We start from the raw sequence: 57,179 nt of genomic DNA on the forward strand, positions 1-57,179 counted from the left end.
CCACTCACATACGCACAGGGAGAGCAGCAGACATGACGAGGATCTTCAGCGGGATCACGCCGTCCGGGCACCTGACGCTGGGCAACTACCTGGGGGCCCTGCGGCAGTGGGTCGCGGCCGAGCACGCGCCCTCCGACGCGCTGTTCTGCGTCGTGGACCTGCACGCGCTCACCACGGAGCACGATCCCGCGCGGGTGCGGCGCCTCACCCGGCAGGCGGCGTCGCTGTTCCTCGCCGCCGGCCTCGATCCGCGGCGGTGCACCCTCTTCGTACAGAGCCACGTCGCCGAGCACACCCGGCTGTCCTACCTGCTGGAGTGCACCGCCGCCGACGGGGAGCTGCGGCGGATGATCCAGTACCGGGAGAAGGCGGCGAAGGCGGAGGCCGCCGGGAACGGCGTACGGCTGTCGTTGCTGACGTATCCCGTGCTGATGGCCGCGGACATCCTGGCGTACGCGGCGGAGGAGGTGCCCGTCGGTGAGGACCAGCGGCAGCACGTGGAGCTGACGCGGGACCTGGCGGTGCGGTTCAACCAGCGGTACGGGCCGACGTTCACGGTGCCGAAGGTGACGCTGCCGGCCGTGGGTGCGCGGGTCATGGACCTCCAGGACCCGACGTCGAAGATGGGGAAGTCCAGCGAGAGCGGGGCCGGGATCGTCTATCTCCTCGACGAGCCGGCGGTGATCACCAGGAAGGTGATGCGCGCGGTGACCGACAGCGGGGACGGCGGGGTGGTCTACGACCGGGCCGCGCGGCCGGGGGTGGCGAACCTGCTGGACATCCTGGCGGCCTGTACGGGCGGGGAGCCGGAGAAGCTGGCCGAGGGGTACGAGCAGTACGGGCCGCTGAAGCGGGACGTCGCCGAGGCCGTGGTGGAGCTGCTGCGGCCGCTGCGGGAGCGGCATGCCGGGCTGGCGGCCGATCCGGGCGAGGTGGAGCGGGTGCTGCGCGAGGGGGCCGCGCGGGCGCGGGACATCGCGCGGCCGGTGGTGGACCGTGCGTACGAGGCCATCGGGCTGCTGCCGGCGTGAGGGAGGAGGGAGGGGCCCCGCGGTCGCGGCCCCTCCCCCGTCTCAGCTGTTGCCGGTGGCGAGTTCGCGGCTGCGGTCGCGGGCCGCTTCGAGGGCGGCGATCAGGGCCGCTCGTACGCCGTGCTTCTCCAGCTCGACGATGGCGTTGATGGTCGTACCGGCCGGGGAGGTGACGGCTTCGCGGAGCTTGACGGGGTGTTCGCCGCTGTCGCGGAGCATGACGGCGGCGCCGATGGCGGCCTGGACGATGAGGTCGTGGGCCTGGGCGCGGGGCAGGCCGAGGAGGATGCCGGCGTCGGTCATGGCCTCGACGAGGAAGTAGAAGTAGGCGGGGCCGGAGCCGGAGAGGGCGGTGGCCGCGTCCTGCTGGGACTCGGGGACGCGGAGGGTCTTGCCGACGCCGCCGAAGATCTCCTCGGCGTGGGCGAGGTGCGCGGCGGTGGCGTGGCTGCCGGCGGAGATGACGGACATGGCCTCGTCGACGAGGGCCGGGGTGTTCGTCATGACGCGGACGACGGGGGTGCCGGGGGCGAGCCGCTCCTCGAAGAAGGCGGTGGGGATGCCGGCGGCGCCGCTGATGACCAGGCGGTCGGCGGGGACGTGCGGGGCGAGCTCTTCGAGGAGCTTGCCCATGTCCTGCGGCTTGACGGTGAGGATGAGGGTGTCGGCGCGCTTGGCGGCTTCGGCGTTGCTGACGGCCTCGACGCCGTAGCGGGTGCGCAGTTCCTCGGCGCGCTCGGGGCGGCGGGCGGTGACGAGCAGTTTGGCGGCCGGCCATCCGCCGCGGATCATCCCGCTGAGCAGGGCCTCGCCGATCTTGCCGGTACCGAGGACTGCGACTGTCTGGGTCATGCCCGATTCACCTCGCCGAACGAACCTTCAGGACGTACGCCCTCATCCTTGCACCCGTCCGCGTGGTGGCGAGGGGGTGTCCGCTCCGTGGTCAGGGCGTGCGGCGGCGGAGGGTGGCGGCGCCGAGGGCCAGGACGAGCAGCGCGCAGGCGGCGACGACGACGGCGTCGCGTACGAAGTCGGCGGTCATGTCGGTGTGGGTGAGGACCTGGGTCATGCCGTCGACGGCGTAGGACATGGGCAGGACGTCGGAGAGGCCCTCGAGGACGGGCTGCATGGTGTCGCGGGGTGCGAACAGGCCGCACAGGAGCAGCTGCGGGAAGATCACGGCCGGCATGAACTGGACGGCCTGGAACTCGGAGGCGGCGAAGGCGGAGACGAAGAGGCCGAGGGCGGTGCCGAGGAGGGCGTCGAGGAGGGCGACGAGCAGGAGCAGCCAGGCGGAGCCGGTGACGTGGAGGCCGAGGAGCCAGAGGGCGAGGCCGGTGGCGAGGAGGGACTGGAGGACGGCGACGGCGCCGAAGGCGAGGGCGTAGCCGGCGATGAGGTCGGCCTTGCCCAGCGGCATGGCGAGGAGGCGTTCGAGGGTGCCGGAGGTGCGTTCGCGGAGGGTGGCGATCGAGGTCACGAGGAACATGGTGATGAGGGGGAAGATCCCGAGGAGGGACGCGCCGGTGCCGTCGAAGGTGCGGGGGCTGCCGTCGAAGACGTAGCGCAGCAGGGTGAGCATCAGCACGGGGACCAGCAGCATCAGTGCGATGGAGCGCGGGTCGTGGCGGAGCTGGCGCAGGACGCGGGCGGCTGTGGCGAGGGTGCGGGCGCCGTTCATCGCTGGGTCTCCCTGGTGAGGTGTGCGGCCTGGGCGGGCGTGTGCGCGTTCGCGTTCGCTTCGTCGACGAGGCGGAGGAAGCCTTCCTCGACGGTGGCGGTGCCGGTGCGGGTGCGGAGGGCTTCGGGGGTGTCCTGGGCGAGGATGCGGCCGTCGCGCATGAGGAGCAGGTCGTGGCAGCGTTCGGCCTCGTCCATGACGTGGGAGGAGACGAGGATCGTGGTGCCGCGGCGGGCGGTGAGGTCGTGGAAGAGGTTCCACAGGTCGCGGCGCAGGACGGGGTCGAGGCCGACGGTGGGTTCGTCGAGAACGAGCAGCTCGGGCGTGCCGAGGAGGGCGACGGCGAGGGAGACGCGGCTGCGCTGGCCGCCGGAGAGGTTGCCGGCGAGGGCGGTGGCGCGGGTGGTGAGGTCGACGTCGGTGATGGCCTGCTCGACGGCGGTGCGGCGGCGTTCGGCGGCGGTGCGGCCGGGGTCGAGGACGGCGGCGAAGTAGTCGAGGTTCTGCCGGACGGTGAGGTCGTCGTAGACGGAGGGCGCCTGGGTGACGTAGCCGATGCGGGCGCGGAGTGCGGGGTGGCCGGCGGGGTGGCCGAGGACGTCGAGGGTGCCGGTGACGTGGGCCTGGGTGCCGACGACGGCGCGCATGAGGGTGGACTTGCCGCAGCCGGAGGGGCCGAGGAGGCCGGTGATGCGGCCGCGGGGGACGTCGAAGCCGATGCCGTCGAGGACGGTGCGGGGGTGGCGGCCGGTGCCGCGGCGGACGGTGAGGTCGTGGGCGTGTACGGCGGGAGGGGGCTCCTCCGGCTGGTTATTCATCATGTGATGAATAATGCTGCCGGCGGTGCCGGTCGTCAATGAGCCGGGTGTTCGACCGCCGCGGTACCGGAAGCGGCCGGGCTACTTCCTGCGCTTGGGGCGGCGCGCGGCCGGGTTGCCCGTACGGGCGCTGCGGCGGCGGCCGAATTCGGCCACGGCCTGCTCGTACTCGGTACGGCGGAGCTTCTCGCCCGGGGCCTCGGACAGGCTGCGCAGGAAGTACGCGGCGAGGGAGCCGATGAACCCGATCGTCTTCAGGCCCTTGAGGGCGGCCTCGTCGGAGGACGGGCGCGGGCGGCGGCCGAAGGACTCCCAGGTCTTGGCGAAGGCGATGGCGGTGGCGATCGCGAACAGCACGATCACCGAGATGCTGAGGAACGGGCCGACGTTGCCGATCTCCAGGCCCTCGTAGGCGAAACGCAGGAGGTAGGCGCCGGCCGCGGCGGCGAGGAGGGAGCCGGCGGCGAGGGCGGCGCGGCGCAGGGCGTAGCCGCCCGTGTGGTCCACCCAGGTGGTGCCGAAGAACCGGATCGGCTCGGGCTGCGGCCCGGCGGCCGGCGCGATGGGGGTGCTCTGGTCTCGCTGCTGCTCTTCGCTCACATCCGCGATTATCCCCCCGACGGGGCGGCCCGCCGGGGGTGTCTCACCTGGCAGTACGGTGAACGGCTCAGCCGCAGCGCGGGGCGACGTAGCCGTCGGAGCCGGTGTGGACGTAGGCGTCGGAGACGAAGCGGCCGTTGCCGACGCAGTCCCAGAGGTCCGTCGTCCCGTACGGCCCCGAGACCGTCGTGCCGGGGCACTGGCAGCGGATCGTCACGGAACCGCCGACGGGGACGTAATCGATGATCGGGTAGTTGGTGCCCGGTCCGCTGCGCACGTTGACCCGGTAGCCGGGAGCGGTCGGGAAGGTCGGGCCCGCGTCGCCCGAGAGGCTGTGGACCTGGCTCGATTCGTTCTCTACGGACATGTGAAGTCTCCCCCCATGGGTGTTGCACTGCGCAACGCGCGCAGGGTAGCAAGCCCTTGGATGTTGCCACGAGCCATCGACTAGGCTCCGTCGGGGGTGGTGAGCGGTGCAGTCGCGGCGCGCGGACTACGCCGGGTTTCCGGAGTACGCCGGGCAGTACCGGCTCGAATCCGTGCTCGGCTCCGGTGGCATGGGCGTCGTCCATCTGGCCGCCTCCAGTTCGGGGCTGAAACTCGCCGTCAAGGTCGTGCACGCGCAGCACGCCGTGGACCCGGAGTTCCGGGCGCGGTTCCGGCAGGAGGTCGCGGCCGCGCGGAGGGTGAGCGGGGCCTTCACCGCTCCCGTCGTCGACGCCGACCCCGATGCCGAGCGGCCGTGGATGGCCACCCTGTTCATCGACGCGCCGACCCTCTCCGAGCGGGTACGCGAGCGCGTCCTCGACCCCGTCGAGCTGACCCGGCTCGCGGCCGGGCTGGCGGAGGCGCTGCGGGACATCCACCGCGCCGGGGTGGTGCACCGGGACCTGAAACCGAGCAACGTGCTGATGGCGCCGGACGGGGTCCGCGTCATCGACTTCGGCATCTCGCGCCCGGCCGACAGCGACCTGCGCACGGAGACCGGCAAGCTGATCGGGACACCGCCCTTCATGGCGCCCGAGCAGTTCCAGCGGCCCCGGGAGGTCGGGACGGCCGCGGACGTGTTCGCGCTGGGCGCGGTGCTCGTGCACGCGGCGACCGGCCGCGGCCCCTTCGACTCCGACAGCCACTACCTCGTGGCGTACCAGGTCGTGCACAGCGAGCCGGACCTGACGGGGCTGCCGGCCCGGCTCCTGCCGATCGTGGCGCGGTGCCTGGCGAAGGACCCCGCCGAGCGGCCGACCGCCGAGGCGCTGATCGCGGAGATGCGCGCCATCGCGTACCCGACGAGCGAGGACACCCAGGCGTTCATCCCGCAGCCGCGGCGGCCGGTGGCGGACGGGGAGCCGACCCACCAGCGGCAGCGGATCCCGACGGAGCCGGCGCCCGCCGCGCGCCGGCGCCGGATCCGGCCGGCGCTGCTGGCGGCCGGGCTCGGTGTCCTGCTCACGGCGGGGGCGGCCGGCGGGTACCTGTGGTGGGCCGCCGGCCCGGACGCCCCGGGAGGGCCCGCCGCCCACGCCCCGGCGCGACCGGAGCCGGCGTTCACCCCGTGGTCGGTCTCACCGGGCACGCCCCCCATGTCCTGCTCGGCGGCCGCCGACGGCCTGTTCTGCTCGGGGCCGGGGCTGGCGGGCGCCCGGCTCGACCCGGCCGACGGTTCGACGACCTGGGCCGTACGCGCGGACGCGCCCGTCCGGGGCGTGGCCGGCAGCACCGCCCCGTCGTACTCGGCCGGAGCGGTCCTGGCGATGGCACCCGGCAGCCAGCTGCTCCAGGCACTGGAGCCGGGCACGGGCGCCGAGCGCTGGCAGCGGAAGCTGGCCTCCGGCACGCGCGTGGTGACGGCGGGCCCGTACGTGGTCACGGTGGCGGCGGACGGCACGGTCACCGCCCTCGACGCAGCGGGCGGGTCCCAGAAGTGGAGCCGCCGCATCCCCGGCGCCGCAGCGGTGTGGTGGGGCGGCGCCGGAGCGGCGGGCGCGCCCGTCCTCTACTCCGCGACGGCGGACCCCGACGGCGGTGCCACCCAGCTCACCGAGATCGACCCGGCCACCGGTGCCGTGCGCTGGCAGACCCGGGCCGCCGGAGAACTGCGGCCGATCGGAACGGCCCGCGGCGCGCTGTACCTGCTCGACAACGCCCCCGGCGTCAGAACGGCCGGGATCGCGCGGGTGGACCTGGTCAGCCACGCCGTACGCCGGGTCCAGCTGTCGGCCCCGCTGTACGAGGTGGAGGCGACGGTGGCCCCGGACGGGACGGCGTACGCCTTCGGCACGCGGGGCGGTCTCGTCGCCATCGGCGGGGAGAAGGAGCTGTGGCGGGTGGAGACGGGGGCGGCGTTCGCGTCCCGGCCGGTGTTCGCGGACGGACGCATCTACCTGTCGGCCGGGGACGGCCGGCTGCTGGCATACGACACCGCCGGCAACCCCCTCGGCCAGACCAAGCCGCGCATGGCCCCGCAGAACACCTTCAGCGCCACCATCCCCTCCCCCGTGGTCGCCGACGGCCGCGTCTACGCCTGCGCACCCGACGGCACGGTCTTCGCCCAGGACGCGCGGAACCCCGCCGGGTGGTAGGCCACCTCGGCGGGGTTCACGGGATCCGGAAGGCTCAGCCCAGCTTCGTGACGTCGCGGACCGCGCCCTTGTCGGCGCTGGTGGCCATCGCCGCGTAGGCGCGCAGGGCCGCCGAGACGGTGCGCTCGCGGTTCTTCGGCGCGTACACGCCGCCCAGCTCCGCGTGGCGGGCGGCCAGCTCCTCGGCGGAGACCAGCAGCTCGATCGACCGGTTCGGGATGTCGATGCGGATCCGGTCGCCGTCCCGGACGACGGCGATGTCGCCGCCCGAGGCCGCCTCCGGGGAGGCGTGGCCGATCGACAGGCCCGAGGTGCCGCCGGAGAAGCGGCCGTCCGTGACCAGGGCGCAGACCTTGCCGAGGCCGCGGCCCTTGAGGAAGGACGTCGGGTAGAGCATCTCCTGCATGCCGGGGCCGCCGCGCGGGCCCTCGTAGCGGATGACGACGACGTCGCCGGGCCGGACCTCCTTGCGGAGGATCTTGTCGACGGCCTCGTCCTGCGACTCGCAGACCACGGCCGGGCCCTCGAAGGTCCAGATCGACTCGTCGACGCCGGCGGTCTTCACCACGCAGCCGTCGACGGCGAGGTTGCCGCGCAGGACGGCGAGGCCGCCGTCCTTGGAGTACGCGTGCTGCACGGAGCGGATGCAGCCGCCCTCGGCGTCGAGGTCGAGGCTCTCCCAGCGCTCGGACTGGGAGAAGGCGGTCGCGGAGCGCTTGCAGCCGGGGGCCGCGTGCCACAGCTCCATGGCCTCCTCGGACGCCGTGCCGGAGCGGGCGTCCCACTTGGCGAGCCAGTCGTCCAGGCCGTCGGAGTGGACGGTGCTGACGTCCTTGTTGAGGAGCCCGCCGCGGTGCAGCTCGCCGAGGATGGCGGGGATGCCGCCGGCGCGGTGCACGTCCTCCATGTAGTACGTGCCGCCCGGGGCGACGTTCGGGGCGACCTTGGCCAGGCACGGCACGCGGCGCGAGACCGCGTCGATGTCCTTGAGGTCGTAGTCCAGGCCCGCCTCCTGCGCGGCGGCCAGCAGGTGCAGGATCGTGTTGGTCGAGCCGCCCATGGCGATGTCCAGGGCCATGGCGTTCTCGAAGGCCTCGCGGGAGGCGATGTTGCGCGGCAGGACCGACTCGTCGCCGCCCTCGTAGTAGCGCTTGGTGATCTCCACGACCGTGCGGCCGGCGTCCTCGTACAGGGCGCGGCGGGCGGTGTGCGTGGCGAGGACCGAGCCGTTGCCCGGGAGGGCCAGGCCGATGGCCTCGGCGAGGCAGTTCATCGAGTTGGCGGTGAACATGCCCGAACACGAACCGCAGGTCGGACAGGCGTTCTCCTCGATGCGCAGGACGTCCTCGTCCGAGACGTTCTCGTTGGAGGCGTCGACCATGGCGTCGATCAGGTCCAGCTTGCGGACGGTGCCGTCCACCAGGGTCGCCTGGCCGGCCTCCATCGGACCGCCGGAGACGAAGACCACCGGGATGTTCAGGCGCAGCGCGGCCATCAGCATGCCGGGGGTGATCTTGTCGCAGTTGGAGATGCAGATCAGGGCGTCGGCGCAGTGCGCCTCGACCATGTACTCCACGCTGTCCGCGATCAGGTCGCGGGAGGGGAGCGAGTACAGCATGCCGGCGTGGCCCATGGCGATGCCGTCGTCGACCGCGATCGTGTTGAACTCGCGGGGGATCGCGCCGGCGGCGCGGATCGCGTCCGAGACGATGCGGCCGACCGGGGCCAGGTGGGTGTGGCCGGGGACGAACTCGGTGAAGGAGTTGGCGACCGCGATGATCGGCTTCCCGATGTCCTCGCTCGCTACGCCCGACGCGCGCATCAGCGCACGAGCGCCTGCCATGTTGCGGCCGTGGGTGACGGTGCGGGACCTCAGCTCGGGCATGCGGTTTCACTCCCCATGAGTGCGGCTGTACGGTCAGCCGCGACTGTGGATATGGCTCGGTTACGAGGCTACGCCCACCGCCCGCGATCCGGACAGCTCGTCCGGATGCCGGGACGGAGGGCTCATTCCTCGGTCACTCCCCCGTCACTCCTCGGTCAGGTAGCGCTGCAGCGTCGGAGCCACCAGGGCCACGATGTCCTCCTGGTCCGCGGACGCGAGCGGCTCGACCTGCACCACGTACCGCAGGATCGCGATCCCGACCATGTGCGAGGCGGCCAGCTCCGCCCGGAACGTCGGATCCGGGACGTCCAGGTCGGCGGCGATCCGCTCCAGCAGACGACGCAGCACCAGCGTGCGCAGCACCTTCGCGGCCGCCTCGTGCGTCAGCGCGGACCGGATCACGGCGAGCAGCGGCACCCGCGTCACCGGGTTCTCCCACACCCCCAGGAAGTACCGGACCAGCCGCTCCCCGATCCCGTCCGGGCCCTCCCCGAGGATGGCCGGAACCACCAGGGCCGGCTCCAGGCTCACCTCGACGGCGGCGGCGAACAGGTCGTCCTTGCTGCCGAAGTAGTGGTGCACCAGCGCCGGATCCACCCCGGCCACCTTGGCGATCCCGCGCACCGACGTCTTGTCGTAGCCGCGCTCCGCGAACACCTCGCGGGCCGCCAGCCGGATCCGTTCCTGGGTGCCGGGCCCGTCGTCGGCCTCGTCCTGACGCGGCCGGCCGGGCCCCCGCCGCCGCTTCACGGGCTCGCTCACCGGCGCCCGGCCGGGTCGGCGAGGTGCGCCCGCGTGAAGGCCAGCGCCTCGGCGAGGTCGGCCTCACGCTCGGCGGAGGACATGGCGCGCCGCGTGTTGACCTCGATCACCACGTGCCCGTCGAAGGAACGCCGGGCCAGCCCCTCCAGCAGCTCGGCGCAGGGCTGCGTACCGCGCCCGGGGACGAGGTGCTCGTCCTTCGCGGAGCCGTTGCCGTCGGCGAGGTGGACGTGCGCCAGCCGGTCGCCCATCCGGTCGATCATCGCGCCGGCGTCGGTCCGGGCGGTGGCGGTGTGGGACAGGTCCACGGTGAAGTGCCGGTAGTCGTCCTTCGTCACGTCCCACTCGGGCGCGTACGCGAGCATCTCGCGGTCCCGGTAGCGCCACGGGTACATGTTCTCGACGGCGAAGCGCACATCCGTCTCCTCCGCCATCCGCCAGATCCCGGAGACGAAGTCCCGCGCGTACTGCCGCTGCCAGCGGAACGGCGGATGCACGACGACGGTCGACGCCCCCAGCCGCTCGGCGGCGGCCCGCGCCCGCTGGAGCTTGGTCCACGGATCGGTGGACCACACCCGCTGGGTGATGAGCAGACAGGGCGCGTGCACGGCCAGGATCGGCACCTGATGGTGGTCCGACAGGCGGCGCAACGCGTCGACGTCCTGGCTCACCGGGTCCGTCCAGACCATGACCTCCACCCCGTCGTAGCCGAGACGGGCGGCGATCTCGAAGGCGGTCGCCGTGGACTCCGGGTACACGGAGGCGGTGGACAGGGCGACCTTCGGGGTCCGGCTGTTCGGGATACGGAGCGGATCTGCCACGGTGACAGGTTACGGGGCCCCTCCCCGCCGAACCGTAAGCGGCAGCACTTTCGTCATACTTTTCGATTGAAAACCGGCGCCGCAGAGGCGCAGGGACACGGCCCGGCCGACCGCCAGGCACGCGACCCCGCCAGGCACTTCGGCGCCCAGGCGGGGGGGCGGGGGGCGGTATCCCCCGGGGCGGTCTCAGAGCGGGTTGGGGGCTTCCCGTCAGTCCCATCGTCCTTCCGGTTCGGGCCGGTCCCTCAAGGGCGCTCCTTCGTCGCGTCACTTCGTGATCGCCTTCGGCGACCCTTGACCGACCGCCCCGAACCGGAAAGCCGAAAGACTGCCGGGAAACCCCCAAAGAAACGGGACGGACGATCCTTGGAGGAGCGGGTCCGTCAGCGATCAGGCGAGGGGCCGGGGGCCGGCCCGCCCGACATCCGGCCCCTGCCCTCTGCGATTCCGGGCCAGGGGCGCGACAACCCGCACGAGAAGACGACCAGAGCAGCCCAGGAAGCCGACAGGCGCGACAGATCGCTACGCGCTCCTGCCGGCATGGCGTCCGACGACCGTCCTGGGCTGATACCCGCACGAGAAGACGATCACCGCAGTCCAGGAGGCGCGCAGGCGCGGTGGATCGCTACGCGCTTCTCCCGGCTCGGCGTCGGAGGGCCGTCTGGAGCTGGGATAGGGCACGAAAGGGGCAGGTGAGGCCTTGGAGGGGCGAATCGCCCCCTCTCGCGGGGCCTTTGGCGGCTTGCCGGAGTCTGCGGATGTCTTTTTCACCCGCAGACTCCGACAGAGAGCCATCCGACCCCACAACAGACGCCCATACAGGGGCAAAAGGGGCGCGTGAGTCTTCTGTATGGCCGACGACCGGCTCAAGACGGCGGCCGGCCGCCGAGATCAGAGAAGCGCGTAGCGAACTGACGCGCCTGGGTGCCCCATGAGCCGCTCTGATCGGCTTCTCGTGCGGGTATCAGCCCAAGGCGGTCGTCGGACGCTGAGACGGGAGGAGCGCGTAGCGATCTGTCGCGTCTGGGGGCTTCCCAGGTCGCCCGGATCGACCTTTGGTGCGGGTTGCCGCGCCCCTGGCCCGGAATCCGGACTCTTGAGGCCCCGGATGTCGGGCGGGCCGGCGTCCGGCCCCTCGCCTCATCCCTGAGAGACCCGTCCGCCCTCCTCTGAACCGTCCCGTTTCTTTGGGGGTTTCCCGGCAGTCTTTCGGCTTTCCGGTTCGGGTCGGTCTGTCAAGGGTCGCCGAAGGCGATCACGAAGTGACGCGACGAAGGAGCGCCCTTGACAGGCCGGCCCGAACCGGAAGGACGATGGGACTGACGGGAAGCCCCCAACCTGCTCTGAGACCGTCCGAGGGCACCCCGCCCCCCAGCCACCGGCCCGCAGACGAGGGGCCGGGTGGGCAAGCACCGCCCTGCCCCCCACCCCTCGAGGGGGAGATGGCGGGCCCGCGCCGCAAGATGCGTACGCAGGCCCCGTACCCCTACGGCAGGTGGTCCAGTCTGCGGAGGATGACGCCCTCGCGGAGGGCCCAGGGGCAGATCTCCAGTTCGTCCACGCCGAAGAGGTCCATGGTCGCCTCCGCCACCAGCGCGCCCGCCAGGAGCTGGGCGGCGCGGCCTTCCGAGACGCCGGGGAGGGCGGCGCGTTCCGTCGTGGTCATCGCCGTCAGGCGGGGGACCCACTCCTCCAGGGACTTCCGCGTCAGCTCGCGCTGCACGTGCGGGCCGTCGGCCTCGCGGGCCGCGCCGGCGATGCGGGCCAGCTGCTTGAAGGTCTTCGACGTGGCCACCACGTGGTCCGGCGCCCCGAAGCGGCTGAACTCGCCGACGGTCCGTGCGATCTGCGCCCGCACGTGCCGCCGCAGCGCCCGTACGTCCGCCGGGTCCGCCGGGTCGCCCGGGAGCCAGGCCGAGGTGAGGCGGCCGGCGCCCAGCGGCAGGGACACGGCCGCGTCGGGGTCCTCGTCCATGCCGAACGCGATCTCCAGCGAGCCCCCGCCGATGTCGAGGACCAGCAGCTTCCCCGCCGACCAGCCGAACCACCGCCGGACCGCCAGGAAGGTCAGCCGGGCCTCGTCCTCGCCGCTGAGCACCGGCAGCTCGATGCCGGTCTCCTCCTTGACCCGGGCGAGGACCTCGTCGGCGTTCGGGGCCTCGCGCACCGCGCTGGTCGCGAACGGCAGCACGTCCTCGCAGCCCTTGTCCTCGGCCGCCTGCACCGCGCCGGCGATCGCCGAGACGAGGCGCTCCACGCCGTCCGGGCTGACGGCGCCGCGCTCGTCGAGCAGCTCGGCGAGGCGCAGCTGCACCTTGTGCGAGTGGGCGGGCTGCGGGCGCGCGCCGGGGTGCGCGTCCACCACCAGCAGATGGATCGTGTTCGAACCCACGTCAAGGACACCGAGTCTCATACGGGAAACGCTACTGGGCCGAACGCGGAGCGGTGGAGGAAGGGGCGCTTAGGCTGGGCTTGTGCCAAATTCGAAGAAGGCCAGCAAGAGCAACAAGAGCGACAAGAGCGACAGGGCCAAGAGCACCACGGCCGGACTCAAGACCGGACCCAAGACCGGTCCCAAGGCCAAGGTGTCGGACGAGAAGGGGCTCGACTTCCCCCGGGCCTGGGTGGAGTTCCCCGATCCCGCCGACGACGAGCAGGTCTTCCGCTGCGACCTGACCTGGCTGACCTCCCGCTGGACGTGCATCTTCGGCAGCGGCTGCCAGGGCATCCAGGCGGGCCGGGCGTCCGACGGGTGCTGCACCCTCGGCGCGCACTTCTCCGACGAGGACGACGAGAAGCGGGTCGCCGAGCACGTCGCCCGGCTCACGCCCGAGCTGTGGCAGTTCCACGACGTCGGCAGCGAGTCGGGCTGGACCCAGCTGGACGACGACGGGGACAAGCAGACCCGCCGCTGGGACGGCGCCTGCATCTTCCTGAACCGGCCCGGCTTCCCCGCCGGCGCGGGCTGTTCCCTGCACATCCTGGCCCTGCGCAGCGGCCAGGAGCCGCTGGAGACGAAGCCGGACGTGTGCTGGCAGCTGCCGATCCGGCGGACGTACGACTGGATCGACCGGCCGGACGACACCCGCGTGCTCCAGGTGTCGATCGGCGAGTACGACCGGCGCGGCTGGGGCCCGGGCGGGCACGACCTGCACTGGTGGTGCACGTCGGCGACGTCCGCGCACGGCGCCGGGGACCCGGTGTACGTGTCGTACCGGGCGGAGCTGACGGAGCTGATGGGTGCGGAGGGCTACGCGGAGCTGGTGAAGCTGTGCGAGGCGCGGCTGGCGTCGCTGCTGCCGATGGCCCCGCATCCCGCCGACCCGCAGTAGGTACGCAGCCGGGCGCCTCAGCCGGCCGGCGGGCCGGCCCCCGGGTCGGGGGAAACCGTTCCTCCTGAGGACGGGGCCGGGGTCGCCGGGTCCGTCGGGGTGGGCGTGGGCGTCGGGGTCGGTGTCGGCGTGGGGTCCGGGGGCGTCGGCGTGGGCGTCGGGGTCGGTGTCGGGGCCGGGGGCGTCGGGGTGGGGTCCGGGGCGGGCGGGGTCGGCTCGGTGGTGGGGGCGGGGCGGCCGCGGCCCTGGAGGGAGATCACCGCGCCGCCGGGGTCGACGCCGACCCGGGCCGTCCAGGCGCCGACGGGCTGGGCCGCGGTGTCGACGGTGATCCGGAGGGTGACCGATTCTCCGGGTGCGAGGGTGCCCGCGGTCTGGCTCGCGCGCAGCCAGGGCGCGTCCGACCAGAGCCGCCAGTCGACCGGGCTGCCGCCGGAGGCGGTGAGCGTGAGCAGGGTGGTGGCGCCGCGGGTGGCGGCGGCGACGGTCAGGCGGCCGGGCGCGCCGGGGCCGCCGGCCTCGGGGGTGGCCGGGGTGCCGGCGCTGATGACCTCGACGGAGACGTCGGGGGCTTCGCTGCCGGGGGCGAAGCCGGGCTCGCCGGTGGTGTGGGCGGTGTTCCCGGTGTTCTCGTACCCGGTGAGGGGGCGGCCGGCGACGTACGGGGGCGGGATCTGCGACTCGCTGGCCGAGATGCGGGTGCCGTCGCCGCCGACGGGTTCGCCGGTGGAGGGTGCGCCCCGGTACGCGGCCCACAGCGCGAGTACGGGCGCCGCCACGACGGTGGCGACGACGGTGGTGGTCACGGCGCGGGCCCGGAACCGGTCGCGGCGGGCGGCGCGGTCCTTGGGGTCCATGGGGAAGCCGGTGCGGTCGAAGCGCGGGCCGGGGCGGCCGCCGCGGCGCCGGCCGGAGCGCAGCATGGCGGCGTGGACGGCGGTGCGGGGGGCGGGGACGAGGGGGAGGGCGGCGTCGATGCCGCCGGAGCCGGGCCAGGGCGCGCCGGCGCCGACGCGTTCGGCGACGCGGCGGCAGCGCGGGCAGTCGTCGACGTGGCGGACGAGCTCGGCGCGCAGGGTGGCGGAGAGGAGGACCTGGCCGGGGCCGGGGCCGTCGTCGTCGCCGGTGATGCGGGAGACGGCCGGGCAGTTGGCGGTCTCGACGACGGCGAGGGCGGCGCGGGTGCGTTCGACTTCGCAGGCGGCGCCGGAGAGCAGGTCCCGGGCGGTGGTGGGGGCGGTGCCGAGGACGGCGGCGAGTTCGGTGACGCCGAGGCGGTGGCGGACGGCGAGTTCGAGGGCTTCGCGCTGTTCGGGGGTGGTGCCGGCGGCTTCGGGCCAGGCGAGGCGGGCGAGCTCGGTGCGGTGGTAGGCGCTGACGTCGAGCGGGCGGTGCGCCCGGGGCGCGTGATCGGCGCCGGTGTACTCCGGCGTGCGCCGGGTGGAATGCGCCCCTTGGCGTACGCGCCTGCGCTCGGCCAGTCGGCGCAGGCAGGCCCAGCGGGCGAGGGCGTACAGCCAGGCCCGGCGGTCGCCCTCGTCGGGACATCGGCCGGGGTGCCGCTCGGCCACGGCGAGGACGTCGCCTAGCACGTCGGCGGCGGCCTCGTGGTCGCACAGGACCGAGAGGCAGTAGGTGAAGAGCCCGTCCAGGTAGGGCTCGTGCCGGAAGGGCGGGGGCTCGGGAACCTCCAGCCGCAGGGTGTCCCCGGCGTCGGCCGCAGCACCCGTCCCGGGGGCCACTACCGCATCGGACGCACCACCGGCAACAGGTGCACCCTGCGCACCACCCGTGTCGCCACGCGTACCGCCCTCCGCGCCACCCGCCGGACCCGTCCATTCCGCTGGGGGTGTGCGCCTGTGCGCCGGGTGTGCGCCGGTGCGCGATACGGGGTCTCCCTGGTCGCTGCTCTTCACTCGGCGAACCGTAGGCGGCGCGCCGGTGACCCTCCGGAAGCCTTCCGGGCTTTTAGCCCTTAAGGGTGAACAGATCGCCACTCCGCTGACAGCGGCCCTGACGACCGGCCGCGTGCCCGACCGTCCCGGCCGGTCGGGCGTTGTCGGTGGCTGCGGCTACCGTGGGCGGCATGGCTGCCCGTACATCTCGCTCATCCGCCAAGGACCGGCCGTCCTACCGCTGCTCCGAGTGCGGCTGGGCCACCGTGAAATGGCTCGGCCGGTGCCCCGAGTGCCAGGCGTGGGGGACCGTCGAGGAGATGGGCGCGCCCGCCGTACGGACCACCGCGGCCGGCCGCGTCTCGGCCGCCGCGCTGCCGATCGCCCAGGTCGACGGGCGGACCGCGACCGCCCGCAGCACCGGCGTGGACGAGCTGGACCGCGTGCTCGGCGGCGGCCTCGTCCCCGGCGCCGTGGTCCTGCTGGCCGGCGAGCCGGGCGTCGGCAAGTCGACGCTGCTGCTGGACGTCGCCGCGAAGGCGGCCACCGGCGACCACCGCACCCTCTACGTCACCGGCGAGGAGTCGGCGAGCCAGGTGCGGCTGCGCGCCGACCGGATCAACGCCCTCAACGACCACCTCTACCTCGCCGCCGAGACCGACCTGTCCGCCGTGCTGGGGCACCTCGACGCGGTGAAGCCCTCGCTGCTGGTCCTGGACTCCGTACAGACCATCGCCTCCCCCGAGATCGACGGTGCGCCCGGCGGCATGGCCCAGGTCCGCGAGGTCGCCGGCGCGCTGATCCGCGCCTCGAAGGAGCGGGGCATGGCCACCCTCCTCGTCGGCCACGTCACCAAGGACGGCGCCATCGCCGGCCCCCGCCTGCTGGAGCACCTCGTGGACGTGGTGCTCAGCTTCGAGGGCGACCGGCACGCCCGGCTGCGCCTGGTGCGCGGCGTGAAGAACCGCTACGGCGCCACGGACGAGGTCGGCTGCTTCGAGCTGCACGACGAGGGCATCACCGGGCTCGCCGACCCCAGCGGGCTGTTCCTGACCCGGCGCGCCGAGGCGGTGCCGGGCACCTGCCTGACCGTGACCCTGGAGGGCAAGCGCCCGCTGGTCGCCGAGGTGCAGGCGCTCACCGTCGACTCGCAGATCCCCTCCCCGCGCCGCACCACCTCGGGCCTGGAGACCTCGCGCGTCTCGATGATGCTGGCGGTGCTGGAGCAGCGCGGCCGGATCACCGCGCTGGGCAAGCGGGACATCTACAGCGCGACCGTGGGCGGGGTGAAGCTGACGGAGCCGGCCGCCGACCTGGCGATCGCGCTGGCCCTGGCCTCGGCGGCGAGCGACGTGCCGCTGCCGAAGAACCTGGTCGCCATCGGTGAGGTCGGCCTGGCCGGCGAGGTGCGGCGGGTGACCGGCGTGCAGCGGCGCCTGGCCGAGGCGCACCGGCTCGGCTTCACGCACGCGCTGGTCCCGGCGGACCCGGGGAAGGTGCCGCCGGGCATGAAGGTGACCGAGGTGGCGGACATGGGGGACGCGCTGCGGGTCCTGCCGCGCGGGCGGTCGCGTACGCCGGCCAGGGAGCGGGCCGCGGCGGGCAACGGGGCCGAGTAGCGGGGCGAGCAGCGGGCCGGGCAGCGGGCCGGGCACCGGAGCCGTGTAGCGGAATCCTTTACTCCGACGACGGGTCCGGACGGCGCCCCAAACGCCAGGTCAGCGGCCTGACGTGAGCCGGACGCGGCCGGAGCCGCCGCCCGGCGGGGGTCCCCCGACGGGCGGGGCGCGGGGCCCGTACGGGGCGTCGTGGCGGCGGTACGGGCCAAGCCCCGGCGGGCGCGCAGCGTGCGCCGGTAGACTTTGTGCTGGTCCGCCCGGCCGTACGCGGCGGCGCAACCCGCGACCGGAGGAGTGCAGTGGCAGCCAAGGACGGTGCAGCAGCACCCGGGAAGTCCGGCGCGAGCTCCAAGCACGAGGCGTTGATGCGCGCTTCGCTGAGCGCGGTCGCGCCTGGTCAGCCCCTGCGCGACGGGCTGGAGCGGATCGTCCGCGGCAACACGGGCGGCCTGATCGTCCTCGGCATGGACAAGGCCGTCGAGGCGATGTGTACCGGCGGCTTCGTGCTGGACGTGGAGTTCACCGCTACCCGGCTGCGCGAGCTGTGCAAGCTCGACGGGGCGCTCATCCTCGACAAGGACATCACCAAGATCCTGCGGGCCGGCGTGCAGCTGGTGCCCGACGCGTCGATCCCCACGGAGGAGACGGGCACCCGTCACCGCACGGCGGACCGCGTCTCCAAGCAGTGCGGCTTCCCGGTGGTGTCGGTGTCGCAGTCGATGCGGCTGATCGCGCTGTACGTGGACGGGGAACGGCGCGTCCTGGAGGAGTCCGGGGCGATCCTGTCGCGCGCGAACCAGGCGCTGGCCACGCTGGAGCGGTACAAGCTCCGCCTGGACGAGGTCGCGGGGACGCTGTCGGCGCTGGAGATCGAGGACCTGGTCACGGTCCGCGACGTCACCGCCGTCGCGCAGCGGCTGGAAATGGTCCGCCGGATCGCGACGGAAATCGCCGAGTACGTGGTCGAACTGGGCACGGACGGGCGACTGCTCTCCCTCCAGCTGGACGAGCTGACGGTCGGCATCGAGCAGGAGCGGGAGCTGGTGATCCGGGACTACGTTCCGGAACCGACGGCGAAGCGTTCCCGCACGGTGGAGGAGGCGCTGCCGGCGCTGGACGCGCTGACGCATCCGGAACTGCTGGAGCTGGCGATCGTGGCGAAGGCGCTGGGGTACACGGGCTCGCCGGAGACCCTGGACTCGGCGGTGTCGCCGCGCGGGTACCGGCTGCTGGCGAAGGTGCCGAGGCTGCCCGGGGCGATCATCGAGCGGCTGGTGGAGCACTTCGGCGGCCTGCAGAAGCTGCTGGCGGCGTCGGTGGACGACCTCCAGACGGTGGACGGCGTGGGCGAGGCGCGTGCGCGCAGCGTCCGCGAGGGCCTGTCCCGCCTGGCGGAGTCCTCGATCCTCGAACGCTACGTCTAGCCCCCGGGGCTGCGCCCCGGACCCCGCGCCTCAAGCGCCGACGCGTCCGGAAGGCTAGTCCTGCTTCAGGACGAAGGACGTGCGGGCCACCGGGAGGCCCGGGGACTTGACCTCGACCACGTAGGTGTCGGGCGCCGGGTTGCCCTGCGGCGGGTTCTGGCACTGGTCCGCCGCGCTCGGCTTGCGGTCCCACTCCACCGACTGCTTCGTCTCGCCCTGGGCCGGCAGCCGGTAGAACGCGTTGGCCGCGCCCGTCGGGCAGTCGGCGGAGGACCAGACGGCCTTGGCGCCCGTCGTCTGGAAGATGGTCATCACCGCCTGCTTCGGGCCGAGGCCGAACTTGCAGGTGCTGCCGGAGGTGTTGCGGACGAGGAGTTCCAGACGGGGCTTCTCGTTCGCCTCGTACTCGTTCTTGACGCTCTTGACCTCCCACTGCAACGCGCTGGCGGGGCACGTCGGCAGCGGGGAGTCCGCCGGGACCTGTGCGGGGGCCGCGCCGCCGGAGCCGCCGGAGGACGAGGCGCCCGCGCCGCCGCCGGAGCCCGCACCGGTGCCGCCCGCGTCGCCGTTCTTCGCCGGGCCGGTGGCACCGCCGCCGCTGCCCGAGTCCCCGCGTCCGCCCGGGGCCTGACTGATCGCCGGGCCGGTGCCGGAGGGGCCGGGGGTGATGGTGCGCACGGGTCCGGAGCCGTCGCCGCCGCCCTTGCCGTTCGTACTCGTCCTGCCGCCGCCGGAACTGACGAACCATACGGCGAGCAGCGCGACGAGCGCGGCGACGGACGCCAGCACGGCCCTCCGCCGCCAGTAAATGGAGGAGGGAAGCGGCCCGACCGGATTGCGCAGAGATCCCACGCACCGAACCTTACGAGAACTCGTGCCGCGTTCCGCGCCCCACATGCCGCACGTCCGGCAGGTTTTGCCGATGATCATCCTGCGGGGCTACTCGCGAACGGTCATATCCGGCCAGGGGTCTGACACGACAGCCGCGGAGCGCCGAGTACGGTCAGTGACCATGGACAGCTCCGACCTCTACCGCGACATCACCGACTTCGCCCACGCCACGCCCCCTTGGGTGCAGAAGGTGGTCGAGGTCTGGACCGAGTACGGCCTCCTGGTGTTCGGCCTGCTCTACATATCCGTCTGGTGGCGTGCGCGCGGCAGGCAGGGCGGAGATCCCCGGGCCCTCGCCCTGGCCGTGCTGGCGCCGCTGGTCACCGCGCTCGTGTACGTCGCGTCCGAGCTCGTCAAGTCCACCATCGACGAGGAACGGCCCTGCCGGGCGGTGGCCGGGGCGGCCGCCTCCCTCGTCCCGTGCCCGCCGTACGGGGACTGGTCCTTCCCCAGCAACCACTCCGCCATCGCCGGCGCCGCCGCCGTCGCGCTGGCGCTGGCCGTCCCCCGTCTCGCGTGGCTGACGCTGCCGATGGGGCTGCTGATGGCCTTCTCCCGCGTCTTCGTCGGGGTGCACTACCCGCACGACGTCGGCATGGGCCTGCTGCTGGGGGCCTCGCTGGCCGTCCTGGCCGTGGCGGCGCTGACCGGTCCGATGATCAGGCTCATCACCGCCGTCCAGGGGAGCGGCAACCGCGCGGCCGTCTGGTTCACCGGTCCGGGCCCCGCGCGCCGGACCTGAAACGTGCCAGGATGCCGTCTGTCATGACTGCATCTCCCTCACACGCCTCCGCGACCTCCGAGACCTCCGCGTCCCGCGTGGCACCCGCCCGCGCGCTGCACTCCCCGGTCATCGCGTGGTTCGACGAGCACGCCCGCGACCTCCCCTGGCGCCGCCCCGAGGCCGGCCCCTGGGGGGTGATGGTCAGCGAGTTCATGCTCCAGCAGACCCCCGTCAGCCGGGTGCTGCCCGTGTACGAGCAGTGGCTCGCCCGGTGGCCCCGGCCCGCGGACCTGGCCGCCGAGGCGCCGGGCGAGGCCGTACGGGCCTGGGGGCGGCTCGGCTACCCCCGGCGGGCGCTGCGGCTGCACGGCGCGGCCGCGGCGATAACGGAACGGCACGGCGGCGACGTGCCCCGGGACCACGCGCAGCTGCTGGCGCTGCCCGGGATCGGCGAGTACACGGCCGCCGCGGTGGCCTCCTTCGCGTACGGGCAGCGGCACCCGGTGCTGGACACCAACGTGCGCCGGGTCTTCGCGCGCGCCGCGACCGGGGTCGAGTACCCGCCGAACGCCACCACCGCCGCCGAACGCCGGCTGGCGCGGGAGCTGCTGCCCGAGGACGAGCCGACGGCGGCCCGCTGGGCGGCGGCCTCGATGGAGCTCGGCGCGCTGGTGTGCACCGCCAAGAACCCGGACTGCGCCCGCTGCCCGGTGTCGGGGCTGTGCGCGTGGCGGCTGGCGGGCAAGCCCGCGCACGACGGGCCGCCACGGCGCGGGCAGACGTACGCCGGTACGGACCGCCAGGTGCGCGGCAAGCTGCTCGCGGTGCTGCGGGAGGCGGTGGGCCCGGTTCCGCAGGCGGTGCTGGACACGGTGTGGGACGAGCCCGTGCAGCGGGCCCGGGCGCTGGACGGACTGGTGTCGGACGGGCTCGTGGAGCCCCTCGCGCACGGGATGTACCGGCTGCCGCAGAGCTGAGTCCCGGGGCGCCTCGCACCGCCGGGCGCCCCCTCGGGATTCACTCGAAGTTGACGCGAAGATTCCGTTTGAGGCCGGGAAACCGCAGCTCACGGGCGCTGTTACACAACCTACGGGTGTCCGTGCGCCCACCGCAGGCTGACCCGCACAGTGCCGTGACAACCCCTCCGTAACTTCGGATCCGTAAGACAGCGGAGACGGGGACGCAGTGGAGGCGGTACGCATGGCGCACGGAGAGGTACTCGAGTTCGAGGAGTACGTACGCACCCGGCAGGACGCCCTCCTGCGCAGCGCACGGCGCCTGGTCCCGGACCCCACGGACGCCCAGGACCTCCTCCAGACCGCCCTCGTCCGCACCTACGGCCGCTGGGACGGCATCGCCGACAAGTCCCTCGCCGACGCCTACCTGCGCCGCGTCATGATCAACACGCGGACCGAGTGGTGGCGGGCCCGCAAGCTCGACGAGGTCCCCACCGAGCAGCTCCCCGACGCCTCCGTCGAGGACGGCTCGGACCAGCGCGCCGACCGCGCCCTCCTCATGGACATCCTCAAGGTGCTCGCGCCCAAGCAGCGCAGTGTCGTCGTGCTGCGACACTGGGAGCAGATGAGCACCGAGGAGACGGCCGCGGCGCTCGGTATGTCGGCGGGAACCGTGAAGAGCACACTGCACCGCGCCCTGGCCCGGCTCCGTCAGGAGCTGGAGAGCCGGGACCTGGACATGCGTGCCCTGGAACGCGGTGACCACACCACGCGCTACGAGGGGCGGGAGCGGTGCGCGGCCTGAACGGCCAAAGTCTGAGCGGTAGAAGCTCGCTGGTACTCCTGTCGGCGGGGACCACGGTCCTCGTCGGCACAGTGCTGTTCGCGGCCGGATGCTCCGCCGGGGGCACGGGGCTGCGCGACGGGGGGCCCGCGCGCACCGATCCGGTGGCGCGCAGCAACCAGCCCACCGGCGTCCCCACCAAGCCCCCGGCCCCGGGCCACTCCGCCGCCGCGTCCACCGGCAGCCCGGTCAAGCGGGTCGACCCGGTCGCCCTGCTGAAGGCCGACCCCAAGGTCAGCGCCGAGATCAAGCGGGACCTGAAGCCCTGCACGGGCAAGGAGTACCCGATCGACGTGAGCTACGGGAAGATCACCGGCAACACCGTCGTCGACGTCGTCGTCAACGTCCTGTCCTGCGCCGACGCCCTGGGCCGCGGCTCGTACGTGTACCGGTCGAACGGCTCCGCGTACGAGAATGTGTTCGCGGACGAGCAGAAGCCCGTCTACGCGGAGATCGACCGGGGCGACCTCGTCGTCAGCAAGCCCGTGTACGGGCACGACGCCGCCCCCTCCGAACCGTCCGGCGAGGACGTGATCACGTACCGCTGGAACGGCGAACGGTTCGCCGAGCAGGACCGGGTGCACTCGGAGTACAGCAACGTCTACAACCCCGGGATGCAGCCGGCCCCGGCCGTCTCGCAGAAGAACGACTGACCGAACCGACGATGGAAGCGGAGTGAGGCTGGGCATGGCCGAGACCCACGTGCTGTTCGTGGAGGACGACGACGTCATCCGCGAGGCCACGACGCTGGCGCTGGAACGCGACGGCTTCGCGGTCACCGCCATGCCCGACGGCCTGTCCGGCCTGGAGTCCTTCCGGGCCAACCGGCCCGACATCGCCCTCCTCGACGTGATGGTGCCCGGCATGGACGGCGTCAGCCTCTGCCGGCGCATCCGCGACGAGTCCACCGTCCCCGTCATCATGCTCTCGGCACGCGCCGACAGCATCGACGTCGTCCTCGGCCTGGAGGCCGGCGCCGACGACTACGTCACCAAGCCCTTCGACGGCTCCGTCCTCGTCGCCCGCATCCGCGCCGTGCTGCGCCGCTTCGGCCACGCGGGCGGCCCGCAGAACGGCGCGAACGGCTCCGCCGACGCGGACGGCTCCGACGAACGCGGCGTCCTGTCCTTCGGCGACCTGGAGGTCGACACCGAGGGCATGGAGGTCCGCAGGGCCGGCGCCCCCGTCGCCCTCACCCCCACCGAGATGCGGCTGCTGCTGGAGTTCTCCTCCGCACCCGGCACCGTCCTGTCCCGCGACCGGCTCCTCGAACGGGTCTGGGACTACGACTGGGGCGGCGACACCCGCGTCGTCGACGTCCACGTACAGCGGCTGCGCACCAAGATCGGACAGGACCGGATCGAGACGGTCCGAGGCTTCGGATACAAGCTCAAGGCATGAGTAGAACCGCATGAGGCGCGTCACCCTCCGCACGGGGATCCGCTGGAAGATCACGCTCGCCATCGCCGCCGTCGGCGCCCTCACCGCGCTCGCCCTGAGCCTGGTGGTGCACAGCGCTGCCCGCGTGTCGATGATGGAGAGCGCCCGCGACCAGGAGCTGGAGCGGGTCCAGTACATCGCCCGCACCCCCGACGCCGGCCGCAAGCCCATCTGGGGCGCCAAGATCAACGACCCCGAGCTGCCCGCCGAACTGCGCGAGAAGGCCCGCTCCGGACGGCGCGGCACCTACGTGCAGGAGTACCCCAAACGCGCCCCCGAGGTGTGGGCGGCCGTACCGCTCGGCAACGGGCAGGTGCTGTCCATGCACCACCAGTTCCGCGAGAGCGCCAACATGGTGCGCGACCTGGACCGGGCCCTGGTCGTCGGCTCGCTGGCCGTCGTGATCGGCGGCTCGGCGATGGGCGTCCTCATCGGCGGCCAGATCTCCCGCCGGCTCCGCGAGGCCGCGGCCGCCGCACAGCGCGTGGCCCACGGCGACCCCGAAGTACGCGTACGGGACGCCGTCGGCGGCGTCGTACGGGACGAGACCGACGACCTGGCCCGCGCCGTCGACGCCATGGCCGACGCCCTCCAGCAGCGGCTGGAGGCCGAACGGCGGGTCACCGCGGACATCGCCCACGAGCTGCGGACCCCGGTCACGGGCCTGCTCACCGCCGCGGAACTGCTGCCCCCCGGCCGGCCGACCGAGCTGGTGCGCGACCGCGCCCAGGCCATGCGCGCCCTGGTCGAGGACGTCCTGGAGGTCGCCCGGCTGGACGGCGCGTCCGAGCGCGCCGAGCTCCAGGAAGTGGCACTGGGCGAGTTCGTGTCCCGGCGGGTCGCCTCGCTGATGCCCGACGCCTCCGTACGCGTCGTCGCGGACGAGATCGTCAGCACCGACCCCCGCCGGCTGGAGCGGATCCTGGGAAACCTGCTGGCCAACGCCATGCGGTACGGGCGCGCCCCGATCCAGGTCGACGTCGAGGGCCGGGTCGTACGCGTCCGGGACCACGGGCCGGGCTTCCCCGAGGCCCTGCTCCGCGAGGGCCCCAGCCGCTTCCGGACCGGATCCACGGACCGCGCGGGCGTCGGCCACGGACTCGGCCTGACCATCGCGGAGGGCCAGGCCCGCGTCCTGGGGGCCCGGCTGACCTTCCGCAACGTCGCGGCCCGGGGCGGCGCGGAGAACGAGGGCGCCGCGGCGGGCGCGGTCGCGGTGCTGTGGCTGCCGGAACACGCCCCGACGGCGACGGGCAGCTTCCCGATCATCCAGCTCCCGGGCTGACGGCCCCTCCCGGCGATGTTCTAGCATCCCTGCCATGACTGACGGTACGGATCGCCCGAACAGCCCCCAGCCCGGCCCCGCCTCGGGGAGCGGCGGCTACGGATTCCCGCCGCAGACGCCGAACCCCTACCAGTCGGGGCCCGCGCAGGGACAGCCGGCCGGAGGTGGCTTCGGCCCGCCTCCGGCCCAGCCCGCCGAGGAACCGTTTCCCTCCCCCGCCACCGCGCCCCTCCCCGCCCCGTCCACCCCGGACTGGCAGGCGATGGCCGACGCCACCGAGGCCCAGCAGCGCAAGCGCAAGCGGCTGACCATCGGGATCGGGGCGCTCGCCCTCGTCCTGGTGGCGGGCGGCGCGGGGTTCTTCGTACTGAACGGCTCCGACGACGACCCGAAGGACCCGCCGGCCGTCGCCGCCTCGGACTCCCCGAGCGCCTCCGGCGGCCCCGCCTCGAAGGGCCCGGACGGCAGCAAGAACCCCGAGGACGACTCCCCCACCGTGCCGGGCGAACCGAACCTGCTGCGCGACCGCAACGGCAAGATGGGCATAGCCCTGGGCCCCGGCGCCTCACTCGGGGAACTCGCCAACCGGACCGAGGTCCGCTTCAAGGGCGCCGCGGACTCCTACGCGCAGGGCGCCGAGGCCGCCGTGGACGTGACGAAGAGCTTCACCGTCTCCACGCGCGCCTACAACGTGTCCGAGTCCGGCCCGCGCATGGCGGTCAGCCAGGGCGACGGGGACTCGTACTCCTTCGAGCTGGGCTTCGAGGTCGTGGGCGGCAAGAAGGCCTGGGTGTTCCGGGTGCAGACCGGGGACAAGGGCCAGGCGGCCACGGCCCAGCAGGTCGTCGCGGACAACGTGGACACGACCCGCCAGTGGGCGCTCCTGACGGGCACCTACGACGCGGAGAAGAAGACCATCGCGCTCTGGGTGGACGACAAGCAGGCCGGTCAGGCGCAGGTCTCCGGGATCTGGGCCGGCCCCGGCCCCCTCCAGCTGGGCCGGGCCCGCCACCACGGGATCTGGAGCGCCTCGTGGATGGGCCCGCTGGACCACATCCGGATCTTCGACCAGGCGCTGGGCCAGGAACAGATCACGGGCCTGAAGAACAACAAGCTCGGCAAGACCAGGCCGATCCACTCCTGGCTGGTCTGACCCTCGGGGGCAGGCCGGTCAGATGGTGACGCCGGCGTTCCGCAGGAAGGCCACCGGGTTGACGGCCGAGCCGTAGTTCGCGGTGGTGCGGATCTCGAAGTGCAGGTGCGGGCCGCTGCTGTTGCCGGTGTTGCCGGACAGCGCGATCTGCTGGCCCGCGGAGACCTTCTGGCCGATCTTGACCTGGATCTTCGAGAGGTGCGCGTACTGGGAGTACGTGTTGTTCGCGTGCTTGACCACGATGGCGTTGCCGTACGCGGGACCGTCGCCGCCACCGTTCGGACCGGCCTTCACGACGGTGCCGGCGGCCGCGGCCTTGACCTTGGTACCGGTCGGGACGGCGAAGTCCTGGCCGGAGTGCTTGTGCGCCCACATGCTGCCGCCCTTGCCGAAGGTCGCGGACAGCGTGTAGCTGTCGACGGGCTTGGCCCACAGGGAGGTCTTGGCGGCCGCGGCCTTGGCCTGCGCATCGGCCTGGGCCTGGACGGCGGCGACCTCGGCGGAGGCGGACAGGGTGCTGGGGGCCTCGTCGGCGAAGGCGGCGGTCGTCCCGGCCCCGAGAGCCAGCAGCGCACCGAGCCCGGTGGCGGCGACGGCGATACGGGTACGGCGGGTGCTGGCGCGCTTCGCGGACATGTGGAGACCTCCGGGGCCGGGGACAAGGGCGTGTTTCGGGCAAGAAAGATCCCGGCGCTGCGGACCGAACCGCCACTGCCGGGCTTGCCCCACCTTGGTAACCCGCGCCCCCGAGCTTCCCCAAACGTCCCTTTTACTACCCCGGCTCGTAGCCGCGCGATGGATCTCCACGCTCTTGACGGCACCCGTCCTGCACGTACGCAGGGACAAACCAGGACACCAAAACCTACGACAATTCCTAGTAGGTCCGTTTTGCCCTGTGCGGCTTGTCACCGCCGGGCGGGCGTTTGCCGGGGCGGGGGTGGGGGTGGGGGGAGCGGTATCCCCCGGGGCGGTCTCATAGCCGGTTGGGGGTTTCCCGTCAGTCCCATCGTCCTTCCGGTTCGGGCCGGTCCCTCAAGGGCGCTCCCTTCGGTCGCGTCGCTACGCGATGGCCTTCGGCCACCCTTGACCGACCGACCCGAACCGGAAAGCCGAAAGACTGCCGGGAAACCCCCAAAGAAACGGGACGGTCCAGAGGAGGGCGGACGGGTCTCTCAGCGATGCACGAGGCGCCGGGCGCCGGCCCGCCCGACATGCGGGCCCTCAAGAGTCCAGATCCCGGGCCAGGGGCGCGACTACCCGCACGAGAGGCTGATCAGAGCGCCCTCCAGACCCCCCAAGCGCGACAGATCGCTACGCGCTCCCCGAATCTCAGCGTCCGACGACCGCCCGTGGCCGATACCCGCACCAGAGGACGAACAGAGCAGCCCAGGGACCCGACAGGCGCGACAGATCGCTACGCGCTCCTCTGGTCTCGGCGGCCGGCCGCCGCCTTGGGCTGGCCGTAGGCCATACAGAAGACTCACCCGCCCCTTTTGCGCGCTTATGGGGGCCTGTTGTGGGGTCGGATCGTTCCCTGTCGGAGTCTGCGGGTGAAAAAGACATCCGCAGACTCCGGCAAGCCGCCATATGCCCTGCGAGAGGGCGGATTCGGCCCCCAAGGCCTTCGTCCGCCCCTCTCGCGGCCCATCCCAGCCCCAGACGGTCGCCGGACGCTGAGCCGGGAGGAGCGCGTAGCGATCTGACGCGTCTGGGGGCTTCCTGGGCTGCTCTGATCGTCTTCTCGTGCGGATTGTCGCGCCCCTGGTCCGGAATCGCAGATGTGGGGGCCGTATGTCGGCGGGCTGGCGCCGGGCCCCTCGTCTCAGCGCTGAGGGACCCGCTCCTCCAAGGATCGTCCGTGCCGTTTCTTTGGGGGTTTCCCGGCAGTCTTTCGGCTTTCCGGTTCGGGTCGGTCGGTCAAGGGTGGCCGAAGGCCATCGCGTAGCGACGCGACGAAGGAGCGCCCTTGAGGGACCGGCCCGAACCGGAAGGACGATGGGACTGACGGGAAACCCCCAACCGGCTATGAGACCGCCCCAGGGCATACCGCCCCCGGCCCCCGCCCCGCAGGCAAGGGGGCGGGTGGGCAACCTCCGCCCCGCCCCAGGGGGTCGAGGGGGAGATGGCGCGCCCCCACCCCGGGCCCCGCACCGCAGGCCCCGCCCCACACCCCAAAGGGGCGGCCCCGGGACCTTGTGGGTCCCGGGGCCGCCCCTTTGGGCCGCTGCTGCGAGCGGCCGGTGCTTACGCGCCCTTCGACAGGTCCGGGCCGGAGCCCGTGGCCTCGATCGGGGGGAGGTCGGGCAGGGCCGACTTCTCCTCGCCGCGGAAGGTGAACTTGGCGTTCTCGCCCTCGCCCTCCACGCCGACGACCACGATGTGGCCGGGGCGCAGCTCGCCGAAGAGGATCTTCTCGGAGAGCAGGTCCTCGATCTCGCGCTGGATGGTCCGGCGCAGCGGGCGGGCGCCCATGATCGGGTCGTAGCCGCGCTTGGCCAGGAGCTGCTTCGCGTCACCGCTGAGCTCGATGCCCATGTCGCGGTCCTTGAGGCGCTCGTCCACCTTGGCGATCATCAGGTCGACGATCTGGATGATGTCTTCCTGGCTGAGCTGGTGGAAGACGACCGTGTCGTCGACACGGTTGAGGAACTCGGGCCGGAAGTGCTGCTTGAGCTCTTCGTTGACCTTCGCCTTCATCCGGTCGTAGCCGGTCTTGACGTCGCCCTGGGCGGCGAAGCCCAGGTTGAAGCCCTTGGAGATGTCCCGCGTACCCAGGTTGGTCGTCATGATGATGACCGTGTTCTTGAAGTCCACGACCCGGCCCTGGGAGTCGGTCAGGCGACCGTCCTCCAGGATCTGGAGAAGGGAATTGAAGATATCCGGGTGCGCCTTCTCGACCTCGTCGAAGAGGACGACGGAGAACGGCTTCCGGCGGACCTTCTCGGTCAGCTGGCCGCCCTCTTCGTAGCCCACGTAGCCGGGGGGCGAACCGAAGAGGCGGGAAACCGTGTGCTTCTCGCTGAACTCCGACATGTCGAGGGAGATCAGCGCGTCCTCGTCGCCGAACAGGAATTCGGCGAGCGTCTTGGAGAGCTCGGTCTTACCGACACCGGACGGACCGGCGAAGATGAACGAGCCACCGGGGCGCTTCGGGTCCTTCAGGCCGGCCCGCGTACGGCGGATCGCCTGCGAAAGGGCCTTGATGGCGTCCTTCTGACCGATGACGCGCTTGTGGAGCTCGTCCTCCATGCGCAGCAGGCGCGAGGACTCCTCCTCGGTCAGCTTGAAGACGGGAATGCCGGTGGCGGTCGCGAGGACCTCGGCGATGAGCTCGCCGTCGACCTCGGCGACGACGTCCATGTCGCCGGCCTTCCATTCCTTCTCGCGCTTGGACTTCGCGGCGAGCAGCTGCTTCTCCGAATCACGGAGCGAAGCCGCCTTCTCGAAGTCCTGGGAGTCGATGGCCGACTCCTTGTCGCGGCGGACGGCCGCGATCTTCTCGTCGAACTCGCGGAGGTCCGGCGGCGCGGTCATCCGGCGGATGCGCATCCGGGAGCCGGCCTCGTCGATCAGGTCGATCGCCTTGTCCGGGAGGAAGCGGTCCGAGATGTACCGGTCGGCCAGGGTCGCGGCCTGGACGAGGGCCTCATCCGTGATCGAGACGCGGTGGTGGGCCTCGTACCGGTCACGGAGACCCTTGAGGATCTCGATGGTGTGCGGCAGCGACGGCTCCGCGACCTGGATGGGCTGGAAGCGGCGCTCCAGGGCCGCGTCCTTCTCCAGGTGCTTGCGGTACTCGTCCAGCGTGGTGGCACCGATGGTCTGGAGCTCGCCACGGGCCAGCATGGGCTTCAGGATGCTGGCGGCGTCGATCGCGCCCTCGGCGGCACCCGCACCCACGAGGGTGTGGAGCTCGTCGATGAACAGGATGATGTCGCCGCGGGTGCGGATCTCCTTGAGGACCTTCTTCAGGCGCTCCTCGAAGTCACCGCGGTAGCGGGAGCCGGCGACCAGGGCACCCAGGTCGAGCGTGTAGAGGTGCTTGTCCTTGAGGGTCTCGGGGACCTCGCCCTTGACGATCGCCTGCGCCAGGCCCTCGACGACGGCGGTCTTGCCGACGCCGGGCTCGCCGATGAGGACCGGGTTGTTCTTGGTCCGGCGGGACAGGACCTGCATGACCCGCTCGATCTCCTTCTCGCGCCCGATGACCGGGTCGAGCTTGGATTCGCGGGCCGCCTGGGTGAGGTTGCGGCCGAACTGGTCGAGGACCAGCGAGGTCGAGGGGGTGCCCTCGGCCGGGCCGCCTGCGGTGGCCGACTCCTTGCCGCCCCCGGTGTAGCCGGAGAGCAGCTGGATGACCTGCTGCCGGACCCTGTTCAGATCGGCGCCCAGCTTCACGAGGACCTGGGCGGCGACGCCCTCGCCCTCGCGGATCAGGCCGAGCAGGATGTGCTCGGTGCCGATGTAGTTGTGGCCGAGCTGGAGGGCCTCTCGGAGCGACAGCTCCAGGACCTTCTTCGCCCGCGGCGTGAAGGGGATGTGGCCGGACGGGGCCTGCTGGCCCTGACCGATGATCTCCTCAACCTGCTGGCGAACAGCCTCGAGCGAAATCCCGAGGCTCTCCAGGGCCTTAGCGGCGACACCCTCACCCTCGTGGATCAAGCCCAGGAGGATGTGCTCGGTGCCGATGTAGTTGTGGTTGAGCATCCGGGCTTCTTCCTGAGCCAGGACGACAACCCGCCGCGCGCGGTCGGTGAACCTCTCGAACATCGTTTATCGCTCCTCAGAGCGGTCGGGCAGTTCGGGGTCGGTCCCCGCCCTGTCCTTCCGCATGCTAGTCCCGCGGGACGGGACAGCTCATTCCAACTGCCGACATCCGTCCACGGCTCACCCCCACGTCGGTGAGGAAAACCGGCTGTAAGAGCCGACTACTGCTCCAACTCGATGGTGCGAGACGATGTTCCCGCAGGCCAGGCAGATACCCGTCACAGGTGTACGCCGATGGCGAACGGAACACGCTCAAATCAGCGTGTCGCCCCGATCCACTAGGAATGTCTTACCCGTAAGGACTGACACTCCATGCCGGTACGCATGGTTCCCTCCGCTACGGGCGAACACGCTTGTGTCCCGAATGTGAGACTCCGCTCGGCCGATGTTTACGCTCCGCATTGGTGCGGGCGCGTCGCGTAACCCGTCGGCGGTCGCCGGAGTTGCTCCGGTCATGTCCCTCAGCGTGAGCGTCCCGTCGCCCCGCGTCCCGTCCGAGGACGACACCCGTACCTGGTACGAACGGGTGCTCGGCTGGGCCTGCGCCGGGGGGCCGCCCCCGCAGCTGGTCACCGGGGTCCGGTTCGACGTGCTGGAGCTGCCCGCGGACGCCGGGGCCGCGGTGCTGCGCCGGCCCGGTTTCGCCGCCGCCGGTCCGGTGGCGGCGATGGGGCGCCGGATGCGCTTCCTGATCGCCCCGGGCGGCGCCGAGGAGCTGGAGGGGCTGCTCGACTGGCTGGAGTGGGGCGGGGTGGCGCTGGACCTGACCGCCGTGGGCGCGGGGGGCAGGATCACCGCCCCCGTGCCGCCCGGACGGGCGCCGGGAGAAAGCCCTCGGGGGGCCGCGGTGTGGCTGCGGCCCCCCGAGCTGGGGTGCGAGGCGTCGCTGCCCGCCCTGCCCGGTCCGGGGCGGGGCGCCGGACCCGGACTCTGTGCGGAGCCGGCCGGGCCCGATCTCGTACGCCTGGTGGCCGCGGCGGCGACGGAATGCCACCGCGCCCGCCTGGGGCGGCGTACGCCTCAGCCCTTGGCGTTCTCGTAGGCCTCGCGGATCTCGGCGGGAACCCGGCCGCGGTCGTTGACGCTGAGACCCTGGGCCTTGGCCCACGCGCGGATCTCCGCGGTGTCCGGGCTGCCCGGGGCGGCGGCGGCGCGGCCCTTGGCGCGGCCGGTGGAAGCACGCCCGCCGGTACGGCGGCCCGCCTTCACGAAGTCCTCCAGCGCACCGCGGAGCTTTTCAGCGTTGGCGGTGGTGAGGTCGATCTCGTAGGTCTTGCCATCCAGAGCGAACGTCACGGTCTCGTCCGCCGTGCCACCGTCGAGGTCGTCGACAAGAAGGACCTGAACCTTCTGTGCCACCGGATTTCCTTTCATCGAAAATGCAGTACGCGGAAAGGAAACCGCTTTTGCCTGGAAAACACAAACCCCCGTCGAGAGGTTCAGGACCTCAACAAGGCGGGAAACGTGCGCGATTCGGACATAGGCCTCAGGCGGACGGGGGCCCGTAATAGCCCCCGGGCCCGATCAGAGGTGCAGCAGCATCCGGCTGTTGCCCAAGGTGTTCGGCTTCACTCGTTCGAGACCGAGGAACTCGGCGACACCCTCGTCATAGGAACGCAGGAGCTCCATGTAGACATCGGTCTCCACCGCGGTCTCGCCGATCTCGACGAAGCCGTGCTTCGCGAAGAAGTCCACTTCGAAGGTCAGGCAGAATACCCGGCTCACCCCGACGCGGCGGGCGGTCTCCAACAACTTGGCGAGCACCAGGTGCCCGACGCCGGCGCCCTTCAAGTCGCGGTCGACGGCGAGCGTGCGCACTTCGGCGAGGTCTTCCCACATGACGTGGAGGGCGCCGCAGCCCACCACCTGCCCGTCGGAGTCGCGTTCCGCGACCCAGAACTCCTGGATGTCCTCGTAAAGGACGACGGGGGCTTTGTCGAGGAGGATCCGCTGCTGCACGTACTGGTCGAGCAGGCGGCGCAGCGCCGGAACATCGCTGGTGCGCGCGCGGCGGATCGTCACTGTTTTGGCGTCGGCTGTGGTGGAAAGCTCTCCCATACCCGGACGCTATCGCCCCGGGTCGCTCCCGTGCGCGCCGGAGTCCCCTTACGGCGCGGTCGCGGGCGGTTCCCCGCCTGCCGGTTCTCCGTCGGCCGGGCCGGTCCCGGTTCCCGGTTCGGGTTCGGGTTCGTCGTGCTGGACGATGCGGACGGCGTCGCGGAGGGCCTCGCGTTGTTCGGGGGACATCATGCCGAAGAAGGCGACGAGTGCGGCCGCCGGGCTGTCGCTGGTGGACCAGGCCTCGTTCATGAGCGCGGCGGAGTAGGCGGCGCGGGTGGAGACCGCCGTATATCGATAGGCGCGGCCTTCGGCTTCCCGGCGGACCCAGCCCTTCTGATGGAGATTGTCCATAACGGTCATGACCGTGGTGTACGCGATGGACCGTTCCTGCTGGAGGTCTTCCAGGACTTCCCGAACGGTGACCGGGCGGTTCCACTGCCACACCCGCGTCATCACTGCGTCTTCGAGTTCTCCCAAGGGGCGAGGCACAGCAGCACAATAGTGCCGATTGCGGCGAATTGCCCGACTATTCGCCGCAACGCGCGGTGGAAAACCCCGGCGGGGGTTACTTCACTTCTGCGGCTGCTGGCCGGCCTCGGCGCGGGCGAGCGCGGCATCGACCACCGCGTCTTCCTTGGCCTTGTTGGCCCCGCCCTGGGACTTCACGATCGTCACGACGAGTGCGATGAAGAACGCGGCCATCACGATGGGGGGCACGAGCGCGGAGACGTAGTCCATGCCCCCCAGCGTAGCTATACCGCCGCGCGTCCGGCCGCCGGGGGCGGGGTGGGCTTGCGGCGCGGCGGGAACACCTCGCCCGGCGTGGGCACCGGCCGGGCCGGGGGCTCCTTCGCCGGAGCGGGCTTCGGCGGCGGCGGGGGCGGCTGCTCCTTGCCGCCGGCCAGGGCCAGCAGCCGGGTGCGCGGCGCGGGGGCCCCGGGCGCGGTCCCGGTGGCGAGCCTGCGGCGTACGGAGCGGCCCGCGACGGTCTGGGCCCGTTCCAGGACGGCGGCGGCGACCGGGTTGGCCCGCAGGGCGCGCAGCGCGGCCAGGTCGTCCGCCAGGGGCTCGTACCCGGCGGCCAGGGCGTCCTGGAGGAGCTCCAGGTAGCCCGACAGGCTCCCGGGGAGGGCGTCTCTGTAGCGGGCGAGGTCGTCGAGCAGGAAGGCTCTGAGCCGGCCCGCCTCCAGGACGGCGTCGTCCACCGACGCCGCGAGGCACAGGCAGTCCTGGACCTCGGAGGCGGTCAGGGGGGCCGTGGAGGACTGGAGGGCGTGGGCGAGGGAACGCCTGAGCACGTGCAGCTCGGCGGCGCTGAACGCCATGCCGCCGCGGGATCCGTAAGGCGTGGGCATGGGGCGAAGATACGCGCTAATCGGACAAAATCCCCTGAGGGTGCGGGATTGCGGCGCGGCGGGGGTCCACGCCGCCCCTCCGGGCGGTCCGCCCCGGCTCAGCCGGTCACTTTGACGGACTTCACGAATTCCGCCCAGGCGGCGTGGGTGGTCGCCATCACCAGGTGCGCCGGATCGGCCCGGTCGGCCACGCGCACCAGGGTGCCGGGCGCGGCCGCCACGTACACGCAGGCGTCGCCCTCGCCGCAGTAGGACGATTTGCGCCAGTCGGGTCGAGCGTTCGCGGTCATGGTGTCTCCTCCGCAGTGGACGAGGTCGCGGTGCTTTCCAGCGTGACGCTAGCGCCACGAGGGGCACACTCCGGCCAGTTCCGGTAAAAAACCCGGTCGTCGGAAAGTACGGCCGTTCACAATACGCGCCCCCGGTCACTCCACCGGGAAGGCGTACGCGATCTCGTAGCGCGAGTCGGGGATGACCAGGTCGGCGGTCTCCACGGGGCGGCCGTCGGAGTCGAGGTACGTGCGCTCGATCTCGGTGATCATGGCGCCGAGGCTGATCCCGAGGAGGTTGGCCTGGTTCTGGTTGGCCCGGGCGGGCCGCGGCACCTCCACCACGGAGGTGACGGTGATGCCGATGGACCGCATGCGCGCCACCACCCCGGCGCCGCGCAGTTCGCCCACCTCCGGGAGCACGACCGGGGTGCCGGAGGTGATGGCCAGCGGCTCCCAGGACTCGGAGAGCTCGGCGGGGCTGCCGTCGGCCATGAACTCGTAGCGGGTCATCACGCAGGGCGAACCGGGCTCGATGGCCAGCCGGGCGGCGATCCGCTCCGGCGCCGGGACCTGCGGGAGGGTCCTGAACTCCCAGGACGCGGCGATGCCGTGCGCGGCGGCCTCGGAGCGGAAGGTGTTGCCGGAGCCGGGGACGCGGCGGCGGGTGCGGAGCATCCGCATGCGCCGGCGCGGGGTGCGCACGTAGGTGCCGGAACCCGCGCGGCCCTCGAGGAAGCCCTCGATGATCAGCTGCTCCATGGCCCGCTGGGTGACGCCCTGCCCGACGGAGTACTCCTGTGCGAACCGGGCGCGGGAGGGGAGCCTGTCGCCTATCGCCCACTCACCCGCCTCGATACGGGTCCTGAGTGATGCGACCACCTGCAAGTACGGTGATTTACGGGGCATTTGGGCCGTCCTGTGCCGTCTCGGCTGTGCCGCTTCGCGAGGGTGTGCGTCCGACGCCGACAAGCTAACGGATCAGGTTCAAGCTGAGGATTCCGCATGACGTTCCGCTACCGGGGCTTTCATGACCGGCCGGTGGGGCCGCACCCGTCGGCGGGGCCCCGTCCGCACGGGACCCCACCGGCGGCCGGGATCACTCGAAGCTGGGCGCGTTGCGCTCGTACACGAGCCGCAGCCCGATCAGCGTCAGCAACGGCTCGTGCTCGTCGATCACCGTGGTCTCGCCGAGGATGACCGGGGCCAGCCCGCCCGTCGCGATGACGCGGACGTCGTCCGGATCGCCGTCCGGACCCACCAGGTCCCGGGCGATGCGGTGCACGATCCCGTCGACCTGGCCCGCGAACCCGTAGACCACGCCCGACTGCATCGCCTCGACCGTGGACTTGCCGATCACGTTGCGCGGCCGGGCCAGCTCGATCTTGCGCAGCAGGGCGCCGCGCATCCCGAGCGCCTCCATCGAGATCTCGATGCCCGGCGAGATCACCCCGCCCACGTACTCACCCCGCGCGGAGACCGCGTCGAAGGTCGTCGCCGTACCGAGGTCGACGACGATCGCCGGGCCCCCGTACAGCTCGACGGCGGCGGCCGCGTTGACGATGCGGTCCGCGCCGACCTCCTTCGGGTTGTCCATCAGGATCGGCACGCCCGTCTTCACGCCGGGCTCCACCACGATCGCCGGCACGTCGCCGTAGTAGCGGCGGGTGACCTCGCGCAGCTCGTGCAGCACCGACGGCACCGTCGAGCAGATCGCGATGCCGTGGATCCCGTCGCCGAGCTCGCTGCCGAGCATCGGGTGCATCCCCATCAGGCCCTGCATCAGCACGGCCAGCTCGTCCGCCGTGCGCCGCGGATCCGTCGAGACACGCCAGTGCTCGACGATCTCCTCGCCGTCGAACAGCCCGAGGACCGTGTGGGTGTTGCCCACGTCGATGGTGAGCAGCATCGGCTTACACCGCCTCGCGCAGGTCGAGGCCGATGTCCAGGATCGGCGACGAGTGCGTCAGCGCGCCCACCGCCAGGTAGTCCACACCGGTCTCCGCGTAGGCGCGGGCCGTCTCCAGGGACAGCCGGCCCGAGGACTCCAGGACCGCGCGGCCCGCGACGATCGTCACCGCCTCCTCCGTCTCCGGGACGGTGAAGTTGTCCAGCAGGATCAGGTCGGCGCCCGCGTCCACGACCTCGCGGACCTGGTGCATGGTGTCGACCTCGACCTCCACCGGCACGTCCGGGAACGCCTCGCGGACGGCCTTGAAGGCCTGCGCGACGCCGCCCGCGGCGACCACGTGGTTGTCCTTGACCAGCGCGGCGTCCGACAGCGACATGCGGTGGTTGACGCCGCCGCCGCAGCGGACCGCGTACTTCTCCAGCGACCGCAGGCCCGGCGTCGTCTTGCGGGTGTCGCGGACCTTCGCCTTCGTGCCCTCCAGGACGTCCGCCCAGCGGCGGGTGGCCGTCGCGATGCCGGACAGCCGGCACAGGATGTTCAGCGCGCTGCGCTCGGCGGTCAGCAGGTCACGGGTGCGGGAGCGCACCGACAGCAGCAGCTGCCCGGCCTCGACCCGGTCGCCGTCCTCGGCGTGCCGCTCGACTTCGAAGGCCTCCGTGCACACCACGGAGAACACGGCCTCGGCGATCCGCAGACCCGCCACGACGCCCGCCTCGCGGGCCACGAAGTCGGCGATGGCCTCGGCCTCTTCGGAGACGGTCGCGACGGTGGTGACGTCGACCCCGCCGTCCAGGTCCTCGGACAGCGCCATGTGCGCGATGTCCTCGACCTCGATCGGGTCCAGGCCCGCGTCCACCAGCAGCTGGGCGAGCGCCGGGTCGAGACCGGTCTCCTCGCCGTCGCCGCAGCCGCAGTCGTCGCCGCAGCCGCCTTCGTTCTGCTCGATCAGGGGGAGTTCGGGGGTGCTCACGGTCACTTCTCCAGGCTGAGGGGGTGGTGGACGGACGGGAAGTCCGCCGAGTCGGTGGGGGTGACGACCAGCGCCCGCCGCTCGGTGCGCGACAGCCGCACCACGAGGTGGCGGCGCCACTCGGCGTCGTCCCGGTCGGGGTGGTCCTCGCGCCAGTGGCAGCCGCGGGTCTCGGCGCGCCGCTGGGCGGCGGCCACCAGGACGCGGGCCACGCACAGCAGGTTGGTCGCCTCCCAGGTCTCCACGCCCGGTACGGCGGTCTTGCCCCGGCTCTCCAGTTCGCCCAGGGCCGTCGTGTACAGGGTCTCCAGCGCCTCGGCGGCCGCCGCGAGGGATCCGGCGGAGCGGAGCACGCCCGCACCCTCCGTCATGATGCGCTGGACCTCGTACCGGGCCTCGGCCGGCTGGAGCGGACCGCTGGCGGGCACCGGTATGCCCGGGCCGCTGCCCACGGGCGGGTTCGCGGTGATGTCCTCGGCGATCCGCTCGGCGAAGACCAGGCCCTCCAGCAGGGAGTTGGAGGCCAGCCGGTTCGCGCCGTGCACGCCCGTGCAGGCCACCTCGCCGCACGCGTACAGGCCCGGCACGGTCGTACGGCCGTGCAGGTCGGTGCGTACGCCGCCCGAGGCGTAGTGCGCGGCCGGGGCGACCGGGATCGGCTCGGTCACCGGGTCGATGCCGTGGGCCCGGCAGGCCGCCAGGATCGTGGGGAACCGGTTCTCCCACATCTCGGCGCCGAAGTGCCGCGCGTCCAGGTACATGTGCCGGGCGCCCTGCTCCTGCATGCGGCGCATGATGCCCTTGGCGACGATGTCCCGCGGCGCCAGCTCGGCCAGCTCGTGCTGCCCCACCATGAAGCGGACCCCGTCCGCGTCGACCAGGTACGCGCCCTCGCCGCGGACCGCCTCCGACACCAGCGGCTGCTGGCCCTCGGCGTCCGGGCCCAGGAACAGGACCGTCGGGTGGAACTGGACGAACTCCAGGTCCGAGACCTCGGCGCCGGCGCGCAGCGCCAGCGCCACCCCGTCGCCCGTGGAGACCGCCGGGTTGGTCGTCGCGGAGAACACCTGGCCCATGCCGCCGGTCGCCAGGATCACGGCGGGCGCGTGGACGGCGCCGACGCCGTCGTGCTGGCCCTCGCCCATCACGTGCAGGGTCACGCCGGCCGTACGGCCCTCGGCGTCCTGGAGCAGGTCCAGGACCAGTGCGTTCTCGACCGTGCGGATCCCGGCGGCGTGCACGGCCTCGACCAGGGCGCGGGAGATCTCCGCGCCGGTCGCGTCGCCGCCGGCGTGCGCGATGCGGCGGCGGTGGTGGCCGCCCTCGCGGGTCAGCTCTATCTCGCCGGTCTCGGCGGACGTGTCGAAGACCGCCCCGGCCTCGATCAGCCGGCGCACCGCGTCGGGGCCCTCGGTGACCAGCAGCCGCACGGCCGCCTCGTCGCACAGGCCCGCGCCCGCGACCAGGGTGTCGTCCAGGTGCTGCTCGGGGGTGTCGCCCTCGCCGAGGGCGGCCGCGATGCCGCCCTGCGCCCAGCGGGTGGAGCCGTCGTCGAGCCGCGCCTTGGTGACCACGACCGTACGGCGGCCCGCGGCGGCGCAGCGCAGCGCGGCCGTCAGGCCCGCGACGCCGGAACCGACGACCACGACGTCCGCGTCGAGGGCCCAGCCGGGGGCGGGGGCGTGCAGCCGTATGCCCGTGCCGGCGGCGCCGGGGGTGCCTGGGTTGCCTGTGGTGCTCACGCGTGTGCTCCGAACTCCAATGGGATGTTGTCGATCAGCCGGGTCGCGCCGACCTTCGCCGCGACGGCCAGCACGGCGCGTCCGGTGAAGTCGGGGCCGACGTCGGTGAAGTCCTGCGGGTCCACCAGGGCCAGGTAGTCCAGGACCAGGGGCGGCTCGTGCCGGCCCGCCTCCTCCAGCACGTGCCGCGCGGCGGCCCGTACGGCGTCCGGCAGGCCGGTGACGCCGCCGGCCGCCGCCGACACGGCGTGCGCGTCGGCGGAGGCGCGGATCTCGCCGAGCCGGGCCAGGGCGGTGGCGCGCTCGTCGCTCGCCGGGGCCGCCTCCGCGCGGGCGCACAGCGCGGCCTGCGCGGCCAGCCGGTCGCGGCCCGCGAACAGGGCGCGCGACAGGGCCAGGGCGGTACGGCGCTCGACCGGGCCGAGGTAGCGGTTGCGGGAGGACAGGGCGAGCCCGTCGTCCTCCCGGACCGTGGGTACGCCGACCACCTCGACGGGGAAGTTCAGGTCGGTCACCATGCGCCGGATCAGAGCCAGTTGCTGGGCGTCCTTCTGGCCGAACAGGGCCAGGTCCGGGCGGGTGAGGTGGAGCAGCTTGGCGACGACGGTCAGCATGCCGTCGAAGTGGCCGGGCCGGGTGGCGCCTTCGAGTCGCTCCCCCATCGGCCCCGCGGTGATCCGCACCTGCGGGTCGCCGCCCGGGTAGACCTCGTCCACGGAAGGCGCGAACACGGCGTCGGCGCCCGCCCCTTCGGAGACCAGCAGGTCGGCGTCGAGGGTGCGCGGATAGCGGTCGAGGTCCTCGTTCGCCCCGAACTGGAGGGGGTTGACGAAGACGGTGACCACCACCTGGCCGTCCGGGCCCACCTCCTCGCGGGCCGTACGGATGAGCGTGGCGTGGCCCTCGTGCAGGGCGCCCATCGTCATCACGACGGCCCGGCGGCCGGCGCGCGGGAGCTTGTGGAGCTCTTCGGCGGTGTTCAGCAGCTGGAGCGGGCCGGTCATCGCTCGGAATCCTTCGGGTCGGCGGGGTCCGCGAGCACGCCGAGGAGGTCCTCGGCCAGTTCGGGCTTGAGCAGGCCGTGCGCGAGGGCGCGGTCCGCGGTCGAACGGGCCATCGCCAGGTACCCGGCGACGGTGGCCGGAGCGTGCTTGCGCAGCTCCGAGACGTGCGCGGCGACGGTGCCCGCGTCACCGCGGGCGACGGGCCCGGTGAGGGCGGCGTCGCCGGAGCGCAGGGCGTTGTCCAGGGCGGCGCCGAGCAGCGGGCCGAGCATCCGGTCGGGGTGCTCGACGCCCGCGGTGCGCAGCAGCTCCATGGCCTGGGCGACCAGGGTGACCAGGTGGTTCGCGCCCAGCGCGAGGGCCGCGTGGTAGAGCGGACGGCTCTCCTCCGCGATCCACTCGGCCTCCCCGCCCATCTCGATGACCAGGGCCTCGGCGGCGAGCCGCAGCTCGTCGGGGGCGGTCACGCCGAAGGAGCAGCCGGCCAGGCGCTGCACGTCCACCTCGGTGCCGGTGAAGGTCATCGCCGGGTGCAGCGCCAGCGGGAGCGCGCCCGCGCGCCGCGCGGGGTCCAGCACGGCGGTCCCGTACCGGCCCGAGGTGTGCACGAGGAGCTGCCCGGGGCGGACGGCGCCGGTCTCCGCGAGGCCCTCCACCAGGCCCGGCAGGGCGTCGTCGGGGACGGTGAGGAGCACCAGCTCGGCCCGCTCAAGCACCTGCGCCGGCGACACCAGCGGCACGTCCGGCAGCATCCGCTCGGCCCGGCGCCGGGAGGCGTCGGAGACCCCGGACACGGCGACGGGGCGGTGCCCGGCCTGCTGGAGCGCGCGCGCCAGCGCGGGGCCGACACGGCCCGCGCCGACGACTCCGACGGTGAGCCGGGCGGGGCGCGGTTCCTGGGATGAGTTCACGCGGTGAGGGCCTTCCGTTCCAGTCCGCGAGGGGTACCGGACGATACGTCGCCATGCTAGGCCCTTTCCGCGGCCTGGTGCCGGTCAGGCCCGCCGGGGGGACGGGAGCCTCCCGGCGGGCCGGTCTCCGGGGCCGTGGAGGGGGCGGGCGCCCGCGGATTCTCAGGGGCGGGGGCGGGGGGGCGGTCCGCGATGATCTGGGCATGAGCGATGACGCGGAGCAGACGAAACGGCTGGTGGCGGCCTGGAAGGGCGCCCGCCGGGCCCTCACCTGCGGCGGGCGGGAGGAGACGGTCCGGGAGCTGCTCGCCGGGCTCGCCGACGCCCCGTACGACCTGGACGCCCCGGCGGACATCTACGGCGACGGGGTCGTCGCCGACCTGGAGGAGCGGGTCGCCGGGCTGCTCGGCACCGAGGACGCGGCGTTCTTCCCCTCGGGGACGATGGCCCAGCAGGTCGCGCTGCGCTGCTGGGCGGGGCGCACCGGGGACCGGGTCGTGGCCCTGCATCCCATGAGCCACCCGGAGCGGTGGGAAGGCGGAGCCCTGACGGCGCTGGCCGGGCTGCGGACCACCCACCTGGTGACGGAGCCGCGCCAGCCGACCCCGCGGGAGGTGCGGGAGCACCCCGAGCCCTTCGGCACGCTGATGCTGGAGCTGCCGCTGCGCGACGCCGGGTTCCTGCTGCCCTCGTGGGAGGAGCTGGAGGGGCTGGTGGACGCTGCCCGGGAGCGGGACGCGGTCGTCCACTTCGACGGGGCCCGGCTGTGGGAGTCCACCGTCCACTTCGGCAGGCCGCTGCCGGAGATCGCGCGGCTCGCGGACTCGGTGTACGTCTCCTTCTACAAGTCGCTGCGTGGGCTGAGCGGGGCCTGCCTGGCCGGACCCCGGGACTTCGTGGAGGAGACCCGGGTGTGGCGCCACCGGTACGGGGGGCAGGTCTTCCGCCAGTTCCCCCAGGCCCTGGCGGCCCTGGCCGGGCTGGAGCGGGAGCTGCCGCGGCTGCCCGCGTACGTGGAGCAGGCCCGGGTCGTCGCGGCCGCGCTGCGGGAGGCCTTCGCGGAGGCGGGCGTGCCGTGGTCCCGGGTCCACCCGGAGGTGCCGCACACGCACCAGTTCCAGGTGTGGCTGCCGTACGAGGCCGACCGCCTCACGGAGGCCGGCGCCCGCCTGGCGGAGGAAACGGGCACGGCACTGTTCCGGCGGTGGTCCCCGGAGGGCCCGCCGGGCCTGTCGGTGACGGAACTGGAGATCACGCGGCCGGGCCTCGCCTGGACGGCGGAGGACGTCCGGGAGGCGGTGGGGGGTTTCCTGGCGCGGGTCTAGGGAGGTGGGGGTCCGGTCCGCCGACGGCACCCCTCGGACTTGAACGCGTTCAAGTCCTGTGTCAGGCTGCGCCCACGTCGTTGATCTCCCCGGTCGCGCAGGCGGCCCGCAGAAACCGTTGGGGGTGGAGCGTGTCGCGTTCCCGCCGGATCCCGCTGGTCCTCCTCACCGCGGCTCTCGCGCTCACCGCCTGCGGCAGGATCTGGAACCGGCCACCGCCCGAGGGCGAAGCCGTCGCGCTCCCCCAGGCCGAGCTGGCGACCACCTGGACCGACGCCGACGGCGGCACCCTGGAACTGGGGGCGGACGGGACGTTCACCGCCCACCAGGTGTGCGGCGACTGGATGGGCGCCTCGGACTGGAACTGGCAGGGGCCCCGGTCGGGAACCGGCACCTGGACGAGCGGGACGGGGCCGGTCGGGTCGGCCGTCACGCGGAGGTTCGACGCGAAGGGCCCCAAGGGCGACGAGGTGGCGGACTCCCTCAGCGTGTGGCGGCACGGGAACACGCTGATGCTCTGGACCCGCGTGGGCGACGAGGACAACGACGACCCGCACTGCATCCTGACCAGGCGTCCTTAGTCAGCACGCGCCGCCCCGGTGGAGGCGGCGGGTCAGGGCGTGGAGCCAGGGGTGGGCGGCCGGGCGGCCGTCCAGGACGGCGGTGAACTGGGCCGTGGTGCGCAGGGCGCGGAGGGTGGCCAGGTCGTCGCGGCCCGGGGGCGGGGGCGGGGGCGTGCCGTGCTGGGCCGCGCGGTAGGTGTCGATGAGGTACTGCTCGATGGCTGTCATGCATCCACCCTCACCCCGTTGGGCGCGGCGCGCCCGCCGATTGACGCTCCTCGTCAATCGACGCCTCCCACCTGCGGCGATGTCCCGCCGGAGGCCTCGCGGCCCCTCGTACGGGCGCACGGCCGCGGGTGCGCGCCCGCCGTCCCCCGGCGGTCCCGGAGGCGGTGCGGGAGGCCACAATGGGGCGATGAGCGTCACCATCGACATCGCCGGGCTCCCCGCGGAGCGGATCGGTTTCGCGCCGTCGCCGCTCGCCGAGCTCTGCATGACCCTGCACGCGCTCTCGCAGCCGGCCCATCACCCGGGGCTCCAGTCCTGGACGAGGGCCACTACGGCTTCGCTCGACCCCGGCCTGGCCGACCGGCTCCTCGAGGCCGATTTCATGTGGCGCAGTTCGTTCTCGGACATCTTCATGGCCTTCGCCGGCATCCCCGGCGGTACCGGCCACCCGGGGGCGACGCTGGCCGAGGAGCTGGACGTGCTCGACCGGCTGGACGACGAGCGGTTCGTGATGGCGGCGCTGGAGCACTGCTGGCTGGCGCTGTACAACGAGGGCGGCGGTGCCAACCCGCTGAAGGACGCGGGGGCGCGGGCGAAGGCGCTGGAGGCGGCGGCGGCGCGCGGGCCGCGCCAGTTGGAGTTCTCGATCCGGCTGCTGGACGACCCGGCCGGGGTGCGGGTGTGGATGCGGCGGCTGCTGGAGGACTGCGACGAGGCCTTCTTCGCGGAGACCTGGCGGCGCATCGAACCCCGGCAGACGGCGGACGCCCGGCACAAGACGGAGGTGCTGCGCCACAAGGGGCTGCCGGCGGTGCTGCGGGAGGTGTCCTCGGCGCTGAGCGTCGACGAGGGGCTGACGGTGATCACCGCCGACAAGATGGTCGACGGCCAGACCACGGCGACGGATCCGCTGGTCGGGCCGGGGCTGCTGTTCGTGCCGACGAACTTCGGCTGGCCGCACCTGCTGGTGCTGCACGCTCCGGGCTGGCGGCCGGTGGTGCACTACCCGCTGGACTCGCCCGAACTGGCCGCCGGGCCGGGCTCGGTGGAGCTGCTCCAGCGCCGGATGGAGGCGTTGGCGCACCCCATGCGGATGATGCTGTGCCGCAGTCTGGCGCGCGCCCCGTACACGACGACCGAACTGGCGCGGGTCTACGGGATCTCCGCGCCGGAGGTGTCCCGGCACCTGGCCGTGCTGAAGCGGGCGGGCCTGCTGCACACCCGGCGCCAGGGGCGTTACGTACAGCACCAGTTGGATCTGTCCGTGGTCGCACGAATAGGTGCCGATTTCATCGAGGGAATCCTGCGCTGAGCCGGTCTGCCCGACGATCGGACGGTGGCCGGATTTCGCCCCTCCGGAGAGGTACCGATATCCGGATTTCACAAACCGGAAGCAGTGAAAACTCTGGCGAGGGGCGCCTCTTGGTGTCTAACGTGCGTCCACCACGCCACGCCTCCCCCACCGCTTCCTGCTGTGAAAGGACCTTCATGCCCTCTCGCCGTATAGCCACAGCCACAGCCGTCCTGGCGGCCGCCGCCCTCGTCTCCCCGCTGCTCCTCGCCGGTCCGGCCGGTGCCACGAGTCCGCAGAGCGACGCCGCCCGGGGTGACGCGCTGGCCAGGAAGCTGGTCAAGGACTCGACGGGCAAGGGCGCCAACAACCACCTGAAGGTCTTCCAGTCGATCGCCGACTACAACAACGGCACCCGGGTGGCCGGCTCGAAGGGCCACGCCCAGTCGGCGCAGTACGTCGAGAACGTGCTGAAGGGCGCCGGGTACCAGGTCTCGCGCCACGAGTTCGACTTCGTGTACGTCGAGACGATCTCCGAGAAGCTGAAGGTCAACGGGGACGCCGGCCGCGACGTGCCCCTCAAGCTGATGACGTACACGGCCAGCGGCCCGGAGGGCGGCATCACCGCGCCCCTCGCCGTCGCCCCCGTCGACGCGGACAACACCAACGGCTGCGACGCCACGGACTTCGCGCCCGGCGCCTTCACCGGCAAGATCGCGCTGATCAAGCGCGGCGGCTGCACCTTCGCCACGAAGCAGGCGAACGCGGCGGCGGCCGGCGCGGTCGGCGCCGTCATCTACAACAACACCGCGGGCGCCCTCAACGGCACCCTCGGCGACGCGAACGCCGGCAAGGTCCCCACCGGCGGCATCTCCCAGGCGGACGGCGAGAAGCTCGCCGCCGAGGCGGCCGCCGGTCCCGTCTCCCTCACCCTGGACGTCCGCGAGCTGCGCGAGAACCGCAAGACGTACAACGTCGTCGCGGAGACCACGGGCGGCGACCCGGACAACACCGTCTTCCTCGGCGCGCACCTGGACTCGGTCGCGGCCGGTCCGGGCATCAACGACAACGGCTCCGGCTCGGCGGGCATCCTCCAGGTCGCCCAGCGCCTCGCGAGCGAGCAGAAGAAGATCAAGAACAAGGTGAAGTTCGCCTGGTGGTCGGCGGAGGAGTTCGGCCTGCTCGGCTCCGAGGCGTACGTGGCCTCGCTGACGCCCGAGCAGAAGAAGCAGATCAAGCTCTACCTGAACTTCGACATGATCGCCTCGCCGAACTCCGCGTACTTCGTCTACGACGGCGACGACTCGGACAAGGTCGGCTCGGGCCCGGGCCCGGAGGGCTCGGCGCAGCTGGAGAAGCAGATCACCGACTTCCTCGACGCGCAGAAGATCCCGCACGAGGGCAGTGACTTCACCGGCCGCTCGGACTACGGCCCGTTCATCGAGGCCGGCATCCCGTCGGGCGGTACGGACACGGGCGCCGAGGGCATCAAGACCCCGGAGCAGGCCGCGAAGTTCGGCGGTCAGGCGGGCGTCGCCTACGACCCGAACTACCACGGCAAGGGCGACGACATCAACAACATCGACCAGAAGGCGCTCGACATCAACGTCGACGTCATCGCGAACGCGGTGGGCCACTACGCCTGGGACCTGGCGCCGCTGACGCAGCCGGTCACCCCGAAGCCGTCCACCGGCTCCGGCAACGGCGGCGGTCTGCGCCCGGGCCACGACCACGACGTCACCGAATAAGCACACCGGGACACGTTGAGGGCCGGCCTCCCCGCGCGGGGAGGCCGGCCCTCGGCCGTGCTCCGAAGGGCGGCCGCCCTAGCCCGGCCAGGTGCCCACCCCGACCGGCTGGACCAGCCAGCCGAAGTCGCCGAGGCCCCCGCGCGCGGTGAGTTCCGCCGCCTCGCCCGCCGCCGACAGGGCGCGGACGTAGCCGGCCGGGTCGGTGGAGGCCAGGGCCAGCGGCGGCCGGCCGCCCGAGACGCCGAGGGCGGTCAGGGCCGCGCGCTGGGTGAGCAGGCCGGCCCCCGGGCCCGCGCAGGCGTCGAGCGCGACGTGCGCGGTGACGTCGCGGCTCCCATCCGGGACGGGAGCGGTCTCGCGGCCGTCCCGGAAGCCGGTGAGGGTGCCGTACGGGGGGCGGGCGCCCCGGGTGTGCGCGTAGTCCACGGCCACCGCGAGGCCCCGGTCCAGGGTGGCGACGGCCGCCGCCCAGGCCTCGTCGCGGGCCCGCCCGATCTCCGCCCGGCCCCCGTCCGGTCCGGCCGCGCCGGGCCACCACCGCTCCAGCCAGTCCCGGTCGGCGTCCTCCAGGGGTCCGCCGGCGGTTTCCGTACCGTCGGGGGCGACCAGGACGTACCGGCCGTCCTCCGCGATGTCCAGCGGTACGTTGTCCAGCCATTCGTTCGCGAACAGCAGGCCGCTCGTCCCCTCGGGCGGCTCGGCCACCCAGCGGACGCGGGGGTCCAGCCCCTCGGGCCGCGCCGCGCGCTCCACCGCGTACGGGCGTACCCGCGCGGCCGTCTCCGCGGGCAGCGCGGCGAGGACGCCGGCCAGCAGTTCGCCCCGCCCGGCCCCCATGTCGACGAAGTCGAGCCGCGCGGGCCGGCCCAGCTCCGCGTCCACCCACTCCAGCAGCCGGGCCACCGCCCCCGCGTACAGGGCGGAGGCGTGCACGGAGGTCCGGAAGTGCCCGGCGGGCCCCGGCCCGCCCGGGCGCACGTAGAAACCGCCGGGCCCGTACAGCGCGGCCTCCATCGCGGCCCGCCACCGGACCGGCCCCCTGACCTCACCCTCAGCGCTCATCCACCGCAGGTTAAGCCAACCCTCCACCTTGGGGAGTACTCCCCCGTCGCAGGGATCGCACCTCTGGTTGACTCCAGCACCTATTTCCTTTCCCTACTCTGGGTTACGTGCAGCGCCTCTACGACTTCATCCGCAGACACCCGACGGGCGTCGACGGCTTCTGGGCTGTCCTCTTCTTCGGGATCTCGATGATGAACGTGGCCGGGGCCGAGGGGCAGAGCACCGCCCTGCGGCTGGCCACCGTGCCGGTCGTCGCCGCGCTGACCGCCGCCCTGGCCCTGCGCCGGCGCTGGACCGTGCCGATGTTCTGGCTGTCGGCCGGCGCGGGCGTCTACCAGCTGGCCATCGGGCAGGAAATACAGTTCTGCGACGTCGCGCTGCTGGTCGTCCTGTTCACGGTGGCCGCCGCCGACGTCCCGCGCTGGGTCTCGCGCACCGCGCTCGGCGCCGGTCTGCTGGCCTCGCCGCTGTACTTCCTGCGCTTCGGCGTGGACAAGAGCGCGAGCGGCACCGAGGAGTTCCTCTTCGTCCTCTTCATGATGGTCCCCTTCGCCCTCGCCTGGGTGATGGGCGACTCGCTGCGCACCCGCCGCGCCTACTACGCCCAGCTCGTGGAGCGCAACCAGCGGCTGGAGAAGGAGCGCGAGGCGCAGGCCAAGGTCGCGGTGGCCGCCGAGCGCGCCCGGATCGCCCGCGAGCTGCACGACGTCGTCGCGCACAACGTCTCGGTGATGGTGGTCCAGGCCGACGGCGCCGCGTACGTCATGGACGTGGCGCCCGACCAGGCCAAGGAGGCCCTCCAGACCATCTCCGGCACCGGCCGCCAGGCGCTGGCCGAGATGCGCCGGCTGCTGGGCGTGCTGCGCACGGGGGAGCCGCAGGAGTCCGAGGACTACGTGCCGCAGCCCGACGTGGAGCAGATCGAGGTGCTGGTGGAGCAGGTGCGGGCGGCGGGGCTGACGGTCGACTTCGAGGTGGAGGGCGCGCCGCGCAGGCTGCCGAGCGGGGTGGAGCTGACGGCGTACCGGATCGTGCAGGAGGCGCTGACGAACACGCGCAAGCACGGGGGCCCCGACGCCAGCGCGAGCGTGCGGCTGGTCTACTTCGACGACGGGCTGGGCCTGCTCGTCGAGGACGACGGGCGGGGCGCGGCGCACGAACTGTACGAGGACGGCGGCGCGGACGGCGCCGGACACGGTCTGATCGGCATGCGGGAGCGCATCGGTATGGTCGGGGGAACCCTGGACGCGGGCCCGCGCCCCGGCGGGGGCTTCCGGATCAGTGCCCTGCTCCCGCTCAAGAAGAGTTAGCCCCGCACGGGACCGCTCGAGAAGAGTTAGAGGTAGTCACGGATGTCCATCCGAGTGATGCTGGTCGACGACCAGGTGCTGCTGCGCACCGGCTTCCGCATGGTGCTGGCCGCGCAGCCGGACATGGAGGTCGTCGCCGAGGCGGGCAACGGCCTGGAGGCGCTGGAGGTGCTGCGGGCCACGGCGGTCGACGTCGTCCTGATGGACGTGCGCATGCCCAAGCTGGACGGGGTGGAGGCGACGCGGCGGATCTGTGAGCCGGAGCAGCACCCGAAGGTGATCATCCTGACCACCTTCGACCTGGACGAGTACGCGTTCTCGGGTCTGAAGGCGGGCGCGAGCGGCTTCATGCTGAAGGACGTCCCGCCGGCGGAGCTGCTGGCCGCGATCCGGTCGGTGCACAGCGGCGACGCGGTGGTGGCGCCCTCGACGACGCGGCGGCTGCTGGACCGGTTCGCGCCGATGCTGCCGACGACGGCGGCGGAGCCGGAGAACAAGGAGATCGAGCGACTGACGGACCGCGAGCGCGAGGTCATGCTGCTGGTGGCGCAGGGCCTGTCGAACGGGGAGATCGCGGCCCGGCTGGTGCTGTCGGAGGCGACGGTCAAGACGCACGTGGGCCGCATCCTGACGAAGCTGGGACTGCGCGACCGGGTGCAGGTGGTGGTGCTGGCGTACGAGACGGGGCTGGTGCGCGCCGGCGGCGGCGGGGCGGCCTGAGCCGCCGCCCCCGGCGGCGGCACCCCGCCTACGGCAGCGGCGGCACCGCCGTGCGCAGGTGGGTCAGCAGCACCGACAGCGACTCCCACGCCGCCGGGTCGCCGCCGTCGCCCAGCGGGTAGTGCAGCCCCGGCCTGCGCTGCGGACCGACCTGGACGGGCTTGACCTCCAGCGGGGGCCGCCGCGCCCGGGTCAGCGTCGCCTCGGCCACGCCGGCGCCGCCCAGGGTGAAGGACACCGGTATGGCCGGTACGGACACCCGCGGGGTCAGGCTCAGGTCCCGCCGGCCGGGTCCGAGCGCGGCCAGCATGCTGACCAGGCCGTGCCCGGCGACGAGTTCCTGAGCCAGTCGGGCGAGCGCGTCGAGCGGCACCTCCTCGGAGGGCCCGTACCCGAGGGACAGGGTGACGTCCTCCTCGACCCCGGAGGCCGTGCGGAGCACGCGTACGGTGGCCAGCGCGGGCCGCTCCGGCGATCCGACGGCGGTGACCAGCGTCGGCTCGGGCGCCCGGCTCCGGGCCAGGTCGGTGAGCTGGCGCGGCGACCACGGCAGGTTCACGGGCTCGGCGGTGCCCCAGCCGGCGGGCGGGCCCCCGGTCAGGGTGCGCCAGGCGGCCTCCAGCGAGCGGCCGACCAGCAGCCCTTCCTCGGCGGGGTGTTCGGTGCGGAACTGCACGGTGAGCCGGCGTTCCCCCGGCGCCTCGGCCCGCCGGAACGCGGCGGCGAGCCGCGCGTTGCCCGCCTCGTCACGGACCGGGGCGAAGGTGCCGTCCTGCCAGGCCAGGACCGCGCCGGACAGGCCGTCGTAGTACCCGCAGGCGGGATCCTGGACCACCCACCGGTTCGGCGCGCCGGCGAGCGCGGTGCGCAGCGGCAGGCTGAGCCGGCAGTGGTCGGGGGTGACGACGTGCAGGGCCGCGCCGAATTCGGCGGTGGTGCGCAGGACGTCCGACAGCCAGGTGGTCAGCCCGATGACGGGCCGGTCGGCGAGGACGACGGCGGTGGACGCGGTGACGACGTCCACGGTCGGGAGGGCTCCGACGGGCGCGGGTGCCGCCGAGGCCTCGGAGGTCACCGGAACCACTGCGACGTGCCCGGCGCCCTCGGGCCAGACCGTGCCGCCGAGGACCTCGGCGAGGCGTCCGGCGACGGCCCCGGCGAGGGGGGCCGCCTCGGGTACGGCGGTGGAGGCGCGGGTCTCCGTCCACCAGACGGGGGTGGCGCAGGGCGTCCCGAGGAGGCGTTCCACCTCGCCGGGGACCTGGACGAGTACGGGTGCCTCGACGGAGACGAGCGGCCGGCCGGCCGCGCCGAGCAGCTGGATGACGGCGCCGTCCCCGACGGCCTGGGCGTCGAGGTCCGCGCCGCCCGCCGTCAGGGCCACCATGAGGGCGGTGGTGTCGGGCATCTTGGCGGTGAGGGCGATGACGTCCTTGGTCACGGTGTCAGGGCGCTTCCTGGGTCGGGGAGTCGGCGAGGGCGGTCTGCACGATCTGGTGCGGGCGTCCGCGCCGGACCAGGGTGCCGCGGCCGGGCGGCTGGGCGCTCGCGTACAGCTGCGGGAACAACTGGCCTTCGGAGCGTTCGCCGTTCATCACGAGGGCGGTGGTGCCGGACTCGCGCAGGGTGGTCATCAGCGGCTCGTACAGGGCCCGGGAGGCTCCGGCGACGCGCCGTGCGATCACGAAGTGCAGGCCGATGTCCTGGGCGGACGGCAGGTAGGGGACGAACGCCTGGAGGGGCTGCTGTCCGGCGGTGGTGAGGATGTCGTAGTCGTCGACGAGGACCACGATGCGCGGTCCGGTGAAGCCGGGGCCCTCGCCCGGTTCGGCGTCCGGGTCGATGCCGTCCTCGGGGAGCCGCTTGTCGAGTTCCTTGGCGATGCCCACGGACAGGGCGGTGGCGATCTTCGCGTTGTGCGCGTAGCCGCCGCGGTAGGGCTCGGGGACCACGCCGCGCAGCCCGCGCCTGGGGTCGTAGACGGCGAAGACCAGTTCCTCCTCGCCGTAGCGGGCGATGAGCTGGCGGGCGACGAGGGCGAGCAGGTTGGTCTTGCCGCACTCGCTGTCGCCGAGGATCAGCAGGTGCTGGTCCTGGCCGAAGAGGTCGAGGAGCACCGGGGCGAGGACGTCCTGGTCCACGCCGACGGGGATCCGGTACGGCTCCTCGTCCACGCCCGGCAGCCGGTCGGCCGGCAGGCGTGCGGGCAGGACCCGTACGGGGGAGGCGATGTCGCCGTGCCAGGTGGCGCGGACGGTGCCCGCGGCCTCCTCCAGGGCGGCGGCCAGGTCGGTGTTCCCGGCCCGGGAGTCGATGCGCGGCAGGGCGGTCTGCGCGAACAGCTTGCTGTCGGTGAGGACGCGGCCCGGGGTGTCCGGGGAGATCGTCTCGGACAGTTTGCGGTCGATGGCCGAGTCGGAGGGGTCGCCCAGGCGCAGTTCGACGCGGCCGCCGAAGAGGGACTGGTTGGCGATCCGCACGTCGTTCCAGCGGAGCATGCCGGCGACGACGTGGATGCCGTAGCCGCCGCCCCGCTTGAGGAGGTCGGTGACGGAGTCGTCGAGTTCGGAGAACTCCTCGCGCAGGGCCCCGTAGCCGTCGACGAGCAGGACGATGTCGGTGGACGCCAGCTCGGGCAGCCGGCCCCGGGAGCGCAGCTCGCGCAGCTGGTCGACGGAGTCGATGGAGTGCACGCGGAACAGTTCCTCGCGGGTGGCGAGCATGGCCCGTACCTCGGCGACCGTACGGGCGGCCCGTTCCCGGTCGGCGCGGCCGGCGATCCCGCCGACGTGCGGGAGCCCGGCGAGCGCGGCGAGGCCGCCCCCGGCGAGGTCGAGGCCGTAGACGGCGACCTCCTGCGGGGTGTGGGTCAGCGCGAGCGACAGGGCGAGGGTGCGCAGCAGGGTGGTCTTGCCGGACTGGGGGCCGCCGGTGACGGCGGTGTGCCCGCCGGCGACGGTCAGGTCCAGCTCCCAGGGGCCGCGCCACTGGCGGGCGGGGTCGTCGAGGACGCCGAGGGGCACCTTGAGCGGGGTGCGCTGCGCGGTGCCGAGCCGGAGTCCGCGTTCGGTGACGGACAGGGGTCCGGCGGCGGCGTCCAGGGAGGTCGCGTCGGGCAGCGGCGGCAGCCAGATGCGGCGGACGGGCGGGGCGGCGTCGGCGAGCTGGTCGACGATGACGGAGAGCACGCTGGGCCCGGTCTCGCGGGCGGTGGCGGCGGGCTTCTCCTCGGCGGGCTCGGCCGGGCCGGTGCTGTCCTGGAGGGTGTTGAAGGTGGGGTAGGCCAGGGCGAGCGGGCCGCGTTCGGTGTCGTCGAGGGCGGCGGCGGGGCCCCGGTAGCGGCCGGAGACGTATCCGGCCTTGAAGCGGGTGTAGGTGGAGGTGTCCACCTTGAGGTAGCCGAAGCCGGGCAGCGGCGGCAGCTGGAAGGCGTCGGTGGTGTCGAGGACGGTCCGCGACTCGTCGGCGGAGAAGGTGCGCAGGCCCAGCCGGTACGACAGGTAGGTGTCCAGGCCCTTGAGCTTGCCGCCCTCGATGCGCTGGCTGGAGAGCAGCAGGTGCACGCCGATGGAGCGGCCGATGCGGCCGATGGACAGGAACAGGTCGATGAAGTCGGGCTTGGCGGTGAGGAGTTCACCGAACTCGTCGATGACGACGAACAGGTGCGGCAGCGGCTCCAGTTCGGGCTTCTCGGCGCGCAGCACCGCGTAGTGGCCGATGTCGGCGACGTTCCCGGCGTCCTTGAGGACCTGCTGGCGGCGCTTGACCTCGCCGGCGAGGCTGGTGTGGACGCGTTCGACGAGCCCGGCCTGGTTCTCCAGGTTGGTGATGACGCCGGCGACGTGCGGGAGCTTCTCGAAGGGGGCGAAGGTCGCGCCGCCCTTGTAGTCGACGAGGACCATCGCGAGGTCCTCGGGCGAGTGGGTGGCGACGAGGGCGAGGACGAGCGTGCGGAGCAGCTCGCTCTTGCCGGAGCCGGTCGCGCCGACGCACAGGCCGTGCGGGCCCATGCCGAGTTGCGAGGACTCCTTGAGGTCGAGGAGCACCGGCCCGTGCCGGTCGTCGATGCCGATGGGGACGCGCAGGAAGTCCCGCTCGCCGCGGGGCGCCCACATCCGCTTCACGTCGAGGGCGGCGGGGTCGGCGATGCCGAGCAGGCCCATGAAGTCGACCGGCCCGGAGACGGGGGTGCCCTCGGCGACGGACTCGGCGGACAGCCGCAGCGGGGCGAGCATGCGGGCCAGGCCCTCGGCGGTGGCCGGGCCGAGGGCGTCGCTGATGCCCTCGGCGGCGGGGGCCTCGGGGGTGCGCAGGTCCCGGACGGTGACGTGGCTGCCGTCGACGGTGATCCGTATGGTCACCTCGTCGGGCTCGTGGACCTGCTCGGCGAGCAGGTGCAGCACGGTGGTGTTCATGTCGGCCAGGCCCACGGCGGTGTCGGGGCGGGGCAGTTCGACGGCGTTCTCGCCGTACTCGTCGCTGACGACGAGGAGCCGGCCGGCCATGCGCAGGGCGCGCTTGTCGGACAGGCCGCGGCGCACCTCGGCCGCGTACGAGGCCCTGCGGCGCAGGTCGGCCGCGAGGACCCCGGAGGCGAGCTGGGGCAGGCTGGGCGCGATCCGGCGGGCGGCGACGGGGCCGTCCTGTTCCTGCTGGTCGAGGACGTGGGGCAGCCACTTGGCCCACTCCCAGTCGCCGAGCCGGTCCCCGGGCACGCCGAGGGCGACGGCGACGTCGTCGGGGGCGTGCAGGACGGCGGTGTGGGCGAGCAGGGCGCGGGCGACGCGCAGCACGCCCTCGCGGTCGCCGACGATGCTGACGTTGCCGGCCCGGTCGAGGGGGACGGTCAGCGGGAAGTCGCTGGCCCGGCCGAAGCGGGCCATGAGGGCGCCGGCCTCGTTGAGCATGAACCGGTCGGGCGGGGTGAGGACGCCGCCGGCGCCCGCCGCGAGGGAGAGCTCCTGCACGGCGACGGCGCCGGTGCCCAGGCGCGGCCGCAGGAAGTCGGGGTCGGTGCGGCGCCGCTCCCACAGCCGCGCGGGGTCGCGTACGAGGTCGTACAGGGCCTCCGGCGGCGGGTTGAGGCGGCGGGCCTCGTCGCGCAGCGCCTTCTCGCGGGCGCCGAGCTCCTCGCGCTGCTCCTCCAGGTACTCCAGGTAGCGCTCGCGCTGGGCGCGGCGGGTGCGCTGCGCCTTGCCGCGCTGGGACCAGAACAGGGCGACGGCGCCGATCAGGGCGAAGACGAGGACGATCGCGCCGACGGCGGCGAACTGGCTGTTGCGGATGACGGTCATCATCACGACCGAGCCCATCACGCCCGCCATGGGCAGCAGCGCGGTGGCCGGGCTGCCGATCTTGCCCTCGGGCAGGTTGGGCGGGGCCTCGACGGAGTGGGGCTGCGCGGGGGCGGGGGGCATCGTGCCCCGGGCCGGGCGGTGGATCAGCTGCTGGGTCACCGGGCGGCTCCGGAAGCCGGGAGGGCCACGGCCCGCTGGAGCACCTCGGCGGCGAGCCGCACGGACGCCTCCCGGGTCTGGAAGGCGAGGAGTTCGGACGTGACGGCGCCGCCGGAGGCGAGGTGGCGGTCGTAGGGCAGCACGACGACGCCCGCGCCGGTCGCGCGCAGCTTCTCGACGGCCTTGCCGAGGTCGACGGCGGGGTGCGGGGACTGGACGGTGAGCACGACGACGGTCCGCGGCAGGACGGGTACCGGGAGGGAGCCGAGCCAGTCGAGGACGGCGTGGGTGGAGACGAGCCCCTCGGCGGTGGCGGGCGTGGTGAGCACGCGGGCGTGCGCGGTGTCGAGGGCGGTACGGGCGACCTCGCCGGGGAGGGTCTCGCAGTCGACGACGGTGACGCCGAAGTAGCGGCGCAGGGCGACCATCACGGTCCGGTACGTGGCGACGTCGACCTGGGCGCCGATGCGGCCCTGGCTGCCGGGCAGCAGCCAGCCGCCGTCGGGGAGCGGGACGAGGTAGCCGGTGATGTCGGTGAGCTGCATGGAGGGGCGGACGATCTGCGCGAGGTCCGCGCAGGTCCAGCGCAGGGACTGCACGCCGAGCCGCACCGGGAGGGTGCCGAGGGCGGCGTCGGCCTCCAGGGTGAGCACCGGGTCGTGGCGGAAGTGGTTGTAGGTGCGGCTGAGGAGGGCGGTGACGGTGGTCTTGCCGGAGCCGCCGCGGATGCTGGTGACGACGATCTGGCGGCCGGTGGTGACGGGCTGCTGTACCTGGGTGGCGAGTTCCGTCTCGGCGGCGACGGCCTTGGCGACGGAGGAGCCGAGCGCTCCGCGCAGGGTGCGCAGGGTGCGGCGGGCCAGCGGGTCGCCGTGGCGGGGCCGGCCGGCGGCGGCGTCGGAGCCGGGGACCGGGACGGTCTCGGGCGCACGGGCCTGTGCCTGTGCCTGCGGGACCTGGGCCTGCGGGGTGTACTGCTGCGGGGCGTAGGCGGGCCGGTGCGCCCCGGGGGCCGGCTGCTGCGGCGCGGGGGCCTGCTGGTGCGGGGCGTAGGCCGGCTGGTGTGCCCCGGGGGCCGGCTGCTGCGGGAGCGGGGCGTGCGGCTGCACCGGCAGGGGGCCCTGCGGTGCGGCGGCGGCCGTGCCCGCGCCGTGGCCCATCAGGTCGCCCAGGACGCCGGCCTGCCAGTCGCCCTGCGCGCCGGGGCCGGGCCCGCCGCCGGCCTGTCCGGGTCCGCCGACGGGCCCGGGCAGGTGTCCGTCACCGTCACGCTGGTTCATGCTCATGTCTGACATGTCTGAGTAGCAACCCTTACGCGAAGGTGCCGAGCAGCCGCCCGTACACGCCGAACACCCCGATGAGCAGCGGGAACAGCACGATGACCCCGATCGATTCGGCGGTGTCCCCGACCCGCCGCAGCCGGACCCGCACGTGCTCGGGCGGCTGGACGGCGAGGACGCCGAGCGCCGCCAGGGCCAGCACCAGCAGCACCGCGAGCGGCCCGGCCGCACCGGCCCGGCCGGCCCACACCAGCAGAGCCGCAACGGTGACCGCGGCCCCGGCCAGCAGCAGCGCGACCACCTCCGCGACGAGCGGGAACGCCCGCGCGCGCAGCCACAGTACGACGGCGACCGCCGAGGCGAGGGACACCGTCCACACGTCGGGCTCCCGCAGCGCGACCACACCGGCCGCGCCCGCCGAGACGGCGGTGGCGAGGGTGGCCAGCACCATGCCCCGGTGGGTGGCACCGAGGGCGGTGGCGACCTTGTACCGGCTGACCGAGGCCCCGCGGGCCCGCTGGTCGTCCAGGCCGGTCAGTCCGGCCGCCGCCAGGGCGAGACGCGGCAGCAGCCCGAGCAGGACCACCGAGAACACCGCCAGCACGGCCCCGGTACGGGCGCCCGCCTGGCCCTGCGCCAGCGCGGTCGCCTCCCACGCCACCGTCAGGCCCACCACGGCGGCGGCGCCCACGAACCCGCCCCGCCCGAGCGGCGTGAACCACCCCAGCAGCGCGAGTCCGACGGCCAGCGCACCCGCGACGGCGGCGAGCCGGCCCATGGCGCCCCAGTGCTGCGCGTCGCCCAGGGTCCACGCCCCGAGCACCCCGACCGCGGCGGCACAGGCCAGCAGCGCGGCCGCCAGCCCCGACCGCTTCAGCCGGCCCGCCAGCGCCCCGAGGGCACCCGCGGCGGCGGCGGTCCCGAGGAGCACCCCGGCCACGGCGCCGGGCGCGAACTCCCGCCGGGCGAACCAGCCGGCGACCAGCGCCCACAGCACGAGCCCCGCCCCGGCGGTGACCCGCCGCGCGGAGGGGCGCCAGCGCCAGGCGCGTACGTCCAGGTCCTCGGCTGCCTCGTCGGTGACGTCGTGCACCACGGGCGCGGACGGCACGTCCTGCACCCGCACGAGCCGCAGCACGGCCCCGTCGGCGATGCCGGCGTCCTCCAGGGAGGTGCCGTGCTCGATGACGGACCCGTCGGCCGTGACCAGGTGACGCAGCATCGGCTGCGCGGCCACCCGGTCGTCCAACATCCGTATGACGTCGGGCAGAAGACGCCCGACGGGCTCCTGCGAGGGGAGAACGAGATCCATCCGCCGCCGCTCACCGACCAGGGTGACCCGGCTCAAAGCCGTACCGCTCACTGCCCCCATGCTCACCACGCGCTCGAACCTATCACCGAGTACTGACCTGTCCGGGCGTCCCGACCTTGCCGATGAGGCGGTGGGAGATGAACGACC

51 protein-coding genes (1 of these 51 only partly in view) are annotated in these 57,179 nt (G+C 73.2%); 19 read left to right on the plus strand and 32 right to left on the minus strand.

From position 1 onward, the window contains the following. Positions 1-32: 32 nt before the first annotated feature. Positions 33-1,031, plus strand: coding sequence for a tryptophan--tRNA ligase (trpS, locus tag D1J60_RS15445; protein WP_125821492.1), 999 nt, complete (start codon positions 33-35; stop codon positions 1,029-1,031). 42 nt (positions 1,032-1,073) lie between these two features. Here the strand turns inward: trpS and proC are convergent, their stop codons facing one another. The 5 genes from proC to D1J60_RS15470 all read right to left on the minus strand — a co-directional run bounded on the left by proC (position 1,074) and on the right by D1J60_RS15470 (position 4,497). Further along, a complete protein-coding gene (gene proC, locus D1J60_RS15450) occupies positions 1,074-1,883 on the minus strand; it encodes a pyrroline-5-carboxylate reductase (RefSeq protein ID WP_125602067.1) in 810 nt (269 codons plus the stop codon). Positions 1,884-1,974: 91 nt separating this feature from the next. Next, on the minus strand, positions 1,975-2,712 hold the full coding sequence (locus D1J60_RS15455) for an ABC transporter permease (protein WP_125602070.1): 738 nt from the start codon (positions 2,710-2,712) through the stop codon (positions 1,975-1,977). Beyond that, positions 2,709-3,533, minus strand: coding sequence for an ABC transporter ATP-binding protein (locus tag D1J60_RS15460; RefSeq protein ID WP_125821493.1), 825 nt, complete (start codon positions 3,531-3,533; stop codon positions 2,709-2,711). The genes D1J60_RS15455 and D1J60_RS15460 overlap by 4 nt, the downstream gene beginning before the upstream one ends. Before the next feature lie 78 nt (positions 3,534-3,611). Beyond that, complete coding sequence (locus tag D1J60_RS15465) at positions 3,612-4,139, minus strand: hypothetical protein (protein WP_125821494.1); 528 nt, start codon at positions 4,137-4,139, stop codon at positions 3,612-3,614. 58 nt (positions 4,140-4,197) lie between these two features. Next, positions 4,198-4,497, minus strand: a complete 300-nt coding sequence (locus tag D1J60_RS15470) for an SH3 domain-containing protein (RefSeq protein WP_125602080.1) — start codon at positions 4,495-4,497, stop codon at positions 4,198-4,200. A gap of 106 nt (positions 4,498-4,603) precedes the next feature. Here D1J60_RS15470 and D1J60_RS15475 point away from each other — a divergent pair, with 106 nt between their 5' ends. After that, the gene (locus tag D1J60_RS15475; protein WP_241253282.1) at positions 4,604-6,712 is read left to right on the plus strand and encodes a serine/threonine-protein kinase; all 2,109 of its coding nucleotides are present in this window, start codon (positions 4,604-4,606) and stop codon (positions 6,710-6,712) included. Between the two features lie 34 nt (positions 6,713-6,746). Here D1J60_RS15475 and ilvD read toward each other — a convergent pair whose 3' ends face one another. From ilvD to D1J60_RS15495, 4 genes are all read right to left on the minus strand, one after another. Next, positions 6,747-8,597 carry a dihydroxy-acid dehydratase gene (gene ilvD, locus D1J60_RS15480; protein WP_125602083.1) on the minus strand — a complete coding sequence of 617 codons (1,851 nt, stop codon included), beginning with the start codon at positions 8,595-8,597 and terminating at the stop codon, positions 6,747-6,749. A gap of 144 nt (positions 8,598-8,741) precedes the next feature. Further along, entirely contained in the window at positions 8,742-9,359 is a 618-nt protein-coding gene (locus D1J60_RS15485) for a TetR family transcriptional regulator (protein WP_125821495.1), read from the minus strand. Continuing rightward, positions 9,356-10,180, minus strand: a complete 825-nt coding sequence (locus D1J60_RS15490) for a sugar phosphate isomerase/epimerase (protein ID WP_125602089.1) — start codon at positions 10,178-10,180, stop codon at positions 9,356-9,358. The genes D1J60_RS15485 and D1J60_RS15490 overlap by 4 nt, the downstream gene beginning before the upstream one ends. 1,486 nt (positions 10,181-11,666) lie before the next feature. Next, entirely contained in the window at positions 11,667-12,593 is a 927-nt protein-coding gene (locus D1J60_RS15495) for a Ppx/GppA phosphatase family protein (RefSeq protein ID WP_125821496.1), read from the minus strand. Positions 12,594-12,765: 172 nt separating this feature from the next. Here D1J60_RS15495 and D1J60_RS15500 point away from each other — a divergent pair, with 172 nt between their 5' ends. Continuing rightward, positions 12,766-13,512, plus strand: coding sequence for a hypothetical protein (locus D1J60_RS15500; RefSeq protein ID WP_125604164.1), 747 nt, complete (start codon positions 12,766-12,768; stop codon positions 13,510-13,512). Positions 13,513-13,529: 17 nt separating this feature from the next. Here D1J60_RS15500 and D1J60_RS15505 read toward each other — a convergent pair whose 3' ends face one another. Next, positions 13,530-15,212, minus strand: a complete 1,683-nt coding sequence (locus D1J60_RS15505) for a sigma-70 family RNA polymerase sigma factor (RefSeq protein ID WP_125824048.1) — start codon at positions 15,210-15,212, stop codon at positions 13,530-13,532. A 386-nt stretch (positions 15,213-15,598) separates the two neighbouring features. Between D1J60_RS15505 and radA the strand changes: the two genes are divergently transcribed. Together radA and disA are read left to right on the plus strand one after the other, a co-directional pair. Beyond that, entirely contained in the window at positions 15,599-17,026 is a 1,428-nt protein-coding gene (radA, locus tag D1J60_RS15510; RefSeq protein ID WP_125821497.1) for a DNA repair protein RadA, read from the plus strand. A 299-nt stretch (positions 17,027-17,325) separates the two neighbouring features. After that, on the plus strand, positions 17,326-18,450 hold the full coding sequence (gene disA, locus D1J60_RS15515) for a DNA integrity scanning diadenylate cyclase DisA (protein ID WP_007264801.1): 1,125 nt from the start codon (positions 17,326-17,328) through the stop codon (positions 18,448-18,450). 54 nt (positions 18,451-18,504) lie between these two features. Here disA and D1J60_RS15520 read toward each other — a convergent pair whose 3' ends face one another. Continuing rightward, positions 18,505-19,239, minus strand: a complete 735-nt coding sequence (locus tag D1J60_RS15520) for a hypothetical protein (RefSeq protein ID WP_306463758.1) — start codon at positions 19,237-19,239, stop codon at positions 18,505-18,507. Positions 19,240-19,462: 223 nt separating this feature from the next. Here D1J60_RS15520 and D1J60_RS15525 point away from each other — a divergent pair, with 223 nt between their 5' ends. The 7 genes from D1J60_RS15525 to D1J60_RS15555 all read left to right on the plus strand — a co-directional run bounded on the left by D1J60_RS15525 (position 19,463) and on the right by D1J60_RS15555 (position 25,743). Further along, the gene (locus D1J60_RS15525; RefSeq protein WP_125821498.1) at positions 19,463-20,083 is read left to right on the plus strand and encodes a phosphatase PAP2 family protein; all 621 of its coding nucleotides are present in this window, start codon (positions 19,463-19,465) and stop codon (positions 20,081-20,083) included. 23 nt (positions 20,084-20,106) lie between these two features. Then, positions 20,107-21,042 carry an A/G-specific adenine glycosylase gene (locus D1J60_RS15530; protein WP_125821499.1) on the plus strand — a complete coding sequence of 312 codons (936 nt, stop codon included), beginning with the start codon at positions 20,107-20,109 and terminating at the stop codon, positions 21,040-21,042. 223 nt (positions 21,043-21,265) lie between these two features. After that, positions 21,266-21,826, plus strand: a complete 561-nt coding sequence (locus D1J60_RS15535; protein ID WP_007264805.1) for a SigE family RNA polymerase sigma factor — start codon at positions 21,266-21,268, stop codon at positions 21,824-21,826. Between the two features lie 38 nt (positions 21,827-21,864). Further along, a complete protein-coding gene (locus D1J60_RS15540; RefSeq protein WP_125602891.1) occupies positions 21,865-22,518 on the plus strand; it encodes a hypothetical protein in 654 nt (217 codons plus the stop codon). 34 nt (positions 22,519-22,552) lie between these two features. Continuing rightward, on the plus strand, positions 22,553-23,266 hold the full coding sequence (cseB, locus tag D1J60_RS15545) for a two-component system response regulator CseB (RefSeq protein ID WP_125602886.1): 714 nt from the start codon (positions 22,553-22,555) through the stop codon (positions 23,264-23,266). 10 nt (positions 23,267-23,276) lie between these two features. Beyond that, positions 23,277-24,590 (plus strand): two-component system sensor histidine kinase CseC, encoded by a 1,314-nt coding sequence (gene cseC, locus D1J60_RS15550; protein WP_125602885.1) that lies wholly within the window; start codon positions 23,277-23,279, stop codon positions 24,588-24,590. A 34-nt stretch (positions 24,591-24,624) separates the two neighbouring features. Next, positions 24,625-25,743, plus strand: a complete 1,119-nt coding sequence (locus D1J60_RS15555) for a LamG-like jellyroll fold domain-containing protein (protein WP_125821500.1) — start codon at positions 24,625-24,627, stop codon at positions 25,741-25,743. An 18-nt stretch (positions 25,744-25,761) separates the two neighbouring features. Here the strand turns inward: D1J60_RS15555 and D1J60_RS15560 are convergent, their stop codons facing one another. Then, positions 25,762-26,379 (minus strand): M23 family metallopeptidase, encoded by a 618-nt coding sequence (locus tag D1J60_RS15560; RefSeq protein ID WP_125605696.1) that lies wholly within the window; start codon positions 26,377-26,379, stop codon positions 25,762-25,764. A 1,608-nt stretch (positions 26,380-27,987) separates the two neighbouring features. After that, complete coding sequence (locus D1J60_RS15565; protein WP_125821501.1) at positions 27,988-30,513, minus strand: ATP-dependent Clp protease ATP-binding subunit; 2,526 nt, start codon at positions 30,511-30,513, stop codon at positions 27,988-27,990. A gap of 451 nt (positions 30,514-30,964) precedes the next feature. Here D1J60_RS15565 and D1J60_RS15575 point away from each other — a divergent pair, with 451 nt between their 5' ends. After that, complete coding sequence (locus D1J60_RS15575) at positions 30,965-31,552, plus strand: SCO3374 family protein (protein ID WP_125821502.1); 588 nt, start codon at positions 30,965-30,967, stop codon at positions 31,550-31,552. On the opposite strand, the gene D1J60_RS15580 is transcribed toward D1J60_RS15575, so the two are convergent. From D1J60_RS15580 to D1J60_RS15630, 12 genes are all read right to left on the minus strand, one after another. After that, on the minus strand, positions 31,531-31,869 hold the full coding sequence (locus D1J60_RS15580) for an Lsr2 family protein (RefSeq protein WP_007264817.1): 339 nt from the start codon (positions 31,867-31,869) through the stop codon (positions 31,531-31,533). The two genes, D1J60_RS15575 and D1J60_RS15580, sit on opposite strands and share 22 nt — an antisense overlap. 165 nt (positions 31,870-32,034) lie before the next feature. Next, the gene (locus tag D1J60_RS15585) at positions 32,035-32,568 is read right to left on the minus strand and encodes an amino-acid N-acetyltransferase (RefSeq protein ID WP_125821503.1); all 534 of its coding nucleotides are present in this window, start codon (positions 32,566-32,568) and stop codon (positions 32,035-32,037) included. Between the two features lie 48 nt (positions 32,569-32,616). Further along, positions 32,617-33,060, minus strand: coding sequence for a BlaI/MecI/CopY family transcriptional regulator (locus tag D1J60_RS15590; RefSeq protein ID WP_125821504.1), 444 nt, complete (start codon positions 33,058-33,060; stop codon positions 32,617-32,619). Positions 33,061-33,141: 81 nt separating this feature from the next. Continuing rightward, positions 33,142-33,309, minus strand: coding sequence for a hypothetical protein (locus D1J60_RS37270; RefSeq protein ID WP_164720905.1), 168 nt, complete (start codon positions 33,307-33,309; stop codon positions 33,142-33,144). 14 nt (positions 33,310-33,323) lie between these two features. Next, the gene (locus D1J60_RS15595) at positions 33,324-33,926 is read right to left on the minus strand and encodes a hypothetical protein (RefSeq protein ID WP_125821505.1); all 603 of its coding nucleotides are present in this window, start codon (positions 33,924-33,926) and stop codon (positions 33,324-33,326) included. A 98-nt stretch (positions 33,927-34,024) separates the two neighbouring features. Next, the gene (locus D1J60_RS15600; RefSeq protein WP_125599467.1) at positions 34,025-34,216 is read right to left on the minus strand and encodes a DUF397 domain-containing protein; all 192 of its coding nucleotides are present in this window, start codon (positions 34,214-34,216) and stop codon (positions 34,025-34,027) included. 135 nt (positions 34,217-34,351) lie between these two features. Continuing rightward, positions 34,352-35,104 (minus strand): GntR family transcriptional regulator, encoded by a 753-nt coding sequence (locus D1J60_RS15605; RefSeq protein ID WP_125599470.1) that lies wholly within the window; start codon positions 35,102-35,104, stop codon positions 34,352-34,354. A 190-nt stretch (positions 35,105-35,294) separates the two neighbouring features. Beyond that, positions 35,295-36,104 carry a type III pantothenate kinase gene (locus D1J60_RS15610; protein WP_125821506.1) on the minus strand — a complete coding sequence of 270 codons (810 nt, stop codon included), beginning with the start codon at positions 36,102-36,104 and terminating at the stop codon, positions 35,295-35,297. A 4-nt stretch (positions 36,105-36,108) separates the two neighbouring features. Further along, positions 36,109-37,077 carry a carboxylating nicotinate-nucleotide diphosphorylase gene (gene nadC, locus D1J60_RS15615; protein ID WP_125599484.1) on the minus strand — a complete coding sequence of 323 codons (969 nt, stop codon included), beginning with the start codon at positions 37,075-37,077 and terminating at the stop codon, positions 36,109-36,111. Positions 37,078-37,079: 2 nt separating this feature from the next. Continuing rightward, positions 37,080-38,819: an L-aspartate oxidase gene (locus D1J60_RS15620; RefSeq protein ID WP_125599473.1), complete on the minus strand. Its 1,740-nt coding sequence runs from the start codon at positions 38,817-38,819 to the stop codon at positions 37,080-37,082. Further along, the gene (gene panC, locus D1J60_RS15625; protein ID WP_125599476.1) at positions 38,816-39,823 is read right to left on the minus strand and encodes a pantoate--beta-alanine ligase; all 1,008 of its coding nucleotides are present in this window, start codon (positions 39,821-39,823) and stop codon (positions 38,816-38,818) included. The genes D1J60_RS15620 and panC overlap by 4 nt, the downstream gene beginning before the upstream one ends. Then, positions 39,820-40,734 (minus strand): DUF2520 domain-containing protein, encoded by a 915-nt coding sequence (locus D1J60_RS15630; RefSeq protein WP_125821507.1) that lies wholly within the window; start codon positions 40,732-40,734, stop codon positions 39,820-39,822. The genes panC and D1J60_RS15630 overlap by 4 nt, the downstream gene beginning before the upstream one ends. A 203-nt stretch (positions 40,735-40,937) precedes the next feature. Here D1J60_RS15630 and D1J60_RS15635 point away from each other — a divergent pair, with 203 nt between their 5' ends. Together D1J60_RS15635 and D1J60_RS15640 are read left to right on the plus strand one after the other, a co-directional pair. Then, positions 40,938-42,059: a beta-eliminating lyase-related protein gene (locus tag D1J60_RS15635; RefSeq protein WP_125821508.1), complete on the plus strand. Its 1,122-nt coding sequence runs from the start codon at positions 40,938-40,940 to the stop codon at positions 42,057-42,059. Between the two features lie 131 nt (positions 42,060-42,190). Continuing rightward, entirely contained in the window at positions 42,191-42,640 is a 450-nt protein-coding gene (locus tag D1J60_RS15640; protein ID WP_125821509.1) for a hypothetical protein, read from the plus strand. On the opposite strand, the gene D1J60_RS15645 is transcribed toward D1J60_RS15640, so the two are convergent. After that, positions 42,641-42,850 (minus strand): hypothetical protein, encoded by a 210-nt coding sequence (locus D1J60_RS15645; RefSeq protein WP_125601226.1) that lies wholly within the window; start codon positions 42,848-42,850, stop codon positions 42,641-42,643. A gap of 187 nt (positions 42,851-43,037) precedes the next feature. Between D1J60_RS15645 and D1J60_RS15650 the strand changes: the two genes are divergently transcribed. Together D1J60_RS15650 and D1J60_RS15655 are read left to right on the plus strand one after the other, a co-directional pair. Then, positions 43,038-44,162, plus strand: a complete 1,125-nt coding sequence (locus D1J60_RS15650) for a DUF5937 family protein (protein ID WP_125821510.1) — start codon at positions 43,038-43,040, stop codon at positions 44,160-44,162. A 176-nt stretch (positions 44,163-44,338) separates the two neighbouring features. Next, the gene (locus tag D1J60_RS15655) at positions 44,339-45,889 is read left to right on the plus strand and encodes a M28 family metallopeptidase (RefSeq protein WP_125821511.1); all 1,551 of its coding nucleotides are present in this window, start codon (positions 44,339-44,341) and stop codon (positions 45,887-45,889) included. Positions 45,890-45,967: 78 nt separating this feature from the next. Here D1J60_RS15655 and D1J60_RS15660 read toward each other — a convergent pair whose 3' ends face one another. Continuing rightward, entirely contained in the window at positions 45,968-46,954 is a 987-nt protein-coding gene (locus D1J60_RS15660) for an SAM-dependent methyltransferase (protein WP_125821512.1), read from the minus strand. A 107-nt stretch (positions 46,955-47,061) separates the two neighbouring features. On the opposite strand from D1J60_RS15660, the gene D1J60_RS15665 reads away from it, so the two are divergent. Together D1J60_RS15665 and D1J60_RS15670 are read left to right on the plus strand one after the other, a co-directional pair. Continuing rightward, the gene (locus D1J60_RS15665) at positions 47,062-48,264 is read left to right on the plus strand and encodes a sensor histidine kinase (protein ID WP_125821513.1); all 1,203 of its coding nucleotides are present in this window, start codon (positions 47,062-47,064) and stop codon (positions 48,262-48,264) included. Between the two features lie 42 nt (positions 48,265-48,306). After that, positions 48,307-48,984 carry a response regulator transcription factor gene (locus D1J60_RS15670; protein ID WP_125601240.1) on the plus strand — a complete coding sequence of 226 codons (678 nt, stop codon included), beginning with the start codon at positions 48,307-48,309 and terminating at the stop codon, positions 48,982-48,984. A 28-nt stretch (positions 48,985-49,012) separates the two neighbouring features. On the opposite strand, the gene D1J60_RS15675 is transcribed toward D1J60_RS15670, so the two are convergent. The 5 genes in view from D1J60_RS15675 to D1J60_RS15695 are tightly spaced (at most 25 nt apart) and all read right to left on the minus strand, a layout consistent with a single transcriptional unit that may run on beyond the window. Continuing rightward, positions 49,013-50,425: a DUF6177 family protein gene (locus D1J60_RS15675; RefSeq protein WP_125821514.1), complete on the minus strand. Its 1,413-nt coding sequence runs from the start codon at positions 50,423-50,425 to the stop codon at positions 49,013-49,015. A 4-nt stretch (positions 50,426-50,429) separates the two neighbouring features. Next, positions 50,430-54,440 (minus strand): type VII secretion protein EccCb, encoded by a 4,011-nt coding sequence (eccCb, locus tag D1J60_RS15680; RefSeq protein ID WP_125821515.1) that lies wholly within the window; start codon positions 54,438-54,440, stop codon positions 50,430-50,432. Continuing rightward, positions 54,437-55,726, minus strand: coding sequence for a hypothetical protein (locus tag D1J60_RS15685; RefSeq protein WP_347147190.1), 1,290 nt, complete (start codon positions 55,724-55,726; stop codon positions 54,437-54,439). The genes eccCb and D1J60_RS15685 overlap by 4 nt, the downstream gene beginning before the upstream one ends. A gap of 25 nt (positions 55,727-55,751) precedes the next feature. Then, positions 55,752-57,092, minus strand: coding sequence for a type VII secretion integral membrane protein EccD (eccD, locus tag D1J60_RS15690; RefSeq protein WP_164721065.1), 1,341 nt, complete (start codon positions 57,090-57,092; stop codon positions 55,752-55,754). A 22-nt stretch (positions 57,093-57,114) separates the two neighbouring features. Further along, positions 57,115-57,179, minus strand: the 3' portion of a protein-coding gene (locus D1J60_RS15695) for a hypothetical protein (protein ID WP_050779875.1). The gene runs 118 nt beyond the window's last position; only the last 65 of its 183 coding nucleotides appear in the window; its start codon lies off the right edge, out of view; it ends in the stop codon at positions 57,115-57,117.

The organism is Streptomyces sp. W1SF4 (genome assembly GCF_003950035.1).
In the GTDB taxonomy this organism is placed as follows: Bacteria; Actinomycetota; Actinomycetes; order Streptomycetales; family Streptomycetaceae; genus Streptomyces; species Streptomyces racemochromogenes.

Bases quoted from the DNA above. Each gene is read 5' to 3' on its own strand.
- D1J60_RS15605 (WP_125599470.1), bottom strand. From the start codon at position 35,104: ATGCCCCGTAAATCACCGTACTTGCAGGTGGTCGCATCACTCAGGACC.
- D1J60_RS15685 (WP_347147190.1), bottom strand. From the start codon at position 55,726: ATGAGCATGAACCAGCGTGACGGTGACGGACACCTGCCCGGGCCCGTC.
- D1J60_RS15495 (WP_125821496.1), bottom strand. From the start codon at position 12,593: ATGAGACTCGGTGTCCTTGACGTGGGTTCGAACACGATCCATCTGCTG.
- trpS (WP_125821492.1), top strand. From the start codon at position 33: ATGACGAGGATCTTCAGCGGGATCACGCCGTCCGGGCACCTGACGCTG.
- D1J60_RS15645 (WP_125601226.1), bottom strand. From the start codon at position 42,850: ATGACAGCCATCGAGCAGTACCTCATCGACACCTACCGCGCGGCCCAG.
- D1J60_RS15530 (WP_125821499.1), top strand. From the start codon at position 20,107: ATGACTGCATCTCCCTCACACGCCTCCGCGACCTCCGAGACCTCCGCG.
- eccD (WP_164721065.1), bottom strand. From the start codon at position 57,092: ATGGGGGCAGTGAGCGGTACGGCTTTGAGCCGGGTCACCCTGGTCGGT.
- D1J60_RS15650 (WP_125821510.1), top strand. From the start codon at position 43,038: ATGAGCGTCACCATCGACATCGCCGGGCTCCCCGCGGAGCGGATCGGT.
- D1J60_RS15455 (WP_125602070.1), bottom strand. From the start codon at position 2,712: ATGAACGGCGCCCGCACCCTCGCCACAGCCGCCCGCGTCCTGCGCCAG.
- ilvD (WP_125602083.1), bottom strand. From the start codon at position 8,597: ATGCCCGAGCTGAGGTCCCGCACCGTCACCCACGGCCGCAACATGGCA.
- D1J60_RS15610 (WP_125821506.1), bottom strand. From the start codon at position 36,104: ATGCTGCTCACCATCGACGTGGGCAACACCCACACGGTCCTCGGGCTG.
- D1J60_RS15525 (WP_125821498.1), top strand. From the start codon at position 19,463: ATGGACAGCTCCGACCTCTACCGCGACATCACCGACTTCGCCCACGCC.
- D1J60_RS15660 (WP_125821512.1), bottom strand. From the start codon at position 46,954: ATGAGCGCTGAGGGTGAGGTCAGGGGGCCGGTCCGGTGGCGGGCCGCG.
- D1J60_RS15585 (WP_125821503.1), bottom strand. From the start codon at position 32,568: ATGGGAGAGCTTTCCACCACAGCCGACGCCAAAACAGTGACGATCCGC.
- D1J60_RS37270 (WP_164720905.1), bottom strand. From the start codon at position 33,309: ATGGACTACGTCTCCGCGCTCGTGCCCCCCATCGTGATGGCCGCGTTC.
- D1J60_RS15470 (WP_125602080.1), bottom strand. From the start codon at position 4,497: ATGTCCGTAGAGAACGAATCGAGCCAGGTCCACAGCCTCTCGGGCGAC.
- D1J60_RS15670 (WP_125601240.1), top strand. From the start codon at position 48,307: ATGTCCATCCGAGTGATGCTGGTCGACGACCAGGTGCTGCTGCGCACC.
- cseB (WP_125602886.1), top strand. From the start codon at position 22,553: ATGGCCGAGACCCACGTGCTGTTCGTGGAGGACGACGACGTCATCCGC.
- cseC (WP_125602885.1), top strand. From the start codon at position 23,277: ATGAGGCGCGTCACCCTCCGCACGGGGATCCGCTGGAAGATCACGCTC.
- D1J60_RS15600 (WP_125599467.1), bottom strand. From the start codon at position 34,216: ATGACCGCGAACGCTCGACCCGACTGGCGCAAATCGTCCTACTGCGGC.
- D1J60_RS15535 (WP_007264805.1), top strand. From the start codon at position 21,266: ATGGCGCACGGAGAGGTACTCGAGTTCGAGGAGTACGTACGCACCCGG.
- D1J60_RS15655 (WP_125821511.1), top strand. From the start codon at position 44,339: ATGCCCTCTCGCCGTATAGCCACAGCCACAGCCGTCCTGGCGGCCGCC.
- D1J60_RS15460 (WP_125821493.1), bottom strand. From the start codon at position 3,533: ATGATGAATAACCAGCCGGAGGAGCCCCCTCCCGCCGTACACGCCCAC.
- D1J60_RS15560 (WP_125605696.1), bottom strand. From the start codon at position 26,379: ATGTCCGCGAAGCGCGCCAGCACCCGCCGTACCCGTATCGCCGTCGCC.
- D1J60_RS15595 (WP_125821505.1), bottom strand. From the start codon at position 33,926: ATGCCCACGCCTTACGGATCCCGCGGCGGCATGGCGTTCAGCGCCGCC.
- panC (WP_125599476.1), bottom strand. From the start codon at position 39,823: ATGACCGGCCCGCTCCAGCTGCTGAACACCGCCGAAGAGCTCCACAAG.
- D1J60_RS15555 (WP_125821500.1), top strand. From the start codon at position 24,625: ATGACTGACGGTACGGATCGCCCGAACAGCCCCCAGCCCGGCCCCGCC.
- D1J60_RS15565 (WP_125821501.1), bottom strand. From the start codon at position 30,513: ATGTTCGAGAGGTTCACCGACCGCGCGCGGCGGGTTGTCGTCCTGGCT.
- proC (WP_125602067.1), bottom strand. From the start codon at position 1,883: ATGACCCAGACAGTCGCAGTCCTCGGTACCGGCAAGATCGGCGAGGCC.
- D1J60_RS15635 (WP_125821508.1), top strand. From the start codon at position 40,938: ATGAGCGATGACGCGGAGCAGACGAAACGGCTGGTGGCGGCCTGGAAG.
- D1J60_RS15575 (WP_125821502.1), top strand. From the start codon at position 30,965: ATGTCCCTCAGCGTGAGCGTCCCGTCGCCCCGCGTCCCGTCCGAGGAC.
- radA (WP_125821497.1), top strand. From the start codon at position 15,599: ATGGCTGCCCGTACATCTCGCTCATCCGCCAAGGACCGGCCGTCCTAC.